This window comes from Mucilaginibacter arboris (genome assembly GCF_009754915.1).
Classification (GTDB): Bacteria; Bacteroidota; Bacteroidia; order Sphingobacteriales; family Sphingobacteriaceae; genus Mucilaginibacter_A; species Mucilaginibacter_A arboris.
In genome coordinates, this window is the sequence record NZ_WPIK01000013.1 from 57,672 (window position 1) to 115,342 (window position 57,671).

48 protein-coding genes and 1 tRNA gene (2 of these 49 cut by a window edge) are annotated in these 57,671 nt (G+C 38.8%); 11 read left to right on the forward strand and 38 right to left on the reverse strand.

Going from position 1 to position 57,671, the window contains the following annotated elements; genetic code table 11:
* The 7 genes from GO621_RS14370 to GO621_RS14400 all read right to left on the reverse strand — a co-directional run.
* Nucleotides 1-37 carry the start of an oligogalacturonate lyase family protein gene (locus GO621_RS14370; protein ID WP_157568245.1) on the reverse strand. 1,187 nt of this gene lie to the left of the window's left edge, so the window shows 37 of its 1,224 coding nt (coding positions 1-37); it begins with the start codon at nt 35-37; its stop codon lies beyond the left edge, outside the window.
* A 12-nt stretch (nt 38-49) separates the two neighbouring features.
* Nucleotides 50-847 (reverse strand): polysaccharide deacetylase family protein, encoded by a 798-nt coding sequence (locus tag GO621_RS14375; RefSeq protein ID WP_157568247.1) that lies wholly within the window; start codon nt 845-847, stop codon nt 50-52.
* Nucleotides 844-2,106, reverse strand: coding sequence for a glycoside hydrolase family 88/105 protein (locus tag GO621_RS14380; RefSeq protein WP_157568249.1), 1,263 nt, complete (start codon nt 2,104-2,106; stop codon nt 844-846). The genes GO621_RS14375 and GO621_RS14380 overlap by 4 nt, the downstream gene beginning before the upstream one ends.
* Before the next feature lie 18 nt (nt 2,107-2,124).
* A complete protein-coding gene (locus tag GO621_RS14385) occupies nt 2,125-3,453 on the reverse strand; it encodes a rhamnogalacturonan acetylesterase (RefSeq protein ID WP_157568251.1) in 1,329 nt (442 codons plus the stop codon).
* 310 nt (nt 3,454-3,763) lie between these two features.
* Nucleotides 3,764-4,651, reverse strand: a complete 888-nt coding sequence (locus tag GO621_RS14390; RefSeq protein WP_157568253.1) for a DMT family transporter — start codon at nt 4,649-4,651, stop codon at nt 3,764-3,766.
* Between the two features lie 94 nt (nt 4,652-4,745).
* Nucleotides 4,746-5,300 (reverse strand): hypothetical protein, encoded by a 555-nt coding sequence (locus GO621_RS14395; protein WP_157568255.1) that lies wholly within the window; start codon nt 5,298-5,300, stop codon nt 4,746-4,748.
* 42 nt (nt 5,301-5,342) lie between these two features.
* Nucleotides 5,343-5,798 (reverse strand): DUF1801 domain-containing protein, encoded by a 456-nt coding sequence (locus GO621_RS14400; protein WP_157568257.1) that lies wholly within the window; start codon nt 5,796-5,798, stop codon nt 5,343-5,345.
* A gap of 581 nt (nt 5,799-6,379) precedes the next feature.
* On the opposite strand from GO621_RS14400, the gene GO621_RS14405 reads away from it, so the two are divergent.
* Nucleotides 6,380-8,008, forward strand: a complete 1,629-nt coding sequence (locus GO621_RS14405) for an ABC-F family ATP-binding cassette domain-containing protein (RefSeq protein WP_157568259.1) — start codon at nt 6,380-6,382, stop codon at nt 8,006-8,008.
* Between the two features lie 75 nt (nt 8,009-8,083).
* On the opposite strand, the gene GO621_RS14410 is transcribed toward GO621_RS14405, so the two are convergent.
* From GO621_RS14410 to glmM, 3 genes are all read right to left on the reverse strand, one after another.
* Nucleotides 8,084-8,473, reverse strand: a complete 390-nt coding sequence (locus GO621_RS14410; protein WP_157568261.1) for a hypothetical protein — start codon at nt 8,471-8,473, stop codon at nt 8,084-8,086.
* 154 nt (nt 8,474-8,627) lie between these two features.
* Nucleotides 8,628-9,770 (reverse strand): cysteine desulfurase family protein, encoded by a 1,143-nt coding sequence (locus GO621_RS14415; protein ID WP_157568263.1) that lies wholly within the window; start codon nt 9,768-9,770, stop codon nt 8,628-8,630.
* A 50-nt stretch (nt 9,771-9,820) separates the two neighbouring features.
* The gene (gene glmM / locus GO621_RS14420) at nt 9,821-11,200 is read right to left on the reverse strand and encodes a phosphoglucosamine mutase (RefSeq protein WP_157568265.1); all 1,380 of its coding nucleotides are present in this window, start codon (nt 11,198-11,200) and stop codon (nt 9,821-9,823) included.
* Nucleotides 11,201-11,329: 129 nt separating this feature from the next.
* On the opposite strand from glmM, the gene GO621_RS14425 reads away from it, so the two are divergent.
* Together GO621_RS14425 and GO621_RS14430 are read left to right on the forward strand one after the other, a co-directional pair.
* Nucleotides 11,330-11,896, forward strand: a complete 567-nt coding sequence (locus tag GO621_RS14425) for a phosphatase PAP2 family protein (protein WP_157568267.1) — start codon at nt 11,330-11,332, stop codon at nt 11,894-11,896.
* Entirely contained in the window at nt 11,893-12,603 is a 711-nt protein-coding gene (locus GO621_RS14430) for a ZIP family metal transporter (RefSeq protein WP_157568268.1), read from the forward strand. Before GO621_RS14425 ends, GO621_RS14430 begins: the two co-directional genes overlap by 4 nt.
* 8 nt (nt 12,604-12,611) lie before the next feature.
* Here the strand turns inward: GO621_RS14430 and GO621_RS14435 are convergent, their stop codons facing one another.
* From GO621_RS14435 to nusB, 8 genes are all read right to left on the reverse strand, one after another.
* Nucleotides 12,612-13,061 carry a MarR family winged helix-turn-helix transcriptional regulator gene (locus GO621_RS14435; RefSeq protein ID WP_157568270.1) on the reverse strand — a complete coding sequence of 150 codons (450 nt, stop codon included), beginning with the start codon at nt 13,059-13,061 and terminating at the stop codon, nt 12,612-12,614.
* Between the two features lie 36 nt (nt 13,062-13,097).
* Entirely contained in the window at nt 13,098-13,253 is a 156-nt protein-coding gene (locus tag GO621_RS18905; protein ID WP_198170258.1) for a DUF5522 domain-containing protein, read from the reverse strand.
* Nucleotides 13,254-14,192, reverse strand: a complete 939-nt coding sequence (locus GO621_RS14440) for an MBL fold metallo-hydrolase (protein ID WP_198170259.1) — start codon at nt 14,190-14,192, stop codon at nt 13,254-13,256.
* A complete protein-coding gene (gene coaE, locus GO621_RS14445) occupies nt 14,171-14,788 on the reverse strand; it encodes a dephospho-CoA kinase (RefSeq protein ID WP_157568272.1) in 618 nt (205 codons plus the stop codon). Before coaE ends, GO621_RS14440 begins: the two co-directional genes overlap by 22 nt.
* Nucleotides 14,788-15,738: a CdaR family protein gene (locus GO621_RS14450; protein ID WP_157568274.1), complete on the reverse strand. Its 951-nt coding sequence runs from the start codon at nt 15,736-15,738 to the stop codon at nt 14,788-14,790. The genes coaE and GO621_RS14450 overlap by 1 nt, the downstream gene beginning before the upstream one ends.
* 70 nt (nt 15,739-15,808) lie before the next feature.
* Nucleotides 15,809-16,135, reverse strand: a complete 327-nt coding sequence (gene yajC, locus GO621_RS14455) for a preprotein translocase subunit YajC (protein WP_157568275.1) — start codon at nt 16,133-16,135, stop codon at nt 15,809-15,811.
* 26 nt (nt 16,136-16,161) lie between these two features.
* Complete coding sequence (locus tag GO621_RS14460) at nt 16,162-16,584, reverse strand: DUF1573 domain-containing protein (RefSeq protein ID WP_157568277.1); 423 nt, start codon at nt 16,582-16,584, stop codon at nt 16,162-16,164.
* A 6-nt stretch (nt 16,585-16,590) separates the two neighbouring features.
* Nucleotides 16,591-17,538, reverse strand: coding sequence for a transcription antitermination factor NusB (gene nusB / locus GO621_RS14465; RefSeq protein ID WP_157568279.1), 948 nt, complete (start codon nt 17,536-17,538; stop codon nt 16,591-16,593).
* Between the two features lie 279 nt (nt 17,539-17,817).
* On the opposite strand from nusB, the gene GO621_RS14470 reads away from it, so the two are divergent.
* Complete coding sequence (locus tag GO621_RS14470) at nt 17,818-19,608, forward strand: ABC transporter ATP-binding protein (RefSeq protein ID WP_157568281.1); 1,791 nt, start codon at nt 17,818-17,820, stop codon at nt 19,606-19,608.
* 123 nt (nt 19,609-19,731) lie between these two features.
* The gene (locus tag GO621_RS14475; RefSeq protein WP_157568283.1) at nt 19,732-20,058 is read left to right on the forward strand and encodes a DUF3276 family protein; all 327 of its coding nucleotides are present in this window, start codon (nt 19,732-19,734) and stop codon (nt 20,056-20,058) included.
* A 104-nt stretch (nt 20,059-20,162) separates the two neighbouring features.
* Here GO621_RS14475 and GO621_RS14480 read toward each other — a convergent pair whose 3' ends face one another.
* Both GO621_RS14480 and mgtE read right to left on the reverse strand, forming a co-directional pair.
* A complete protein-coding gene (locus tag GO621_RS14480) occupies nt 20,163-20,630 on the reverse strand; it encodes a DUF5362 family protein (RefSeq protein WP_157568285.1) in 468 nt (155 codons plus the stop codon).
* 51 nt (nt 20,631-20,681) lie between these two features.
* A complete protein-coding gene (gene mgtE / locus GO621_RS14485) occupies nt 20,682-22,052 on the reverse strand; it encodes a magnesium transporter (RefSeq protein ID WP_157568287.1) in 1,371 nt (456 codons plus the stop codon).
* Nucleotides 22,053-22,220: 168 nt separating this feature from the next.
* On the opposite strand from mgtE, the gene ychF reads away from it, so the two are divergent.
* Together ychF and GO621_RS14495 are read left to right on the forward strand one after the other, a co-directional pair.
* A complete protein-coding gene (gene ychF, locus GO621_RS14490) occupies nt 22,221-23,318 on the forward strand; it encodes a redox-regulated ATPase YchF (RefSeq protein ID WP_157568288.1) in 1,098 nt (365 codons plus the stop codon).
* A 67-nt stretch (nt 23,319-23,385) separates the two neighbouring features.
* Nucleotides 23,386-23,457, forward strand: a tRNA-Arg gene (locus tag GO621_RS14495).
* Between the two features lie 109 nt (nt 23,458-23,566).
* On the opposite strand, the gene GO621_RS14500 is transcribed toward GO621_RS14495, so the two are convergent.
* The 4 genes from GO621_RS14500 to GO621_RS14515 form a co-directional block, all read right to left on the reverse strand.
* The gene (locus GO621_RS14500; protein WP_157568290.1) at nt 23,567-23,758 is read right to left on the reverse strand and encodes a hypothetical protein; all 192 of its coding nucleotides are present in this window, start codon (nt 23,756-23,758) and stop codon (nt 23,567-23,569) included.
* A gap of 178 nt (nt 23,759-23,936) precedes the next feature.
* Nucleotides 23,937-25,100 carry a DNA polymerase IV gene (dinB, locus tag GO621_RS14505; RefSeq protein WP_157568292.1) on the reverse strand — a complete coding sequence of 388 codons (1,164 nt, stop codon included), beginning with the start codon at nt 25,098-25,100 and terminating at the stop codon, nt 23,937-23,939.
* 42 nt (nt 25,101-25,142) lie between these two features.
* Entirely contained in the window at nt 25,143-26,327 is a 1,185-nt protein-coding gene (locus GO621_RS14510) for an AGE family epimerase/isomerase (RefSeq protein ID WP_157568294.1), read from the reverse strand.
* Between the two features lie 7 nt (nt 26,328-26,334).
* Nucleotides 26,335-27,459 carry a glycoside hydrolase family 26 protein gene (locus GO621_RS14515; protein ID WP_157568295.1) on the reverse strand — a complete coding sequence of 375 codons (1,125 nt, stop codon included), beginning with the start codon at nt 27,457-27,459 and terminating at the stop codon, nt 26,335-26,337.
* Between the two features lie 226 nt (nt 27,460-27,685).
* On the opposite strand from GO621_RS14515, the gene GO621_RS14520 reads away from it, so the two are divergent.
* Nucleotides 27,686-28,561 carry an AraC family transcriptional regulator gene (locus GO621_RS14520; RefSeq protein WP_157568297.1) on the forward strand — a complete coding sequence of 292 codons (876 nt, stop codon included), beginning with the start codon at nt 27,686-27,688 and terminating at the stop codon, nt 28,559-28,561.
* A gap of 91 nt (nt 28,562-28,652) precedes the next feature.
* On the opposite strand, the gene GO621_RS14525 is transcribed toward GO621_RS14520, so the two are convergent.
* From GO621_RS14525 to GO621_RS14580, 12 genes are all read right to left on the reverse strand, one after another.
* A complete protein-coding gene (locus GO621_RS14525) occupies nt 28,653-29,834 on the reverse strand; it encodes a glycoside hydrolase family 130 protein (protein WP_157568299.1) in 1,182 nt (393 codons plus the stop codon).
* A gap of 26 nt (nt 29,835-29,860) precedes the next feature.
* Complete coding sequence (locus GO621_RS14530) at nt 29,861-31,717, reverse strand: sodium:solute symporter family protein (RefSeq protein WP_157568302.1); 1,857 nt, start codon at nt 31,715-31,717, stop codon at nt 29,861-29,863.
* Nucleotides 31,718-31,732: 15 nt separating this feature from the next.
* A complete protein-coding gene (locus tag GO621_RS14535; RefSeq protein ID WP_157568304.1) occupies nt 31,733-33,019 on the reverse strand; it encodes a glycoside hydrolase 5 family protein in 1,287 nt (428 codons plus the stop codon).
* A 159-nt stretch (nt 33,020-33,178) separates the two neighbouring features.
* Complete coding sequence (locus tag GO621_RS14540; protein ID WP_157568306.1) at nt 33,179-34,258, reverse strand: SGNH/GDSL hydrolase family protein; 1,080 nt, start codon at nt 34,256-34,258, stop codon at nt 33,179-33,181.
* A gap of 16 nt (nt 34,259-34,274) precedes the next feature.
* A complete protein-coding gene (locus tag GO621_RS14545; RefSeq protein ID WP_157568307.1) occupies nt 34,275-35,510 on the reverse strand; it encodes a glycoside hydrolase family 27 protein in 1,236 nt (411 codons plus the stop codon).
* 19 nt (nt 35,511-35,529) lie between these two features.
* On the reverse strand, nt 35,530-37,476 hold the full coding sequence (locus tag GO621_RS14550; protein WP_157568309.1) for a sialate O-acetylesterase: 1,947 nt from the start codon (nt 37,474-37,476) through the stop codon (nt 35,530-35,532).
* A gap of 92 nt (nt 37,477-37,568) precedes the next feature.
* Nucleotides 37,569-39,815, reverse strand: coding sequence for a glycoside hydrolase family 3 N-terminal domain-containing protein (locus tag GO621_RS14555; protein ID WP_157568311.1), 2,247 nt, complete (start codon nt 39,813-39,815; stop codon nt 37,569-37,571).
* Nucleotides 39,816-40,022: 207 nt separating this feature from the next.
* Nucleotides 40,023-41,291, reverse strand: a complete 1,269-nt coding sequence (locus GO621_RS14560) for a hypothetical protein (protein ID WP_157568312.1) — start codon at nt 41,289-41,291, stop codon at nt 40,023-40,025.
* A 17-nt stretch (nt 41,292-41,308) separates the two neighbouring features.
* Complete coding sequence (locus GO621_RS14565) at nt 41,309-42,949, reverse strand: RagB/SusD family nutrient uptake outer membrane protein (protein ID WP_157568314.1); 1,641 nt, start codon at nt 42,947-42,949, stop codon at nt 41,309-41,311.
* Nucleotides 42,950-42,968: 19 nt separating this feature from the next.
* Nucleotides 42,969-46,166, reverse strand: a complete 3,198-nt coding sequence (locus GO621_RS14570; RefSeq protein WP_157568315.1) for a SusC/RagA family TonB-linked outer membrane protein — start codon at nt 46,164-46,166, stop codon at nt 42,969-42,971.
* 310 nt (nt 46,167-46,476) lie between these two features.
* Nucleotides 46,477-47,454, reverse strand: coding sequence for a glycosyl hydrolase (locus GO621_RS14575; RefSeq protein WP_157568317.1), 978 nt, complete (start codon nt 47,452-47,454; stop codon nt 46,477-46,479).
* 24 nt (nt 47,455-47,478) lie between these two features.
* The gene (locus GO621_RS14580; RefSeq protein ID WP_157568319.1) at nt 47,479-48,519 is read right to left on the reverse strand and encodes a glycoside hydrolase family protein; all 1,041 of its coding nucleotides are present in this window, start codon (nt 48,517-48,519) and stop codon (nt 47,479-47,481) included.
* 253 nt (nt 48,520-48,772) lie between these two features.
* Here GO621_RS14580 and GO621_RS14585 point away from each other — a divergent pair, with 253 nt between their 5' ends.
* Together GO621_RS14585 and GO621_RS14590 are read left to right on the forward strand one after the other, a co-directional pair.
* Entirely contained in the window at nt 48,773-49,108 is a 336-nt protein-coding gene (locus GO621_RS14585; protein WP_157568320.1) for a cupin domain-containing protein, read from the forward strand.
* A gap of 222 nt (nt 49,109-49,330) precedes the next feature.
* A complete protein-coding gene (locus GO621_RS14590; protein ID WP_157568322.1) occupies nt 49,331-50,125 on the forward strand; it encodes an FkbM family methyltransferase in 795 nt (264 codons plus the stop codon).
* 73 nt (nt 50,126-50,198) lie between these two features.
* On the opposite strand, the gene GO621_RS14595 is transcribed toward GO621_RS14590, so the two are convergent.
* Together GO621_RS14595 and GO621_RS14600 are read right to left on the reverse strand one after the other, a co-directional pair.
* Nucleotides 50,199-52,391 (reverse strand): bifunctional alpha,alpha-trehalose-phosphate synthase (UDP-forming)/trehalose-phosphatase, encoded by a 2,193-nt coding sequence (locus GO621_RS14595; RefSeq protein ID WP_157568324.1) that lies wholly within the window; start codon nt 52,389-52,391, stop codon nt 50,199-50,201.
* Between the two features lie 271 nt (nt 52,392-52,662).
* Nucleotides 52,663-55,341, reverse strand: coding sequence for an MGH1-like glycoside hydrolase domain-containing protein (locus GO621_RS14600; RefSeq protein ID WP_157568326.1), 2,679 nt, complete (start codon nt 55,339-55,341; stop codon nt 52,663-52,665).
* Between the two features lie 298 nt (nt 55,342-55,639).
* On the opposite strand from GO621_RS14600, the gene glgX reads away from it, so the two are divergent.
* Nucleotides 55,640-57,671, forward strand: partial view of a glycogen debranching protein GlgX gene (gene glgX / locus GO621_RS14605; protein WP_232335665.1) — the 5' portion only. The gene runs 92 nt beyond the window's last position; 2,032 of the gene's 2,124 nt are visible here — the first part of the coding sequence; it begins with the start codon at nt 55,640-55,642; its stop codon lies off the right edge, out of view.

The window sequence follows — 57,671 nt, forward strand, 5'->3', positions numbered from 1 at the left end:
CCCACAATCCTAAAACAACAATTAGATTTCTTTTCATTTTATAATTGGTTTACTTATTCATTACACTTGCATAATCTGGCTGTATCTTTTCCGATGCTTCTTTTACATTGATAAAATTGGCAAGGTCACGCAACGCAAGTACTTTGTATTGATGATCTTGCAGATACTTTAAATATTCTTCAAATAACTCTGGCGGAGTTGTAACCCAGGGATGCGCATCATCCGGAACACCATGAATAGTTAGCACAACAATTTTTCCATCTTTGGCTTGTTGTAAAGCATCCATAATTTGTGCTTTGTTATTAGCATAAGTTGTATAACTTGGAATTAAATATGGATGGTCCTTTTCAGGATTATACGGTCTGTTCCCTCCTGCCCTCGCAAACAAATAATCTTTATCTTTTAAAATTGGAATGGCAGAAGCTGCAACATCATAACCCGGATAGGCAAAACTTACAAGAGGTTTGTTAATTTTGTATTGCTTAGATTTAGTTTCAATGTAAGTTAATTCATCCTCAAAATGTTGCGGATCCAATTTGTTAACATGCGTATGATGTTGGGTATGGTTTCCAATTTCAAATCCCATTTTATCCAACTTTGAAATTTGTTCCCAGCTCATGTATTTGATTTTATCAGCAAACGGAGGATCAGAAAATTCACAAACAAAAAAAGTTGCGCCAAACTTGTACTTTTTTAATAAGGGTGCAACAAAAGTGTAGTGACTTAGAACCGCATCGTCAAAAGTTAAAACAACCAACTTATCAGGGATTTTTTTGAGCAGGCTTTGTGCATGAGAAAAATGCATGCCAAAAAAAGCAATTATTAACAGCACCCAAATCTTTCTCATTCTGTACTATATTTATAATTGTATAAACCAGATTTTTCTAACTTTAGAATTTCTACACCTGCATCCAATAACGGCCCGGTCCCATGTTTTTCATTCAAGCCAACAGGGCGGTTATAATAATAAGTCAAATCATTTTGGATGGAAGTTCCAACGCAAATATCTTTTAACTGGCCTTTTTCGTTGATCTCTTTTTTCTTTAAACCTTCCCAGCCGCTAACAGCAATAGAAACATATCGCTTATCAATCCAACCTTTGTTAATTGCTTTTGCAATGCCATACACAAACATAGCCGTGCAGGAAGATTCGGGATAAGAATCATTTTTATCTAAAACCTGATACCACAAACCATCCGCATTCTGGTATTTGGCAATGCCTAAAATCTGTCTTTCTAATAATTCGATCAGCTTTTTTCTTTGAGGATGATTTTCTGGCAATGCATCTAAAAGCCTAACTTGTGCCAGCATTACCCAACCGTTACAACGCCCCCAATGCGCAACGCCATTTCGTTTTAAATCGCTAAAGTAAGCGTGCCAGTAAATTTCTTTTTCACTATCCCACAAATATTTATTAAAGTTGATTATCTGTTTTGCTGCGTCATCAAAATATTTTTGCGCTCCTGTTAATTTTGCAGTTTCCACTAAAAACGGAACGCTCATGTACAAATCATCCGCCCATAAAGTCATTTTATAAGGAAAAGCGCGAACAAAAGTTCCGTCCGTGAGCCTGCTGCGTTCTTCGGTTAAATGCTTTGCTGCTTTTAGCACATAATTTTCAAACTCTGGCTGCTTATCCAAAGCATAAACTTCTGCTACACTTGCGCCCATCGCACCAAAATCATCCAGTTCCTGCATAGTAAAAAACTCGCCGAACGGATAAGTATAATGCGGAACATCGTGCTTAAAACGCTGCTCGAAAGTTTTATAATTAGCAAAACCAAAAGCAACATGGTTAATGGCGTAATCGGTATATTTCTTCTCTTTTAAGTATTCCCCTAAATCAAGCATTGCCAAATTCAAAACACCGTTTGTATAATGCCAGCCTGCATATTTACTTGCATAATGCACTTTTACATTTTGCGGGATTTCTGCGGAAGTTTTATAAAGCGTTTTGTTATCTTCTGATTGAAAGCCAAGTATCGTTTCGCGGATGATCTGATCTGCAACTTTGCGTACCAATACTTCGTTTTCGCTTGCTTGCTGGGCAAAAAGCAATCCGGGTAAAAAACCAAACAGCAAAATGATTAATACTAATTTTTTCATGATAAAAGAAGCATCAAATTAATTGCCATCAGGTTTAACAACTGTACTTTTCGGGCTTTCCGGCCAATGAAAATTACTAACCGGATCAGGATGCGAAGGATCGAAACCTGGAACATCTACTAAGTATTTTGCAATTCCAAGTTTATCATCTTTTATGCCCTGAATAATACATTTTGCAATTTCATAAGCACCATAAGGATTGAAGTGCGTATTATCAGCCAGTGCAGTAGTTTGTCCGGGATAAGAATTTGCCGGATAGTGCACAAATGCTTTTTTGGTCCCTTCCTCTCCCATTGCATCCCACATTTTGGTGGTCATGGCATTCAAATCAATCAAAGCTACATTTTCCTGTTTGGCAACTTGTCGTGCAGCTTCCGGATAGTCGCCTAAAGAGTTTTCTATCTTTCCATCAGCACCAAAAGAGCGCCGGCTGGTAGAAGTTACAATTACCGGAATTCCGCCTTTTTTCTTTGCTTCTGATACAAAAAGCTTCAACCGTTCTGTATAAGATTTATACGCGCCATCATTCGGTCCTTTTTCTTTCTGATCGTTGTGGCCGAATTCGATAAACAGGTAATCTCCTGGCTTCATCACGCTTAACACTTTTTCCAATCGTTTTGAACCAAGAAAACTGCTTAACGCCAGGCCTGATTCTGCATGATTTGCAATGACAACTCCTGGTTTAAAAAATCGCGGGATCATTTGTCCCCACGAAGCCCAAGGCTCGTCATCCTGATTAACAACCGTAGAATTTCCTGCTAAAAAAATAGTTACCTGATCTGTAACAGGCGTAATTTCTATCGCGTCAACAGCGGGCTTTTCGTCAAACTCCAGCGTCAATTTATCATCCCAATCCAACTTGGTTAACTCGCGTGGCTTTAAACTTACCTGCTGGCCGTTATTTATTTTACGATCTTTAATGTTAACGATAAAAGTTTTGGTAACAAACTGACCAGGATTGGTGCGAACGTTTTCCAGCATTAAGCGCCGTGATTCTGCTTTAATTGTAGTGTTTGATGCTTCTTTTGCATCACCTAAAGTTACAGTTACTTTATAATTGCCTTCGGGAAGGCTGACCGAGAAGTAAAAAGGCTTGTTACTGGTTGCAAAATCGCCCTTTAACAGGTCTTTGCCGCCACGGCTGATGATTGTAGGTTTGGTATCAAAATCGAAACCATAGCCCTGTTGCGGCGAATAAATTGCATCGGCATTAACTTTGGTATAACCGGCAGCAGCCTGGCCAGAACCAAAATCGAACTTATAATTAACCTTTTTTTGGTTAGTGAATGCCGCAAGGTTTAAAGCCAGCAGCATAAAAAAAGCGTAATTAAAGTATTTTTTTCTCATGTTGATAAAGCAAGTCCAGTATAAGCTTTTAAAAACTGTAGCAAGTGATGATTGAATCTCAGCAAGAATTACTTATGATCAGTATCAGCAAACCAAGCAATAAAAAGCGAACCGGTTTATAAAGGTTAATTAGTGCAGGCAAATTAGAAAGTGCCGCAAGCAATGGCAACATGTACCGTCATGGTTTACCGGCTTATTGCACATATTTTAGGTTGATAAAAGAAGCATTGGCCATTTGGCACACCTTTGTTACAACCGGAACCTTTATTACAAAAGCAATTTTAAGGATTGAAGAAAAATTAAAATATAATTATTCTACTGTACTGATTGCTGCAACAACAGTTTTCTTTCTTCTGGAATATAATAATCCGCCAACTACCAACGCACTTCCGGCAATTCCATAAACCGTTATTTTCTCATGAATGACAATAACAGCCATTAAATAACCGAAAGCAGGTGTTAAAAAAAGCCACAAACCCGCTTTTACCGAATCTTTTTGTATCAAATTGAGCCACATTGCATAGGCTACAATTGAAACAGGAACAATCAGCCAGGTAATGCTAAGGAAAAAATGCCGGTCGGGAATAATAAAATTATTGGCGCCATTTAACAATACAATCGGAATAAAAAGCAAACCGCCAATAGTAATTTGCCAGGTATTTACTTCCATTTTTTTTAGGGTGAGGCCAGAATTAGCATAATAAATACTGCCTGCTGATAAAGCAGCAATACCGGCAATCAGTGCCAGCAAACCTTGCAAAGTAGCATGACTGTTATATAAATTTGGGACCGAAGCCAGCACTAAACCGGAAAGAGCAATAACAACTCCGGTTATTTCGGCTGATGTTAGTTTCCGTTTGTAAAATATCGCCGAAAAAAGAATTAACAGTAAAGGGTTTACGGCGGTTATCAAACTAATTAATCCGGCAGAAACATATTTTATGGCAATTAAATAACCCGACATATAAACGGTAACGTTTAAAACACCGAGAATAAATAGTTTTTTAAATTCTGCTTTTGAGGGAAAACTGCTGCTTTTGTTTTTTAGGATGTAAGTATAACTCAGCAAGAGCACACTTACGGTTAAAAAACGAATGAGCGTAAGCAAAAACAAATCGCATGAATGCAATGCAAATTTAGTTGCAACGGTGGCAGAAGCCCATAACAAGGCAAATAATAATCCTTCGGCAATGTCCATGCTTTAAATATTTGGCAGATTAATTTGCCGCAAAGATAAAATTTCGGAAAGCTTTTGTGCTTACCAATTTTTTGCCGGTAAAAGAAGCATGGCGTTATTGCACTAATTGCTTTAAAATCTTTTTTCCTTTGGATTGCAGGGCTGCGCTTCCATCTTTCATTAAAAATTCTACTTCTCGGATTAATTCGTCTGCAATCCAATCATATCGGTTTCTTAGATTAAAGAGCGTTTCGCAACAAAAAACTTTTACGGCTACGGCAACTTGCGGATCAATCAGCCAATCGAAACAAGTTTCAATTACAGGTTCCAGGTTAAAAGCCCCCATTTTTGTTTTGATTGCATCAATGGCTTTTGAAGAACTTAGGTACATCAGAATTTTAGCATAATGGCGCTGGCAGCTTGGATTAGAAACTTTCGGAAAGCAAAACAATATATCCTCTAAATCCTCTAAAACCGCAGCAGGATCGGTCAACAATAAATTTTCCAGGATCCAGGCCGCACGAAAAGCAATTTGCTTGTCTGCATCAAAAGTAAGTTCAATCAACTCTTTTATGCTGAAATCTTTTCTTTTAGCAATTGCAGTAAGTTTTAAAACTTTTGTTTTGGTTAAAGTTGCTGCAACCTGTTTTCGTAGAGTTTCAATTTGCATATAAATTACAAGTTGAAATGCTGTTTTTATCTCCTTAAAATCTTACTTGTTAAAAGTTGATTCTGCAATTTCAATCCAATTTTCAACAGTTATTTTTGAAGCCAGTTCGCCAAGAAGCGGAAACGGTATCTCCTTTATATTTTTAAACCGGATACAGCCTTTTCCCATATCCAATTTATTTTTGCTGTATTTTGGATATTCCTGCTTAAACCAGTCCAATAAATCCTTGTTGGCATAAATGCCCATGTGGTACATTGCAATAAAATTTTTCTGAGAGGCGATATTGATAAAAGGCAACGGCAGTTTGGGGTTGCAGCGGTAACCTTTTGGAAACAACGAATGCGGCACAACATAACCAATCATGCCGTAACTCATTTCCTCCGCAAATCCTTCTGGCAAATTTTCCAGGATAACTTTTCTTAGCACTGTGATAGCTGCGCGCCTGTCGTCTGGAAGTGTATCGATATATTCTTGTACCGAAGCCGCTTTTGATTGCATATTCCTTGTACTTTAAATCTTAACTGATTACAAGGTACAATTTATAAAAAATAAAATAACTAATACAAATTTGTTGAAATTGCCCTTTAATATTGAAGTGAAAAATTAACTGGTAAAAGAAGCGTTGTTAAAACTAACAAACGTTTACCATTCGTAATTATGAAATATTATAGAAGTTGTTCAATTTTTTTTTCTCGCTCCCTTTTTTTGAGGCCAATGCTTCTTTTATCGCCTAAAAATGTTGGCCGTCAGGTTTTGGTTTTTTGGGTAGATGCTTCTTTTATCAGCTAAAAATGTTAACCATTGCTTTTTTGATTGGTTTAATTACTAACTGACCTATAAGGTTTTCAAAACCTTATAGGTCAGTTAGTAATTGCATATTCCTTGAACTTTAAACCGTAACTGATAACCAGGTACAATTTATAAAAACCAAACAAATAACCGGTACAAATTTCGGCTTGAACTGCTATTTAATATTGAAGTAAAAAATTACCCGGTAAAAGAAGCATTGCCGTAAAAACCTTTAATTCCGTTTATTTTCCTGTTTATAAAAAGTATCTTTGCAGCAAAATTAGTGCAGCATGATTACAGTATCCAACCTGTCTTTACGTTATGGCAAACGTACCCTTTTTGAAGATGTTAACCTCAAATTTACTCAAGGCAATTGCTACGGTATTATCGGCGCAAATGGTGCAGGTAAATCTACTTTTTTAAAAATCCTTTCTAAAGAAATTGATCCAACCAGCGGTTCGGTTAGTTTTTCTCCTGGCGAGCGCATGGCTGTCCTCAAACAAAACCACTATGAGTTTGATGATTTTTCGGTGATAGAAACTGTGTTAATTGGACATCAGGAAATGTACAAGGTGATGAAGGAAAAGGATGCCATTTACTTAAAAGAAGATTTTACCGATAAAGACGGCGAACGCGCCGGCGAACTGGAAAATTTATTTGCAGAAATGGATGGCTGGAATGCAGAAAGCAACGCAGCAACTTTGTTAAGCAACCTGGGGATTAAAGAAGAACTGCACTATAAACAGTTGAAAGAACTGGACGGTAACCAGAAAGTACGCGTGTTATTGGCGCAGGCACTTTTTGGAAACCCTGATATTTTGTTGTTGGATGAGCCAACTAACGATTTGGATATTAACACCATAGCCTGGCTGGAAGATTTTTTAGCTACTTATGAAGCAATTGTTTTGGTTGTTTCGCACGACAGGCATTTTCTGGATACTGTTTGTACACACATTGTAGATATTGATTTTGCCAAGATGACGATTTACACGGGTAATTATTCTTTCTGGTACGAATCAAGCCAGCTTGCTTTGAAACAACGTTCTGATCAGAATAAAAAGACGGAAGACCGGGTAAAGGAATTGCAGGAATTTATCCGTCGTTTCAGCGCTAATGCTTCTAAATCTAAACAGGCAACCAGCCGTAAAAAAGCTTTGGATAAGATTAATTTGGATGAGATAAAACCTTCTAACCGAAAATATCCGGCTATTCTGTTTAATAATTTGGGCAGGGAAGCTGGCGATCAAATCCTGCAAATAGAAAACCTAAGCAAAACCCTGAACGGCGAAGTTTTATTTTCGGGCATTAACTTAATGGTAAACAAAGGTGATAAAATTGCTGTGTTATCGCAAAATAGCCTGGCTACTTCTGCTTTTTACGATATTTTATCCGGAAGAGACACTGATTTTACAGGCAGTTTTAAATGGGGCGTAACGATTAAAACTGCAGATATCCCGATTGATAATGCCGAGTATTTTAAAGGAAAAGATGAAAATCTGATCGACTGGCTGCGCGAATATTCTGAAGGTGAAAAAGATGATCAGTTTATCCGAGGATTTTTAGGACGGATGTTGTTTTCTGGAGAAGAAGTCCTGAAAAAAGCAACAGTACTTTCCGGAGGCGAAAAAATGCGTTGTATGTTTTCGCGCATGATGCTGCAACATGCAAATGTTTTACTGTTTGATGAGCCAACAAACCACCTGGATTTGGAATCTATTACAGCTTTAAACAACGGAATGAAAGATTTCAGAGGAACAATTTTGTTTACTTCAAGAGATCATGAATTAACACAAACGGTTGCCAGCCGGATTATTGAATTAACGCCAGGCGGCTTAATTGATAAATTAATGGGTTACGATGAATTTATTAACAGCGAGGCGGTTAAAAAGCAACAGGAGGAATTATATACTTTAGCTTAAGCTGCAAAAAATATTTACAATAAAAAAAGGGATGCTAAAAGAAGCATCCCTTTTTTTATTGCCGTAAGTTAAAACTTATAAATTATTTGGAGAACCAGGTTCATGATCAGTCATGCGACCCGTAGTTCGCCCTTGTGGGCGGTCTGCAAACGAAGATGGGTTATTTAAACCCGAAGTTGTACTTCCGGTATCATCATCTTCGTCCAGGTCATCATCGTCAGCTACATCATCATCTAATGTATCCAGGTCATCCGGGAACGCGTCATCATCGTCGTCATCGATCAAATCATCTTCATCCGGATCCGGAAGTGTTTGGTCCAGGTCATCGTCGTCGTCATCGTCTATAACAGCATTCCGTGGAGAAACATTAAAGATAGCATTCAAAGTTTGTTCGGCAAAGCTGTGGCCGTTAGTGCCTGAATAATCAACCTGATCATTTAAGCTGGTGGCATTCATAAGTGTCATAAGTTTGGTGTTTAGCGTATAGTTATTGTTATAATCTCACAAGCAATTAAAATATATCATTGTTTGCACAAATCTGATTTTTATAAAAATTGTACTTCTTGATCAAACATCCAATTTTTTGCCGGTAAAAACAGTATTCATATTAGGGCAAAAATTATGCCTGTACATTCAACAAACAAATTTCTTTTAATTTAGAAATGGTATAATCAATTTCCTCGCGCATATTGTATTTGGAAAAGGAAAAACGGATGGCAGGCCGTACAGAACTTGCACCAATACCGGTTAACACATGCGACCCAATATCCGTTCCGGAGCTGCATGCACTTCCGCCTGAAGCAGAAATTCCTGCAATGTCTAAGCTAAACAACAGCATTTCTGCCATTTCCATTTCCGGGAAAGAAACATTTAAAACGGTGTATAAACTTTTCTCCGGATCAGTTTCCCCATTAAACTGCACATCCGGAATGGCATCCAGCAATTGCTCCATCATGTAGTTTTTTAAACCCAGTATGTAGTTTTTATGCTCTTCCATTTCGTTATATGCCATTTGTAAAGCTTTAGCAAAACCAGCAATACCATAAACATTCTCTGTACCGCCGCGCATATTGCGTTCCTGGGAACCGCCATAAAGCAATGGTTTTATTTTGATGCGATGGTTTACATAAATAAACCCAACACCTTTTGGCCCGTGCAGTTTATGGGCAGCGCCAACCAGAAAATGTACTTTTAACTTACTTAAATCATGCGGGAAATGCCCCATTGTTTGTACCGTATCACAATGAAAAACAGCATTGTACCGCTCGCACAAAATCCCGATTTTTTCTATATCCGTTAAGGTTGCAATTTCGTTATTGGCATGCATTAATGATACAAAGCTACGCTCGTTTTCCAGCAGCAATTGCTCCAAATGTTCCATATTAACGTTTCCTTTTGCATCAACGTTTACAAAACTCAGCTTAATAGTTCCTGCATTTTCGAGCGCTTTTAACGTATGCAAAACAGCGTGATGTTCTATTTCGCTGGTAATAGCATGTTTAATCCCCAGATCGGTAATGGCACAACGGATAGCCATATTATCAGCTTCGGTCCCGCCGGAAGTAAAAAATATTTCTGACGGGGAAGCATGTAAAAGGCCGGCAATAGTTTTGCGTGCTTTTTCTATCACGGTCCTTGCTTCTCGGCCAAAAGCATGAATAGACGACGGATTGCCATAATAGCTTTCCATCACCTGGTATATTTCTTTTAATACTTCCTGGTCAATCGGGGTTGTGGCGGCATTATCCAAATAAACGCGCATGTTTCTATCTTATTAAGATTAATGTGATAAAAGAAGCATCAGCCCAAAAGTTATAATGCTTCTTTTATATCGGAAATTATTTTGTTTGCTAAACTGTTTGCCACCTGTTCGGAGTTTCCTTCAGAATAAATACGAATAATGGGTTCTGTATTTGATCTTCGCAGATGCACCCAATCGCTGCCAAATTCAATCTTTAAACCATCAATTACAGAATGCGGCTGTCGCTGGTATTTTTGCTTCACACTTTCCAGTAAAGCATCAATATCCATTTCCGGAGTAAGCGTAATTTTGTTTTTAGAGATATGATAACTTGGATAAGTGCTGCGCAATACAGAAACCGATTTACCAAATTTAGCCAGATGGGTTAAAAACAGTGCAATGCCAACCAACGCATCGCGCCCGTAATGCAGCTCAGGATAAATCACTCCACCGTTACCTTCGCCGCCAATAATTGCGTTAACTTCTTTCATGCGGTTAACTACATTTACCTCTCCTACTGCTGCTGCAAAATACTCGCCGTTTGCTTTTTCGGTAACATCGCGCAGGGCACGGGTTGATGAAAGATTGGAAACTGTATTACCGGTCTTATTCTTCAGCACATAATCTGCAACGGCAACCAGCGTATATTCCTCTCCAAACACATTACCGTCTTCGCATACAAAACACAAACGGTCCACATCTGGGTCAACGGCTATTCCCAGATCGGCATTTTTAGATAAAACTTCTTTTGATAATGCCAGCAGGTTTTCTGGCAATGGTTCCGGGTTATGCGGAAAATCACCATCAGGTTCACAAAATAATTCGTGAATTACCTCTACACCCAATGCCTGCAGCAAAGCGGGCACAAAAATCCCGCCGGTAGAATTTACAGCATCTACTACAATTTTAAAATTGGCATTTCGGATAGCTTCTACATCTACCAAAGGCAACGCCAGTATCAGATCGATATGTTTTTGCAGATAAGTAGCATCAGAACTTACTTTTCCTAAATGGTTTACTTCCGCAAAAACAACTTCTCCGCTTTCTGCTAATTCCAGCACTTCTGCGCCGTCTGCCTCGTTAATAAATTCTCCGTGGTTGTTCAGCAGTTTCAATGCGTTCCATTGTTTTGGGTTATGGCTTGCGGTGATGATGATCCCGCCCCCTGCATTTTCTGCCAGTACGGCAATTTCTACCGTTGGTGTGGTAGAAAGGCCGAGATCAATTACATCAATACCTAAACCTTGCAATGTTCCGGTAACCAGGTTTAAAACCATCTGACCGGAAATGCGGGCATCGCGGCCAACCACTACTTTTTTTATGTCTGTTTTTTTAACTACCCAACTACCAAAAGCGGCGGTAAATTTTACAATATCTGCCGGCGTAAGTGCATTTCCGGCTTTGCCGCCAATGGTGCCCCGAATGCCGGAAATTGATTTTATCAGTGTCAAGAATATCAGTTTTTAGACTGCAAAAATACGAATAAAATGGCTTAAGATTATACATAATTGTGCTTGTTTGCGGTGTTATTGGTTATCTTCGCAATTTCAGTCCAGATGCTACTACACGAACAAAACCCGATGCCTGAATTTTTCATGCAATTTGACCAGCATTGGTTCCATTTAATTAACCATGAATGGAGCAATCCTTTTTTGGATTGGCTGATGCCTGTTCTTCGCAATCCCAAAACCTGGGTCCCGCTTTACCTGTTTATTCTCTGTTTCAGCATTTACCGATATCGTAAAATTTCTATTTTAATTATTGCCTTGCTTTTGGCCAGCGTTGGCACCGCAGATTTTATTTGTGTGCGGGTGATAAAAGCTTATGTAAAAAGAGTACGCCCTTGTAACGATAAGCAGTTTGAACCAACTGTGGTTAGCCGCGTTCCTTGCGGTACTGGTTTAAGTTTTCCGTCTGCCCATGCCAGCGATCATTTTGCCATTGCCATTTTTACAGCTATGGCTTTTAAACGTAACTGGCGCCGGATTTGGTTTGCTGCCATTTTTTGGGCCGCCTTTATTTGTTACGCGCAGGTTTACGTTGGCGTACATTATCCAATTGATGTGCTTACGGGCGCAGCATTTGGTGCTTTGGTTGGATGGTTATTTGGCTTCGTTTATAACCGGCTTTACCTTAAATATTCATGAAATACTGGATTGTTTTTCCGCTTTTTCTGAGCACATTTCTGGGCGGAACAAGTGTTTTTCTGTTTAAAAAAGATATGGGCAAAAACCTCAAGCTCCTACTTTCTTTTAGCGGCGCTTATTTATTTGCCATTACGGCATTGCATCTTATCCCGGATGCTTACCAAAGCGGCGACCACTTCGTTGGCGTTTTTATTTTAGGCGGATTTTTATTTCAGATACTTTTAGAACAATTTTCTGAAGGGATTGAACATGGGCATGTTCATCGTCATGTTCAGGAACATGCTGCTTTTCCGTTTGGTATCATGGTTAGTTTGTGTTTACATGCTTTTCTGGAAGGTATGCCTTTAGCGCAAAGCCATCAGCAGGAACTTGTTTTTGGGATTGCTTTACATCATATTCCGGCTGCCTTTGCTTTAGGGAGCGTACTCCTTCAAAACCAGGTCCGTAAACCAAACGTGCTTCTTTTACTGTTGCTTTTTGCGTTGATGACACCCGGCGGCTATTTGCTAAGCAATGCTTTAAGCAATTTTATGGTGGGCAAAGAAGTTTATTTTGCCCGCATTATGGGAATTGTGATCGGGATATTCCTGCATATTTCTACCACTATTTTGTTTGAATCAAGTGCAGACCATCATTTTAACATGCGTAAAACCATTGCCGTATTAATTGGTTCGGGCATTGCACTGATCGCATTTTTTGCCGCATAAAAGAAGCATTAGCCCCGCAGCTTATCCAGCAAATTGCATAAAGTTAAAGCTTCGTCTTCGGTTAGGTTTTCGTTTAAAAAATCCTTCATTTTCACTTCTTTATCAAGCAGGGAGAGGATTTTTAAACCTTCCTCACTGATACGGATATCCACTGCGCGGCGGTCTTTAGAATTAGTACAACGTGTTACCAGTTCTTTTTGCACCAAACGATCTACAATGCGCGAAGCATCGCACATTTTGTCTATCATCCTTTCTTTCAATAAGTTTATAGTTGCCGGGTTTGGGTATTGCCCGCGTAAAATCCGCAGGATATTAAATTGCTGGTGGGTAATGGAATATTTTTCTAACCTGTCGCGCAATAAGTTACTTAACCAATTGTAGGTGTAAGAAATATTAACTACCGCTTTATGATAGTTATCTTCAAACTTGTTGCTTTGTATTTCCTTCTCCAGTTCCATAATTTAATACTACTAACGTTGTAAATTTAGAATAATTTATTGCTGTGTAATATTTTTTTGTTTTTCCCTGCCATAATTCCAGGGGCAATGGCGGCATTTGTTTTTGCAGCAGTAATTTCTTTTTAAATGAAATTTAGCGGTAAAAACAGTATTGCCGTTCTCGTCCAGGTAAAAATCTTCATTTTCTTTCATTTAGTTTAAAACTTTTACGCGAAGTTTTCCTGAAAAATATTGTTGAAGATGAGAGCCATTTCCATGCAAAGTCCAAACTTGTGATGGCTGGACTTTGCTAATCATTAACAATATATCTTCCCAATCTGCATGATCGGAAATATAAAGTGAATCTTGTGCATTGGTTTGCAGATTTTCCCAGCCTGAAGCAAAAATCCGCCTTAATCCTGTTGCACGGATATAACTATGGAAGGTAAATGGCGGAACCAGGTAAATAAAGTTGTTTTGTGTTTTGATGGATTTGCGGTCGTATAAACGATACTTTGCATTCAAATAACCAAACTTTTCGTAAATCCGGTTAATCGGTTCGATGTTTCTATGGACCAGAATTTGTTTCTGAGGACAAAACTGATTAATCAATTGGATCAAGTGCTGACTTTTACCCAAAGCATAAGCGCCAAGCAAAATATTGGATGGAATTTGATTTAGCTTTTCAATTTCCAAAATTTGATCTGGATGTTTTATTTTTGGATTGGCAAACGTTGTTTCTGTAATCAGTACATCGGCTGTTGCCCATTCCAGCATTTCGCAAGTTGCATCCGGTTGTAATTTAAAATCGCCTGTATATAAATATTTGATGCCTTCAAATTCCATTAAAACCTGGGCAGAACCTAAAATATGTCCGGCGGGAATTAAAGTGATTTGTACTTCTTTTATCGTAAACTTTTGATGATAAGCAATCGTGTTCTTAATTTTTCCGGCGTTTTTACCGTAACGAAGTTCCATAAAAGCAAGCGTGGCAGCAGTTGCAAAAACATGTTGATGGCCGCCAATTGCATGGTCGGCATGAGCGTGAGAAATTACAGCTGTTTGTACTGGTTTTATTGGATCGAGATAAAAATCGCCAACTTTGCAATACAAACCGTTACTGGTAAGTTCTAAAAAATATTCCCGGACCATGCTTTTTGAGCCAATGCCAGCAGTTTTTGATGGATTTCTAAAACCTGCGGAATAACCATCGTTTGCGGATTATTGAAAATGATAAAATTAGCTTTTGCTTCCTTCTCAGCTTGTGGCATTTGTTTTTTTTCTCTGCGGAGAACTTCTTCTTCCGTTAAATGATCGCGTTGCATTACACGTTTAACCCGAACATCAAGCGAAGCTGAAACAACAATAGTTTTGTCGCATTGCTGGTTTGATCCGCTTTCAAACAAAATCGCTGCTTCTTTTAGCACATAAAAATTGGCGTTGAATTGTTCGGCCCATTTATCAAAAGCCCTGAAAACCGCCGGATGGACCAAGGCATTCAGCTTATTTAATTCAGCATCGTTATTAAAAACAATGCTGGAAATATATTTTCTGTTGAGGCTGCCATCATCAAAATAAGCTTCTTCACCAAAAGTATTCTGGATGGCTTTTATCAAAACAACATCTTCCGTCATTACTTTTTTAGCATGATAATCAGCATAAAAAACAGGTACGCCAAGCAGTTCAAAAACTTTGGAAACCGTAGTTTTGCCGCTGCCAATATTGCCGGTGATACCGATTCTGAGCATTATTTGCGTACAATAAAATTAACGTTGTTGGGCTGAATGCTAACAATCTTACAATAATCGGGCTGTTGTTTAAGCTTTACCGGCAGGATGACCAAACCGTTTTTTTGCCAGTCGTCCAGATCTGCAACTGCTTCAAAAAAATCAGTATTTACTTCCGAATAATTATTGAGTGAAACAGTAAATGTAACTTTTACTTTTTTGGGGAACAGCGTTACCTTGCTATAACTTTTGTTATTAATGAGTTTGATGGGTATTTCGAGGGTTTTCTCTGTAAATTCATCAACCGGAATAGTTACAGCTATTGTTTTAGGGTAAATACTTACATTGTTCTCTTTTGGCAAAAACAGGTTTAGTTTAGCACTAATGTTTGCATTGGCCTTTTTAACAATTAAAGAATCTGTTTTCCAACTGCTAACAGAATCAACATAAGCTGCCGGGCCGCTAACGGTTACAAAATCAGGTTTCAGGGAAATATCATCTGAACGGGCGTACTGATTTTGATAACTAATCTGGTACTGCAGTTTTACAGGTACGCGCTTTACTTTCCGGGCAGTAAAATCAAAATAAACGGTATCCGGATTAAAGGAAATGATTTGCTTGGACCTATCAGATTTTTGATTAATAAACGGTAATTGATTGCTTAAAACAATAAAGTTCTGTGTTTCCAGCTTTTTCAAATCCACAGTAATCCTTCTGTTTTGGGTAGAAGTGATATTAGCAAACAACTTTTGCCAGCCTGTTCCGCTAACTAAAGCAGTAACGGTATCGGCCTGTAAAGCATAAAAAGCTTTACGCAACGGCTGATTTTTATAATTTAAAGCTACTTTAACCGGAAAAGTGTAATTGTTAGACATTGTTACGAATATCCAGGCAACAACAGCCAGAACTAAACAGGTAAAAAAAGCGGAAATCCGCCTGCGTTCTACTCTGCTTAATTTGATAATGGCCATGCTTCTTTTACCGGCAAAAAATTGGTAAAACAATCATCCGGATTTTTAAACCGGATGATTGCCGTATAATTTAAACTTTAGCAGCAGGCTGGTTTAACAAGCGCGAAGCTTCTAAAGAAACAGCGCTTTTATCAAACCTGATTTTAACGTTATTATCTACCTCAATTAAAATGGTAACATCGCCAACTTCCACAATTTTACCGTGGATGCCGGCGCTGGTAACTACTTTATCGCCTTTTTTCAGTTCATCAACGTATTTTTTCTGATCTTTTTGCTTTTTAACCTGCGGGCGGATCATGAAAAAATAAAATACAATAATAATAAGCACAAGCGGTAAAAATTGTCCGTATGCGCCTAAGCCGCCGCCTGATACTTGTAATAAAATGGTTGAGATCATCTTGAATTGCTGTTTTTAATACTAATTTATTTTTTTGTTTCTACTTCGCCAATTAAATGTACCAGCGTTTGTGCCGGAACAGTGTTAGCGGTAATGGTAATTTGTTTATCAATCAAACCGGATTTGCCTTCGCTGTTAAAAATAACTTTGATTGCTTCTTTTGCGCCCGGATTAATAGGTTTTTTTGGCCAGCTTGGTATCGTACAGCCACAACTGGCAACGGCATCAGTAATAATTAATGGCGATTTGCCTGCGTTTACAAAACTATAACTGTAACTCACTTTATCGCCGGCTTTAATTTTGCCAAAATCGTAAATTTCTTTATCAAACTTTAAAACCGCGCCATTACCGGTTGCAGCATTTGCTTCAGTTGTTTTGCCGGTATTATTTTGCTGGTTGCAGGCCATCAGCATGCTTACTGTTGCCAGCATCATCATGTATTTTTTCATACAGAATTAATCTATTAATCCGCGACCGGATTTTCTAATTTTATTATTGTTTTTAAGTTCTATTAAAACTTTATCTAAGATACCGTTTATAAACGAATTGCTTTTAGGCGTGCTAAACTCTTTCGAAATTTCAATGTATTCGTTAATGGTTACTTTTACTGGTACGGAAGGGAAACCCATAAATTCACAAATTGCCATTTTCATCAGCAAAGTGTCCATCATGGCAATACGTTCAGCTTCCCAATTTTGCGTTTTGTCGCCTATTAACTGCTGGTATTCTTTATCATAACGAATAGTTTGCTGGAAAAGCGTAACCAAAAACTCTCGGTCTTCAATCCAGTCTAAACTTAATTCGGCCAGTTTGTTTTTATTAAAATCCTCGTAAGCAAAGTTTTTAAACGTCTTGGCAATCATTGCCTGCAAAGTATCTTTATCTACCGGCCAGTTTAAAAAACGTTCTTCAAAAACTTGTTCTGCTGTTGCCGATTTCAGGATGATTTTTTTGAAGATGAATTTAATAATATCTTTATCGGCACGGATAGAACCGTCCGTATTTTCTAAATAAGCCTGATATTCCGGTGCTTCTTTTAAGGCATAAAAAAGTGAGCGCGCCATTTCCGGGTCAAAGCTCCAGTCAACTTTATACTTTTTTAAAGCAGCAATATATTCCGGGTTTTGTTGAAGGGAAACGATAAACTTGTTTTGCAGGATTCTTAAGTTTGGGTCGAGGTCTGCTTCAGTTGGCAAATGTTTGTTACCACGTTCTTCCGCATCAATTTCTGCATACTGAATGGTTTCATTAATTAAAGAAAGCATCCAGATATACATTTCGAAAACCTTATCTACACTTTGCAGCAGCAGTTTTTCGTGTGCATTTATTTCTTTGTTTTCAGATTGATTGTAAGCGTATAATCCCTGTAAAACCTTTACTCTGAGGTGCCTTCTGTTTAACATATTTAATAAGAACGATCCCGGGGAAATGATATTCCCGCAATAATAATTTGCATGACCTGCGCTTTTTAAATCAGTATAAATATTTTTTCTGATGAAAAACCGCATGCTGTTTCTGCCGCAAAAGTAGTTTTTTAAAGCACGCAAAGCAAATGTTTCCTTCTCTATTCTCTCTGCAAAAACAATTGGATGTTCTTTTTTACCTGGTAAAAACAGTATTCGAAGCACAGAGTTACAGAAGAAACAAATGTTACCACGCGTTTTTTTAACTTTGCTTACTGCATGAAACATCTCGCTTACCTCAATAAATATTTCTGGAAATACCGCTGGCGATTAATCCCCGGAATCCTGTTTGTTATTATTTCTAACATTTTTGGCGTGCTGCCTGCGCCTGTTATCCGGCTTTCTTTTGATCTGGTGACTGAAAATATTAGCATTTATCACTTGTACCATGGTTTTGAAAGGCAAAAAATTATATACAACTTATTGGGAGATAGTTTGCTTTTATTTGGTGCAATCGTTTTGTTAATGGCCGTTTTACGAGGATTGTTTCTGTTTTTTATGCGTCAAACCATTATCCTGATGTCCAGGCATATTGAATACGATTTAAAGAACGAAATTTACGCCCATTATCAGTTGTTGTCTCTTGCTTTTTACCGTAGAAACAATACCGGCGATTTAATGAACCGCGTAACCGAAGATGTAAGCCGCGTGCGGATGTATTTAGGCCCAAGCATAATGTACGCTATTAACACGGCAGTGCTATTTTTAATGGTAATTTATGCCATGCTGCTGGTAAATGTCCGGCTGGCCATATTTAGTTTATTGCCGCTGCCTGTCCTTGCTTTGGCTATTTATTTAGTAAATACGGAAATTAACCATCGCAGCGAACGCATACAGGAACGCCTTTCTGGTTTGTCCAGTTTTGTACAGGAAAGCTTTTCAGGCATCAGGGTGATCAAATCTTATGTGCGCGAAAATTTTATTACCGGCAGTTTTCGTACAGAAAGCGAGGCGTATAAAACCGATTCGCTTTCGCTGGTAAAAGTGCAGGCTTTATTTTACCCTGTAATGCTTTTGTTGGCCGGAATGAGCACGCTAATTACCGTTTATGTTGGCGGAATTGAAGTAATGAAAGGCAATATCACAGCCGGAAATATTGCCGAGTTTATTGTTTACGTAAACCTGCTCACTTTTCCGGTTTTATCGCTGGGCTGGGTTACTTCGCTTATTCAACGTGCAGCAGCATCACAAAAAAGGATTAATGAGTATTTGCAAACGGTATCAGAAATTGATCAGCCTAAAGCACCAGAAATAGATATTAAAGGAAATATTGAATTTAAAAACGTAAGCTTTACTTATCCGGATACCGGAATTACTGCCTTAAAAGAAGTATCGTTTTCTGTTGCACCGGGAGAATTGATTGCGATTATCGGACGGACAGGTTCCGGAAAATCAACCATAGCAAATTTATTAATGCGGATGTATGATTGTACTTCGGGCGAGATTTTGATTGATGGAAAACCAATCCAAACTTTAAACCTGGAAAATTACCGTGCGCAAACCGGTTTTGTTCCGCAGGAAGTTTTTCTTTTTTCGGATACGATTGCTAATAATATTGCTTTTAGTGTTGATAAAATGGATATGCCGCGTGTAGAACAAGCTGCCCGAAGTGCTGCCGTTTATGATAATATTGCTGCCTTTGATGAAGGTTTTTTAACGATGATCGGCGAGCGTGGCGTAACGCTTTCGGGCGGACAAAAACAGCGGGTTTCTATTGCGCGTGCTGTTTTTAAGCAACCAAAAATCCTGATTTTTGATGATTGCCTTTCGGCAGTAGATACCAAAACAGAAGAAGAAATTTTAAACAATTTAGGCGAAGTAATGCGTGGCAGGACCAGTTTATTAATTGCACACCGCATTTCTACCATTAAAAATGCCGATAAAATTATTGTTTTAGATAACGGGAAAATTGTGGAACAGGGAACGCATAATGAGCTTATCAACCTGAAAAAAGTTTATTTTGAATTGTACGAAAAGCAGTTGCTGGAAGAATCTGAAAGTGTAAATTAACGAACAGAAACTTTATTAAGTATCGCTACGTAAAAATAATTGTGCACATGCATTGCTTTTTTCTTTTATACTTTTAAAAAAGCATTATATTTATCGCAGTCAAATTAATGTAAACTAATGCAAATGGGAGATTTTGATAACAGAGACCGCGAAGAGGTCTATTCAAAAAAGGTAAGAGCAGGAAAAAGGACTTATTTTTTTGATGTAAAAGCAACACGTTCCAACGATTATTACATCACGGTAACAGAAAGCAAAAAACGCTTGGAAGATGGCGTTTTTGTAAAACACAAAATTTTTCTGTATAAAGAAGATTTTGAAAAATTTGCAGAAGGATTAAAAGAGACAACCGATTACATTAAAGCCCACCAGGAAGTAGCCGAAAAACGCTATGAATTTGCAGAAAGCAATGAAAGCAGCAAAATTGCTGATGATTTTTCTTTCGAAATATAAATTGCCTACTATCTAAACCTTATCAATAAAAAAAAATCCTGCTGATGAAGCAGGATTTTTTGCATTATTCGTTTCTTCGTTTTTTGTTTCAGCCTTTCCTCCTCTTACATCTTAACTGAACCGCCAAGTAATGCGGTGATCAAAACCATCAGGTAAAATACGATAAAGGAAATAATTAGTATTCCCCAAAACCGAAAATACGATTTTAATTTTTGAAAAGCAGTATTTAATCTTTCCTGATCGCCAAAAGTAAAGCCATTTTTTAAACTGGCAGCAAACTGAAACAGGTATAAAGAAGGCACAAAAATAAGGATGCCAAAAATAAAATACATAAAACTTAAGCCACTGCTTAATGCTTTTGCATCCAGGCCAGAGCCGTAAGTTTGCTGTAATTTGCCCACTATTGCACCAACCGAAAAAGCGCTGATGATGGTTAACACGCTAAACACAAAACCGGTAATGCTTAAAAAGTGTGCCCATTTGCCAGCTTCGCGCAGATAAGCTTCTGCTTCAAAAGTGATCAGCATTTCGTTTGCTTCGCCTGCTGCTTCTGTATTTTCTAATTCTTCCATTTTTTAATTTTTTCCGTTGATATAACAATTATTGCCGATACTGTTTTTATCCTATAAAAGTTTGCCTTGCATAATTAATACGGCTATCGAAAAATAAATAACCAAACCCGTTACATCTACCAGCGTTGCCACAAATGGTGCGGAAGATGTTGCCGGGTCTGCCCCTAATTTTTTAAGCAGCAAAGGAAGCATGGAACCGGCCAGCGATCCCCATAAAACAACACCAATGAGCGAAAAGCCAACTGTAAACGCAACCAAAAGCCAATGCGGACCATAAATATGGGTAAAAAAAGTCCAGGCATAAATCCTGAAAAAACCAAGAATACCCAGTGTTACGCCAAGTAACAGTCCCGATAAAATTTCGCGCCGCATTACTTTCCACCAGTTTGCCACCGTAACCTCTCCTAAAGCCATTGCCTGGATAATCAAGGTTGATGCCTGCGAACCGCTATTGCCTCCGCTCGAAATGATTAAAGGCACAAACAAAGCAAGCACAACGGCTTTGGCTATTTCATCTTCAAAAAAAGCCATTGCAGTTGCTGTTAACATTTCGCTTATAAATAAAATGACTAACCAACCTACCCGTTTTCTTACCAGCTTTAATAATGGCATATCCAGATAAGGTTCGTCTAAAGCTTCTGTACCACCTATTTTTTGTATATCTTCTGTATATTCTTCGTTTGCAATCCACAAAATATCATCTACTGTAACTATTCCCAGCAAAATGTTTTCCTGGTCTGTTACCGGTAAAGCTACACGGTTGTTCATCCGGAAAACATTGATAGCTTCTTCCTGCGGGTCGTGTACATGTAATGAGATCAGCCGGTCGTCCATTAATTCGCTGATGGGTGTTTCCGGGTCAACTAATAAAATATCCCGGATACGGATATCATCGAGCAAAATTCCATGATCGTCAATTACATAAATTACATCTATCGTTTCAGAGTTTTTACCATAACGCCTTATATGCGCCAATACCCTGTTTACATTCCAATGTGATTTTACAGCAATATAATCAGGCGTCATTAAACGTCCAATACTGTTCTCCTCGTAACCCAGCAATGCAAGTGCTTCTTTTCTTTCTGCTGGCGGCAGCAGGATAATTAGCTTTTTTACAGCATCGCCATGCAGTTCTTCAAATAATGCCGTTCGGTCATCCGGCGGCAATTCTGTAATTAACTCGGTAACTTTTGGCCCCGAAAGTTTTTTAATGATCCGTTCCTGCGTAGGAAAATCCAGGATACGGAAAACATTAACCGCACGGTTGATCGATAACGTTTCTATAAATGTGGCCGCATGTTCCGGTAATTCATCAATCCAATGCTCAACCTCCGAAATATTCAGGTTGTCCAAGTATTCTTTTAATTCTGCTTCTTTGCCGCTTTCCAGCAAGCTTTCAATTTCCGCTATGTTTTCCTCCATTTAACAATATTTTATTTTGATGCCCTTCGGAAACCGTGGCAAAAATCGTTTAAATTTTTGAATTAGAAAGGCTATTTACTTGCTATCTTTGCCGCAAATTTTACAACAGCATCGAACATAATAAAAACACAAGCTGATGCTGTTTTTACAAGATAAAAATTAACAAATATGGGATTACAATGCGGGATTGTAGGTTTGCCTAACGTAGGAAAATCGACCTTGTTTAACTGCTTATCCAATGCAAAAGCACAGGCAGCCAACTTTCCTTTTTGCACAATAGAGCCAAATGTAGGCGTAATTACTGTTCCGGACGAACGCCTGACTAAACTGGCTGAACTGGTAAATCCGCAACGTGTTGTACCTAATGTGATAGAAATTGTTGACATAGCAGGATTAGTAAAAGGCGCCAGCAAAGGCGAAGGTTTAGGCAACCAGTTTTTGGGAAACATACGGGCAACCAATGCCATCATCCATGTTTTAAGATGTTTTGATGATGATAACGTTATCCATGTGGATGGTTCTGTTGATCCGATTCGGGATAAAGAAATTATCGATACAGAATTGCAGTTGAAAGATTTAGATTCTATCGACAAAAAACTGCAAAAAGTAGAACGCGCAGCCAAAACCGGCGATAAAGAAGCTAAAAAAACGTTTGAAGTTTTAACTGCTTACAAACAGCATTTGCTTTCCGGAAAGTCTGCACGTACTGCTCCTGTTGCAATAGAAGACCAGGAATTTGTGGAAGATTTGTTTTTGCTTACGCTTAAACCAGTAATGTACGTTTGCAATGTTGATGAAGCTTCCGTAAATACCGGAAATGCTTATGTAGAAAAAGTAAAAGCTGCCGTTGCTGATGAAAATGCGCAAGTGTTAATTATTTCGGCACAAATAGAATCAGAAATTGCACAACTGGAAAGCTACGAAGAGCGACAGATGTTTCTGGAAGATTTGGGTTTAACCACTTCCGGCGTTAGTCAGCTAATTAAAGCAGCTTACAGTTTGTTAAACTTAGCTACTTATTTTACTGCGGGCATACAGGAAGTTAGGGCATGGACAATTACAAAAGGGTTTACCGCACCACAGGCAGCAGGCGTAATCCATACAGACTTCGAAAAAGGTTTTATCCGCGCCGAAGTTATTAAGTATGATGATTTTGTAAAATTAGGTTCGGAAGCAGCTTGTAAAGAAGCCGGAAAACTCAGCGTAGAAGGTAAAACTTATATTGTACAGGACGGCGATATTATGCACTTTCGTTTTAATGTTTAAGAACTTTGCCGCATCAGCAGGAACTTATATATTTGTGCCCCGATGCTTCTTTTAGCAGCATAAAATTGCACTCGTAGTTCAATGGATAGAATGTGAGATTCCGGTTCTCATGATATAGGTTCGATTCCTATCGAGTGCACATCTTCAAAAACCCTTATAATTAAATTTATAAGGGTTGGTTTTATAATCAAACTTGTAAAAAAAGCCTGGTAAAAGAAGCATAGAAATACTTCTGAAACCAAAAGTAATTACATGATAAACCTATAGCCTGTTTGCAGGTTTAAAGCTTCATCTTTGTTAATAAAATAAATGATGCCTGCAGTTTTACAATCATCCTTATTAATAAATTCGATTGAAGTACCCCAAAAAGTAAAACCAAGAATATTGGTGCTGATGACGTTAAAAACGTTTAAAACCGTGCAGTATTGATCTGGATTCATATTTTTTGGCTTAATATTTCAGATAATACTTCTTTGTACGGGCTTTTTTTCAACAGGTTAAAAATTTTTATCTTTTAAAGTTCGATTTGAGCTACAGCGATAAGATTAGTGATAGTTGAACAAATACTAAAAAAGAGGGCATAAAAGAAGCATCGAAATAATAGCTATTCTTTTTGAACTACAGCTTGTTCAGGCCGCTTGCGCGAAGTACAGATTTTTCCCCAAAACGATTACGGATCTTATCCATTGCTTCGTACAATTTCATATTTTCCGTTTTTTCGGAAAACAAATCCATCTGATATTCTCCCTGAAGCAGATGGCTTAATTTCACGCCGATTAAACGTACTTGCAAATTAGGGTTGTACGACTTACGGAAAAGTTCTTTTACGGTTGTTAAAATAACATGGTCGGCAGCGGTATAGCTGATAATAGTTTGTTTGGTTTCGGTAGAAAAATCAGCATAACGAATTTTTACCGTAACGCAACCACTTAATTTTTTTTGCTGCCGAAGTTGAAAGGCGATTTTCTCTGTCATCCGCACCAGTTCGCTTTGCAAAAATTCTACATTTAAAGTATCACTTTCAAAAGTATTTTCTGTACTGATGCTTTTACGTTCAGAATAAGGTACAACCGGCGAATCATCAATTCCGTTTGCCCGTCGGATTAAATCAAAACCACCTTTTCCAAACCTTAATTCCATTAAAGCCGGGTTTGCTTCGCTTAATTCTTTTAAAGTGAAAATACCCATTTTCCTGATTGAAACTGCTGTTTTTTCTCCAATTCCAGGCATTCGCTCAATTTTTAAAGGAGCCAGAAATTGCCTTTCTTCACCATGTTTTACTTCGATTTGTCCATCAGGTTTTACTTCGTTGGTTGCTATTTTGGAAATGAGTTTGTTGGATGCTAGCGCGTAAGAAATAGGCAAACCGGTTTCTTTTACCACGGTTTGCTTCAATTCTTTCGTAAACTGGCTGCAACCAAAAAAACGGTCCATACCAGTTAAATCCATATAAAATTCATCAATGCTGGCTTTTTCGAGAACAGGGACACGTTCCCGAATAATTGAAGTAACTAAGCGGGAATAATGGCTATAACTTTCAAAATCGCCACGAACACCAATTGCTTGCGGACAAAGTTTTCGGGCTTGTTTAATGGGCATAGCACTATGTACGCCAAAAACCCGGGTTTCGTAACTGCATGCAGCAACAACACCGCGATCTGTAGAGCCGCCAACAATAACCGGTTTACCAATTAGCGAACTATCCTTCAACCGTTCTACGCTAACGAAAAACGAATCCAGATCAAAGTGCGCAATAAATCGTGGGTTTGGTAGCTCAGCCATATCAGTTTAAGATACAGCTAAATTACTAAATCCTTTAGTGTATCAGGAAGCTTTTTTTAAGCGATGGATAACTTCTATCATCGAGCGCGAGTTATGGTAAGGGCATTTCCAAACACCCACTTTATCTTCTCCCGGCATCAATGTGTAATCATCTTTCAATCCCCAGACCCATTCTCCTTTTTGACTATCGATGATATGAAAATGAGTAAAGTTCCAAACCTTTTCAAACTGATCAAAAAACTGCTGTTCGCCGGTTAACTGCCAGGCATTTAAAAAGCCAACCATTGCTTCTGCCTGCACCCACCAGTGCCGGTCTTTAATTAAATGGTCATGCTCCGGCTCGTATTCATAATACATCGAACCATCCGGGTCTAAACCGCTTGCTGCTGCGCGCGCCATCGCTACAGATACTTCTTTTACCTGCATAATTATTGCTTCGTCTTCGAGCACTTCAGCAGCTTCCAACAACAACCAGGAACCTTCAATATCATGTCCGTAAGAAATAATCTCCGATTTTGGCTGCCAGTTTTCATCCAAAAATAAGATTAAACGATTGGCTTTTGGATCGATAATATGTTTCAGAAAATCATTGATTAAACCACAGATTTGCTTCTCCAGAAACTCATCTTTCCAAATACGGTACAAATTGGTATATGCTTCCAAAACATGCAAATGCGTGTTCATGGTTTTTTTCTCGTTGGCATCTTTCGCACTTAAACGCAAATCGGGCAATTCTTTCCAATCTTGCGCAAAAGCTTCCAGGTAACCGCCTTTCTCCTGGTCAAAGCTGTGCTTTTCTATATCAGCAAATAACTGTTTGGCTAATGCCAATGCACTTTCATCTTTACAGGCTTTGTAATATTCTGCCAAGCCATAAATGGTGAACGATAGCGCATAAATCTGCTTTTTAGTATCCAGCGGGTTTCCTTCAAAATCTACCGTCCAATAAACGCCTCCGTAATTCTTATCAACAAAGTAATTGCGGATATAATCATAACTTCTTTTGGCGAGGTTTAAATAAACCGGTTTTGAATTTTGATTATAAGCGGCCGAAAAACTCCATAAAATACGCGCATTTAACACCGAACCTTTTGGCGCTTCCGGCTCTACTTTGTTTTCGTGGTTTATTTTACCGTAAAAGCCGCCGTTCTGATCATCCGGTGTATAAGTAATCCAGTAATTTAAAATACTATCAAGTTCTCTTTGGAAAGCAGTAATATCGTACATCCGTTTATTACAAATTTTTGGTGTAGATGGAAGGCTTCAGTTTATTTTGAAAGATCATTTTCGGATCAGCATAAAACTTCTTAAAGTCGGCCTCACTTGTCTGGCCAGGATAAGGTGCAAAATAATGTTCTTCTTTCCAATTCCTCCAGGTAAGTACGTAAGATGTTTTAAATTGAGAGATAACTGGAAGTAATACATTTGTCCACCATTGCGGGTCAGGAATACTCTGATAGCCAGCTTCTGTTAATGCCGGAAGTTTATGATGTTCCTGTGCTACTTTTTCTAAAATTTGATAACGGTTGTCCAGGTCCTGTTTAAATTTCGCTGCATCTTTGGCCATGTAAGCATCAAAGCCAATAATATCAACATAACCGTCTCCGGGATAACGCTCCATATAATCATTTTCAGTTGCATAATCAGCAGCAGAATAAGCTATTATCAAATTATGCAAGCGTTTTGTTTCACGTAGGTAATTAATTGTAAAACGCCATAAAGCAATATATTCTTCAGGTGTACATTCTTTTTTTCCCCACCAAAACCAGCTGCCTGTATGTTCGTGCAGCGGACGGAATATTACCGGGATCATCTCCCCTTTCGGCCCTTTTAACTGATTTACAAAAACGGCAAACTTATCTAAGTATTTTACAAAAGCATCATGATGATCTCCGCCAGGAATAATTTGTTTAACAGTTGCAGTTGGCGTGCTCCAGGCAGTTGCGCCAGTAACCGGATCGTTAAAATGCCAGCTGAATTCATTGATCCCGCCGCGGCTATATACTTCTTTTACGTATGAAATTATGTTCTTAAAAGGCACGCCGTCCAGGTTTTTCGCACTGTCTAATTCCAGATGGCCTAATTCCCAGCCATATAACCCGGGATAAGAACCGGTAACACTTTTAATATCAGAGCGGCCTTTTTCGTAAGCCCAGCCTACACCGTAAGCCAAATCATCCTGATGGCCAAAAATTACATTTGTTTGCGCCAGCTTTTGCATGTTGCTGTACAAAATACGCGTTTCTTTGGTAGCATTTTTATCTGCTGGTAAAACATTCTGGGCAAATAGATTAACGGCAGTGCCTGTCATTCCTAAAAACAATAAGCCTGTGGCTATCACTTTCCATAATTTATTCATAAATTTTAATAAGCTGTATTTGTTGTAAAACCAGGTTTTTATATCCTTCAAAATTATTATTATACCGCTTTTTTTAATAATGCTTTTTTAACAATTTTTATGCGGATAAAGTATTTTTTTTACAACTTTATTAATAATATTTACGTTTATTACTTAATACTATTTTAACCTTTTTTTTAACCATTTTTATAGCAAATAAATTTATAAATCTTTTTAAAGATAATTTATGCATACAAATGTTATAAGGGAAATAACACCATTAACGCAAAGTGATTGCTTCACTTTATTTTCGAGGGTGAAGAAGAAGTTTGACTTCCCGCTTCATTATCACGAAGAGTATGAACTAAATTTAATATTGAACGCCAAAGGTGCAAAACGCATTGTTGGCGATCATATTGATCAGATTGATGACCTGGAACTGGTTTTTATCGGTCCAAACCAATATCATGCATGGTTTACACATCATTGCGAAAGTGAAGAAATTACAGAAGTAACTATCCAGTTTCACAAAGATCTATTTGACGATAAATTACTGAAAAAGAACCAGCTAAGCTTTATCCGTAATATGCTGGAACGTTCTCAGCGCGGCATTTCCTTTTCTAAAAGTACCATTCAACGCCTAAAGCCGCGTATATTGGGTTTGAGCCAGAAAAGTGGCTTTGATTCGGTATTAGAACTTTTATCAATTTTGCATGATCTCTCCATTTCAAGAAATATGCAAACTTTATCTGATGCTGCATTTAACAACGAACAATCGCACTATAACAGCCGCAGGATAGAAAAGGCGTTTGAATACATGAATGCAAATTTTAACCGGGAAATAAGTTTGGCTGAAGTTGCCAAAATTGCCAATATGCCCGAAGCTTCTTTTAGCAGGTTTATTAAAAAACGTACCGGTATTACTTTTATTGATAGTTTGAACGAGATCCGATTGGGGCACGCTTCGCGGATGTTGATCGACACGACACAAACCATTGCAGAAATTGCTTATAAATGCGGCTTTAATAACATCTCTCATTTTAACCGGATTTTTAAGAAGAAGAAAGTTTGCACACCAAAAGAATTCAGGGAAAATTATTCTGGCAGCCGGATTTTTGTTTGAGGTTTTTATGGCGATAAAAGAAGCATCCGCAATAAAAAATTAAAAGAGCTTCTTCCGAAAATTAATTTTTTAGAAGAAGCCCATGCTGTTTTTATCGTATAAATTTTTGGTTTTGCTGCACTTGTTTATAAATTGATTTTACAGTTGCAGCAGAGGTAAAGCCATCTTCCGGAGTGTTGATCACATAATCCACCAATTGGTCAATTGTGCTTGTTGCCACATGCATTCGCGTATCAGAAGAAGCGTAATAAATAAAGACTTTGCCATCTTCATCAGCAATCCAACCATTGCTGAAAACTACGTTTGATACATCTCCAATACGTTCCTCACCTTCAGGCGCTATAAAATAACCGTTTGGTTTGTGGGTAACTTTAGTCAGGTCTTGTAAATCCGTCATAAACATATACAAAACATAACGCAAGCCAGCAGCAGTATTACGCACACCGTGTGCTAAATGCAACCAGCCTTTTTCTGTTTTGATTGGTGCAGGGCCTAATCCGTTTTTAGCCTCGTAAACCGTGTGATACACTTTTTTATCAACCACAATTTCCTCAGCTACAATTGCCGGGTTCATGGAATCTGATATGCCGTAACCAATTCCGCCACCGCTTCCGGCTTCAATAAAACTATCTTGCGGACGAGTGTAAAAAGCGTATTTTCCATCCACAAATTCTGGGTGCAAAACCACGTTTCGCTGCTGAGGAGAAGGTGTTTTAAGATCCGGCAAACGTTCCCATGTTTTTAGATCATGTGTACGGGCAATACCGCATTGTGCAACAGCCGAAGATTGATCTCCAGGCTTAGCAGCAGGATCGCGGCGTTCGGTGCAAAATAAACCGTAAATCCAGCCGTCTTCATGCTGTACCAAACGCATATCATAAATATTGGTATCAATAGGGTTTGCCCCTTGCGGCATTTCTATCGGATAATCCCAGAAACGGAACTGATCAATGCCATTAGGGCTTTCTGCGATAGCAAAAAATGATTTACGGTCTGCACCTTCTACCCGAACTGCTAAAACATATTTACCTTCAAACTTAATGGCACCAGCGTTAAAAGCGGCATTAATACCAATTCTTTCCATCAGGAAAGGATTAGTCTCCGGATTCAGGTCGTACTTCCAGAAATACGGAACGTGCGCAGCGGTTAAAACAGGATATACATATCGACTGAAAATTCCATTTCCAACTTCGGCCTCTTTATTTTTTTGATCTATTAATTGCTCGTAATTGCTTTTAATGGCAGTTAATCTTGCATCAAAGTCTGTTGTCATTTAAATTGTATTATTATCTGTATTTTTTAATTCTCTAATTTATCCCACCAGGTTTTTTTCAGTATTAAAACGATGATACCAATCAGCACCACGGTTATGAGCAAAGGCAGTTTCATCCATAAAATCACATACATCGGAAGAATAGTAAAGCAAGCCTGAGCGATAATGCCTAAAACTACGTTGAACATATCCAGTTTAAAGCGTTTATTAGCTTGAAAGGAAGGATTATCAGCCACAACCAATTCATGGATTGGTTTCCAAAAACCCCAAGGCCTAACGGTACGATAAAATTTCTTTAATACTTCCGTATCCGTCGGAGGGGCAGAATACGTTCCGGCAATACAACCGATAATGGAAATTACGAAAAGCATTGGCCAGTTGTACAGATCCAGACTGAAGAATACGGAAGGAAACCAAACTTTTACGTAAGGCAACAGCAAGGCCGATGCAATACCTGCTGCCATTCCCCAAAAAAAGCCATTGGCATTAAAGCGCCACCAATACCATTTTAAAACATTGGCTGCGATATATCCGCCATATAATCCGCCTACAATCCATTGCAAAACGCTGTTTACATCTTTTGCAAAAAAGCCTAATACCACGCCTAATATCACCACCACAATTCCCACAATATAATTCATGGAGATAATGGTTTTAGTTGGCGCATTTGGGTTAATGTATTTTAAATAGATATCATTTACCACGTAAGCTTGTGCCGCATTCAGCGTACCGGAAAAAGTGCCCATAAAAGCACCAAGCAAACCGGTCAATACAATTCCAAGAATACCTACTGGTAAAAAGTTATTGATCGCTCCGGGTAATATTTTTTCAAAATCTGTCCCGCCCCCCGGTGCTGCCAAGTCTAACTGATTATAATATAACAAGGCTAAAACAGTTAAACCAATCACCATAGAATAGCGAATAGGCAACAACATGATCGATACAAAGCCAGTCATTTTAGAAGCATCTTTTGGCGATTGTGTGGAAAGCATTTTCTGCATGTCGTAATTTGGGGCCGGTCCAGCCCAGCTTGCAAAAACGCCTTTAAACAACATCATCATAAAGAAGATGCCGAACAAACCAAAACCGTCATCTGCGATTTTCTTATTGGCATCGGGTACAATATGTGACCAGTCTATATTTAAATGCCAGCCAAAGAACGGGTTGCTCCATCCTGCCGGAACATGAAGTGCTTGTCCGCCGCTTCCATGTAAATGAACCATTGCAATTACAGCAATAGCAATACAACCAACCGTCATGATAGCGTATTTAATTACATCTCCCAAAACAATACTGTGCATGCCGCCCAAAATGGAGTAAAACATGGCAAACAGCGTAAAGATGATGCCATAGAAATGCGCTACATATTCTGGTGCGACATGAAAAGGAACGTAAGCTTCGATCAAATTCCAGGGAACAAAAATCTCGATAAACTTTCCAAGTCCGATAAAACCGTAAGCCAGGAACCCCAGGCAACCGATCAAAGCAAAAGCTACCGTTACGTTGTGGGATGCCTTTACGTTTTTACCAACCGTACCAAAACGGGTTGCCAGCCATTCTGCACCAGTATCGGCATTGGAACGCCGGAGCCATTTCGCCAGGAACATCATATTAAAAACCTGGTTAAATACCGGCCATAACCACGGGATCCAGATACTTTTTAACCCATAAACGAAGCATAGCGCAACCATCCACATGGTTCCGCTAATGTCGAACATGTCCGATGCATCGCTCAAACCCAGCATGTACCAGGGCAGTTTTTTGCCGCCCATCAGGTAGCTTTCTTTATTCTCGCTGGCTTTTTTGCGCATATACCAGCCGATCATCAGCATGAGGACCAGATAGGCAATCAGGATGGATACATCCAATAATCTTAATTTCATTTATTTCTGATCGGCTTATTTTTGGTTAGTAAAATTTTGAATGATCTTCCAGGTAGCATTATCTGTGGTAAAAACAGCATTCAGGCCTTGTTCTTCCTGCGGAGGGTCTCCCATAAAATCATCTCCTTCTTTCCAGAAAATTTGCCCCGGAATTGGCCTTGCCGTTCCTCCAAATGCCCAGAAGTTACATCCGGCAATTGCACCTCCGTTTGCTGCGCTGCGCTTCCATTCGTTAAAAATAGCCTCGTAATATTTATCCCTGGAATTTGTAGTTGATTTTGGATCGAAAGATTGCGCATCTCTTGGTAAACCAAATTCTTCCAGCACTAAAGGTTTATTAATGGCTTTAGCAATTGCTTCATGTTGTTGGATATAAGCAACAGATTTGGATATGACCTGCGGCAAACTTGCAACAATGCTGCTGTCACGAAACCAGCCCCAGTTTTTTGGCCAGATGTGAATGGTTAGATAATCAATCGGTTTAAAAGCATGAATAGCCTGAAAAAGCTCCGCAGAACCTTCAGTTCCCTGTGTACCTTCTGTGCCAATGGTAATCAAATGATTTTTGTCCAATCCTTTGATAAAAGTTGCAGCGTTCAAAATCCATTGTTTGTAAGCAGCAACAGCATCCGAACGCATTGGCCGCGGTTCGTTGGCCAGTTCCCAAGCCATGATCGTCGGATCATTGGCGTATTTAATATTGTTGTATTTATTTATGTGCGAAACAATCAGTTTTACCTGTTTATTGTAATCCATCATGCAACTTTCGCAAGTATAAAATTTACTGGTTTCGTTACGTTGTTCGTCCCAGTTCAGCTTTTTCCGCATGGTCGTATCTGTCAATTTGCCGTTCCAGTTCAGGTATTGTAAAAAGCCGCCGCTCCACTCCCAGTTGTTACTTAAAAAAAGTACTGCGTACATGTTGCGCTTGTGCATTTCATTCAGCAAATAATCGAGGCTTTCTAATATTTCAGGTTTAAAAACACCTTGCTGCGGCTGTAAAGGAGGATTTACTCGCTGTACACCGTTTTCTTGTCCTAAACCTTCTGATCCGGCCAGAACACGCAGGTTAGTTACACCTTTTGCCTTTAAAAAATCAAGCTCTTGTTTTAACCTTGCCCTGCCCTGTTCACCTTTTACCGCCTGCAACAAACCACCATACCAATAATTGGTGCCGATGTAATAGTAAGGTTTGCCGGCAATAGTAAACTGACTTCCTTTAGTTTTTACAAAATTTTGCTGTGCAGAAACAGAAAATATCAGCATATTTAAGCAAAGAATAACAATACTGTTTTTAAGCATTCTTTTTGACGGATAAGGTTTATTTGAGGTGAGCAATATATTTTTCAAAGCTAAAGCAGGTTGCTTTAGGTATTTAATAGTGTTTTAACATTTTCTAAGTGAATTTTATGCTTTTGATACTTTTATGCCATAAAAACAGCATCGATACCGGTTGTACCTTCACCAGTTTTTTAACTTTTTAATATAGCTTGCTACTTCCATCGCCATTACCTGATGTTCTGCCATGTTAGGGTGATCGCCGCAGCCATGATTAAACCGCTTGGAAAAGAAATAACTGGAAACGTTTTTATCTCCGCCTTTATTAACGCTTTTTACAATTCCTGTCAGGTAATTTTTAAGCACTTTGGTTAAGGCAAAATCTGCCATCGGACTGGTTAAACAAACAATCGAAGCTTTAGGATAATGGCCGCGAATGGCTTTTATAAAACGGATGTAGTTATCAGCAAACTTCACAGAATCCTGCACGCCATCGTTCTGTCCTAAACAAATCGTTACCACGTCCGGCTGATATTTACTAAAGTTCCATTTAATTGAATCTTCCCTTAAATTAACCTTATCAAAAACCGGCGGCATCACAATTTTCATATCGCAGCAGCTATGCATCAATCCAATACCAGAAACTGCGGTTAAAGCCCATTGCGCATTTAACAACCTGGCCGAAGTTGGGCCATAACTCATGTAAGCATTATGCTGATCGTACCACTGGCCTTTACCGCAATCTACAACCGATAAATCGCTGCCGGTTCCGCAAGTAATCGAGTCTCCTATGTATTCTATTTTATGTTTTGGCTTTGCCGAAAGCGGTAACAGCTGATCACAAATAATTCCGGCAAATTGCAGGTAACCGATGCCGCTTTCTGTATCCTTACAAATGGTAATGATGTGTTCGCCGTTATCTAATCCTTTAAAAACATTTATGGTATCGGTTTTCCCTTTTGTTTGAATGCGATATGGTTTCTGGTTATCAACTGCAATTTCAATGTAGTTATGATTGTTGCCGTACAACACTTCATCATGCACAATAACTTTGCAATTGTTGCCTTTAAACTTTGCCTGAACATAAACGCCTGGCGACCAGAACTTAGGAAGTTTTGGATTAGAAAAATCTATCCGGCCGGTATATTGAATATTTGGATTATCTGCAGAAAATAGTTTACCGCTGCCTTTGCTTTTTGCCTCGGATTGCAGCATTAGCAATGGAAATACTAATGCTGCAAGATAAAACTTTGTTAATTTCATTATCAAAATTTGAATGTTAATTTTTATGGTGTAAACGAAGCATCAAAACATCATGTGCCGCTACTTCTCCTTTTAAGGGTGATTTTGTCGTTCCGGCATCTTTCATCGTCCACAAATTACGAAGCGTGTAAACTTGCTTTTGTGCATCTAATACAGCTTTTGAAAGTGTATCCGTAATCACTTCACTTTTCCAATCGAAATCAACTTTCTGTGCTTTCGTTCCACGATTTAAAAAACAGATTGCCCAGTCGCCGCCTTGCAATGGTTTCAGCCATGTTTCTACACTGTCTTTTACTGAATATTGGTAACCTTGTACGCCCATCGGATCCTGATCAACCGCAATTACTTCTTTATTTTTTAAGATTGCTGCTGTTTGTGCTGACATGTTCCGAATATCATTTCCGGCAATCAGCGGCGCCGCAATCATGCACCACATGGAAAAATGCGCGCGATCTTCATTAGTAGCCATTCCGTTTCCTACTTCCAGCATATCCGGATCGTTCCAATGTCCGGGACCGGCGTACTGGCGCAAACCTTTTTGCATGTCCAGAATTTTCATCACGCCGTTTGCGTGCCAGCTTCCATTGTCTTTAATGCAATCAAAACAGTTGTAAATGTCTCCGGTAGTTCGCCATAATTCACCAACTTTTGACCCCCAGGTCCAAGGTTTGTCTGTTCCCCATTCACAAATACTTAAAACCATTGGCCGGCCTGCTCTTTTTAAAGCTGCTGCTATCGTTTTGTATGCACCTTCTCCTCTTAAACCTTCCGTGTTGCACCAGTCGTATTTCAAATAATCAATTCCCCAGGAAGCGTAAGTTTGTGCGTCCTGAAACTCATAGCCACGGCTTCCCGGCCTACCGCCGCAGGTTTGCGAACCGGCATCAGAATAAATTCCCATTTTTAATCCTTTGGAATGAATATAATCTGCCAAAGCTTTCATCCCCGAAGGAAAACGTTTTGGATCAGGATGAATAAACCCTTGCTGATCTCGGTCGCCGTGCCAGCAATCATCAATATTGATGTAAGTATAACCGGCGTCCTTCATCCCTGAAGAAACCATCGCATCAGCAACCTGCTTAATCAGGTTTTCATCCACATTGCAGGCAAATTTATTCCAACTGTTCCAGCCCATCGGCGGCGTTAATGCCAGGCCCTGGTATTTGGTATAATCCTGCGTGTAATTATTTCCCTGACTATAGGCTGATGCAGCAAAACCTAATACAGCAAACAATAATTTAATTTTCTTCATGTTTAGATTGATATGAACCTTATTTCCATTGATCCGTACGGAATGGAAAAGCAGGTAAGTTTTCACTGTTTATTAAGTTAGCATCTCCGGGATTATCTTCCCAGGCATATCGTACCGCTTCCGGTTTAGATACTTCTTTTGCCGATACTTTTATCGTGTTTTTGTTAACGATTTCTGCCTTTGCCCAATGAAAAACATGATCAGCTCCGGCTATCTGAAATCCGGTTAAAGTAAAACGGTCTTTAATTTTTAGGCCTGTTCCAACTTCAGAAAAATGCACGATAAAAGAAGCATCCTGAATTTGCGCAGACTCAAAGCGCGGGCTAGTTCCAACAATTGGCAAACCATAAACTTTTTCTTCCGCAACTAAAGCCAAACGCCGTCCAACTTCCTGTTTATTTTTGGGATGGATATTTGCTGAGTCGCCCAGATCGATTGCGGTAACCATTGCTGTATTTTTTAGGCTTAAAGCCATATCCTGCGCTTCCCGCAATTCTGCCCACGAAGAGTGCAATTCCGGTTGTTTTAATTTCTTATTTAAACCTGCCAATTGCACATATAGAAATGGAAAATCTCCTTGTTTAAACTGCGTTCGCCAATCGGTAATTAAGCGTTTGAACAAATCTCGATATTGAAAACCTCTGCCTGTGTTAGATTCTCCCTGATACCAGATTACTCCTTTTATCGATAAATTTATGAGCGGGTTGATCATGGTATTGAATAAAACGGAAGGCGCAGTATTTGGCCCGAATTCTTTTTCCGGTCGGCCAGGACCAGTTAACTTATAACCGATTTTGTAAAGCCAGGTACCAACCAAAGAAACCTGGCGGGATGCAGTTTTTAGATAAAACTCGGAAGGTTTTGCACGAAAACCGGCATCGCCGCCATAATTGCTAATGCGAACAGTAATGCTGTTTTTACCAGCGTTAAATGCAGATGCCGGAATTTGATAAGCACGAAATTTCCAGATATCAGGTGTAAAACCTACTTCTGTTCCGTTTACAAAAACACGGTCGCTGTTTTGGATGATACCTAAACTTAACGTTAGGTTTCCGGCTAAATCCGCTGGTGATAATTCCACTTCTTTTTTAAACCAAACAACTCCGTTCAATTGCCAGAATTCATCAATTCCGGTAAATCCCCAGATTTTGGGCATTTCTACTGGTTTAAAATCTTTCGTATCTAAGTTATCTGCTGCCCATAAATACTTTCCATCTTTAGAACCTGCGTCAGAATTTTCAAATTTTTCCGTCCAGGCTTTAGCCAGCGGACGATGGGCTTGATTGAAAGAAGCTGTATCAAAAGTAGCAGTTTGCTTTGCTTTTTCGCCAAAAGTTGTTTCTCCGGACAATCCGTCCGGACTGATCCAAGTTTCGGCAACCGTTCCGCCCCAGCTTGCACTAATCAATCCAATTGGGACATTTATTTTTTGCTGAAGGTCTCTCCCAAAAAAGTAACCAACAGCACTAAAATAAGCAGCAGTTTGCGGTGTACAGGCAGACCAATTTCCATGCGTATCTTCCAACGGCTGCAAATGCACTTTTTTTTCTACCGAAAACAATCTGATTTTTGGATAGTCTGCGTTTTTAATTTCTGTTTCGGCGTTGATTACATCATTCAACCCAAACTCCATGTTAGATTGCCCCGAGCAAATCCATACATCACCAATCAGAATATCATCCAACGTAATGCTGTTTTTACCATGCAAAATCATTTGAAACGGCCCGCCGGCTTTCATTGCCGGTAATTCTGTTTGCCATTTTCCGTTTGCATCGGTTTGCGTTTTAACCGTTCTCTTATTAAAACTGATGGTTATATTTTCCGAAGGATCGGCATAACCCCAAATCCTGATGGGCTTTTCTCGCTGTAAAACCATATGGCTGTTAACCAAAGCAGGCAAACGAATGTCAGCACGTGTACTTAAAGCAAGAGCTATTAATAAGGAAAACAATAATCCTTTTTTCATGGTAAATTTTGTTTTTTAGCTTTTTTCAGAAGTGGTTTTGCTTATCAAAAAACACTGCTAAAAGAAGCATCCATCATCAGGTTTTATCCTGATTAATACTGAAAATTCGTACTTAAATCAGCAATTGCTAATTTGAATTCGCCTGGTTCGGTAACGCGTTTTAAATCGTAATTAATAAAAGACAGTTTTTCTTTGTTGATGGTAAACGTTACTGTTTTGGTTTGACCTGGTTGCAATTCGATCTTTTCAAACGCGCGCAAACGTTTAAATTCTGGTGTAATAGACGCAACCAGATCGCTTACATACATTAATACAGATTCTTTTCCGGCAACTTTACCTGTATTGGTTACATCTACCGTTACCATAATATTTCCTTTTTCAGGAAGCTTGTTGCTGCTCAATTTCAGGTTACTGTATTTGAAAGTAGTATAGCTTAAACCAAAGCCAAATTCCCATTGCGGATCATAACCTGCAACTTCGCTGGCTTCTTTGTTCTCTGTGTATTTGCGATAGTAGTTGATCAAACTATTGGTAGAACGCGGGTAAGTGTAAGGCAAACGACCGCTTGGGTTTATTTTTCCAATTAATGCATCAGCTACTACATTTCCGCCTTCGTTACCTAACAAATAGGTATGCAGCACGGCAGTTGTACCAGGTTCTATGGCAGAAATTATACGCGGCCGGCCTTCTGCCAATACCAAAACAATCGGTTTTCCGGTTTTAGCCAATGCAGTAGCTAAAGCAATTTGTGGTGCAGAAATAGTCAGGTCGCCAATATTTCCCGGTGTTTCGGTATAGCTATTTTCTCCTAAACATAAAACAATTACATCAGCACGGGTAGCTTTGTCAACTGTTTCATCAATGTTGATAGCTTTATCAAAAGTTACACCTTCGCTATAATCTACTTTGTCTTTTCCAAAAACATTTTGGATAGCTTCCAAGATTGTATTTTTATCTTTTTCGGTTTCATCGCTGTTATTGCCCTGCCAGTTTCGGCTCCAGCCACCATTTAATGAACGCATGGTATTTGCAGTTGGCCCGCTTACCAATAATTTTTTTCCTCTTGAAATAGGCAGAAAGTTATTTGTATTTTTAAGTAAAGTAATGCATTCGGCAGCAGCATCGTAATTTACTTTGTTATGTGCAGCGCTGTTTACATCAGGGTAATCATTGGCATTACCAATTGGATTGTTAAACAAATCAACTTCATATTTTACTTTTAAGATTCGGCTAACAGCATCGTTAATTCGTGCCATAGAAACCTTACCTTCTTTTACGTCCTGCAATAAATCTTCGGTAAAAGTATAATCAGTAGGAACCATGCTCATGTCAATACCGGCATTAATAGCGATAGCGATAGCATCTTTATCATCCTTAGCTACGTGATGGCGCAGATACAGGTATTGAATATCCTGCCAGTCGCTTACTGCAAAACCTTTAAAGCCCAGTTCACCTTTTAAAATATCTGTTAATATATGATGACTGGCGTGCACCGGAACACCATTAATTTCTGAACTGTTTACCATTACTGTTTTTGCACCTGCTTTTACAGCGGCAGCAAATTGCGGCAGGAAATACTCACGCATTTCCCGTTCCGGGATCCATGCCGGCGTACGGTCATGGCCGCTTAAAGGCATACTGTAGCCCATATAATGTTTTAAACAGGCGGCAACGTGGTATTTATCTTCTACCAATTCGTTTCCCTGGAAACCATTAATGGTGGCGAGGCCCATTTGCGTTCCGAGATATGGATCTTCGCCAAAAGTTTCCCAAATGCGAGGCCACATCGGCTGGCGGCCTAAATCTAACACCGGACTAAAAGTCCAGGGGATAAAAGAAGCACGTGTTTCATAAGCAGAAATTTGAGAAGCTTTACGGGAAACTTCCGGGTTAAAAGAAGCAGCCTGAGCAATTTCCTGTGGAAATAATACTGTTTCTAAAGTATAATTATTCCCTCGTATGGCATCGATACCATATAAAACAGGAATTTTCAGACGTTCCTGTAAAGCCATTTTTTGTACCGCTTCAATCAGTGCATGCCAGTTTTCCCGGGTTTGTGCATTTCCGCCTACGTTTAATAATGAACCTACTTTGTATTTTTTGATACAGGTAGCAAGTTTATCCATATCAATTTGGTGTGGTTCAACCACTCTTCCGTTCTCTGTTTTCAATAAAAACTCGATCGAAATCTGCGTCATTTGCCCAACTTTTTCTTCGAGCGTCATTTGCGAAACTAAGGCTTTTACTTTTTGGTCAATATCTGTTGAAGTAAGTTTTTTTTGAGCCTGTATTTTAGGTACAACAAGGGCAAGGATTGAGAAGAGAAGGATTTTTTTCATACAATGTTTTAGGTGATAAAAGAAGCATATAAAACCTGTTTCAAATTTTAAAACAACTTAGAAGCATCATTTTATTTTTATCATTAGTTGAATAAAAAGGAAAAAGCCATCGTTAACAGATAGCTTTTTCCTTTTTGATTTTATGATTAAAACTTAATTACTAATTGTAATCTCTGATTTATTTAAATAAATTTTGTTAAAATCCTGTTATTTAACAAACATCACTTCATCAAAATAAAGTGTTTCATTTACATCTCCGCTCATTCCTTGTAGGAAAAAACGCAGTGTAGTAGCAGTTTTTCCGGTTTCCCAGAAATTTAATGATGTTGTTGTTGAAACTGTTGCCGCATTTGTAAGCGGAATCTTATAATAAGTCCAAACATTTTTAGGAGCTTTAATTAGTTGAGCCGCATATGCATTGGCATTCTGAACTTGATTATCGCCACCTTTCATTTTATCACCCACGAGAACCAGCGTATGATCTGCTACTCCGCCTTTTACCCAGAACGTTAAATATTTATAAGATATATCATAGGTAAAGCTTGGATAGTAGTTAGCAAAGCCTTCAATTTGCCAACCACCAGCAGGATAAGTTGCCACAAAAGAGCCTAATCCAGATTTTGAAGGTGCATTTGCCGAAGGGCCAGAAGGGCTTGCCCATGAATTGGTAGTCCATGCATTTTGTAAAGCACCATTTGCAAATATCTGATAAGCTTTATCTATATTGATAAACTCAAGTGTAGAAGCCGTATGCAAAGAATTAGTACCAGAAGTATAAGTAAACGACAAAACTGCCCTTGAAACAGTACTGGAAGGCATTTTTACTATCATTGAAGTATCTGTTTTAGAAACTATTGTAACAGCATCAGTAGTATTTTGTAATTTGATAGCTGTTACAAAGCTCAAGCCAGTTCCTTTAAGGCTTATTTGTGTACCTGATGTGAAATTATAATCTGATGCTGACGTTACAGAAGGCGCCGGCGGCAGCGTAGTAAAACTATAAGTAACAGAACCGTACAGCGTAGTGATAACTAATGTATTAGATTGCGGCTGAACGTATGGTGTATTAGACGGAATACTAAATATAACCGAATTATCAGAAGCAAGTGCTCTGTTAAATATCACATTAATACCGTTAAGCGTAATCTTGGTTACGCTTCCTAAGTGAGTACCTATAGCAGCATAATAATTCCCTATTTTACCTGTAGTAGTAGTTGAATCAAACGCAGTAACTACCGGATTAAGATTTTGCTGAACAACAACAGAATCTGTACCATTACTTTTATAATAATGATAAGTTGAGGTTCTTGATGAATCAATTGTTGATTTACTGATTGTCCTCACACTGCTAATGGTCGGTGTTCCGTTGCTTCCAACCAATACACCATTCTTTGTATCCTTTTTACAAGAAGCGAATGCTAATATCAACGCACTGGCTAATATTAAATGATATTTTATTTTGCTAATCTTTTTCATATATCTATTAATATACTTTATTTAAATACATACGGAACTGGTGCCTTTACCAGATTTGGATCTGCTGTAACTTCGTTAATTGGTACAGGAAACCAGAAATAAGTAGGCGTAATCTTCACACTGTAAATAGTATAATCCCTGTAACCTGCAGCAGCGGTACCTCCGCTTGAATCTCCTCTTTCCTGGTTTTTAATAATATTAGTTGCAACAGGGTGGCTGGCAGGTTCCGGATGAGCCATGGCATTAAACCCATCTATACGCCCTAAATCAAACCAGTAATCCTGCTCCAAAGCAAACTCCAAACGGCGCTCTCTTAAAAGGTCTTTATAAGAAAAACTGGTTATTGTAAGCGCACCAGCCCGGTTTCTTACCATGTTAAGATATTTTAATGCAGTTGCATCCGTGCTTGTATAACCAGTATCAATACCTTTGCTTGGACCTACAGCAGCTTGTTGTCCCATAATAGCCTCTGCTTCAATCAATAATACATCAGCATAACGCATTATATAAGTATTGTTACCAGAAGCTTGTGCTGCACTTTTTCCGCCATTGTCTTGAGGCGATCCTACTACATACTTTTTACAAGCAGCGTGAGTACCTGCTTCGCTACCATTAAGTGGGAATATATAAGGACCGGCGCCACCTTGGTTTAGTTCAGTGTATTTGCTTCCAGGAAGCATGATGGTAGCATGACGGCGTGTCGTATCACCACCTTCTGCTTTAAATGCATTTTGCAGATCAAACGTTGGCCCCATTACACCGTATCCATCACCGGTTGTTGTGATTGTACTGCTATATGCCCAGGAAGCCTGGATTGAGTTACCAAAATCGTAACCACCATTAAAAATCCACTGCATCGCCAGGATAGATTCCTTGTTATTATTATTAGCCGTTAGGAACAGATCGCTAAAATTAGGCAACAGTGTAAATTCGCCGCTGGCAATTACCTTTTCAGCTTCTTTCCTAGCATTGGTATAGTCTTGCATATATAGATAAACTTTCGCAAGTAATGCTGATGCTGAGCCACTTGAGCCGTGGCCCGTAGTAGCTACATTAGTCGAACAATTGGTTTCTGCAAATTGTAAATCCCTGATTATAAATTTGTAAACATCACTTACCGGGTTACAAGGAACGGTACCGAAATCTCCTGTATGAACCAAAGGATTTTCGATGATAGGAACGTTTCCAAAGACCCGTACTAAATAAAAATAAGCGGCTGCGCGCATTAAATGTGCCTCGCCTAATGCATTATTTACCGTTGCAGTAGGCACAGAAGCAGGTACTGAAGTAGGTAAATTGTTCAATATACCGTTGCACTGTGCAACAACCGTAAAAGGAGAATCCCACGCAGCTAAAATTTCAGGATTAGTATTACCAACAGAGAAGTTAAAGAAGGCAACAACGTCTGAGGAGTAAGTACGCCCATTACCACTGGCCAGTTCCGTAATAGACCAACCTGCTTTATTGTTCCAACCAAACCAAGGAGAACCATATAAAGTATTAGTACTGGTTTGCACCTGTTGTGCTGTTTGATAATAACTGCCAACGGTAATTCCCGCATCAGGTGGACGATTAAAGAATTCTTTTTTGCAACTTGTAATAGTAGCTATTCCTATTACCGCTGCCATTCCTAATATATATTTAAAATACTGTTTCATTTTGAAATTTTGATTTTGATTAGAATGATGCATTAACACCAACGGTTATGATACGCGGGCTTGGATAACGGCCTGCATCAATATTTGTTAACGTAGGGTTTTGGTTTAACGAACCCACTTCCGGATCTAAGCCTTTATATGGTGTTATTACAAATATATTCTGACCGCTAACATATAATTTTAACCCTTTTAAATCTACAGCTTTAGCAAAACGGTTAGGCAGATTGTAACCTAAACGCACGTTTTGTAAACGCAGGAAAGATGCACTTTCCAGAAATCTATCAGACATTACCAAATTTGGATTATCTATACCGGCCCGTGGGCGGGGAATATTTGAATCTGAGTTGGTAGGTGTCCAATAATTAGCAGAAGATGCAAGCTGGTTTTGATACAAACTTGCTAAACCAGCGGTTTGATATTCTAATAAGTTCAAAATTTTGCCACCTTGCGAACCATAAATGAAAATTGATAAATCAAAATCTTTATAGGTGAAAGTATTGGTTACACCGTAAGTAAAATTTGGGTTAGGGCTACCAAGCATCGTTTGGTCATTAGCATCTACCTTGCCATCATGGTTAACATCCTGGTATTGCAAATCTCCCAGCCAGATAGAACCGGCAATAGCAGGGTCATTGGTAACTTGCTGCGCAGTACCATTTACGTTTTGTGGGTGCGAAGCCAAGTACTTTAACTGATCGGTCGTTTTTACAACGCCTTGTACTTTGTAGCCCACAAATTCACCTACCGGATATCCCACTATAGTTTTGGTTGGGCTAAAAGATATATAAGAACTATTGAATTGACCAACAATTGGTGGTGCACCGTTTAAGGATGTTACTTTATTATTGTAATGGCTAAAAGTTACGTTAGTACTCCATTTGAAGTTCTTGCCTTCAATGTTTCTGCTGGTAATGCCAATATCGAAACCATTATTAACAATTTGGCCTGCGTTAACATACGGAGGGTTAATACCTGCAGGATTATCACCGTATTCGTTAGGACCGCCTAAAAGGAAGTAAGGCAATGGTTGAAGAAACAAAAATTTACTTGATGTTTTTTGATAATAATCAAATGAACCATCAACACGGTTAAATAATGTAAAATCAAGACCTGCGTCCTTTTGTAACTGATGTTGCCAGGTAAGGTTAGGGTTAGATACGTTGTTGATTAAGAAACCTGTACCAAAAGCAGTTGCCGTTGACCTTAGGGATGCAAGATATGCACCTTGATTAACGTTTGAATTACCTACAGCACCATAACCTGCCCTAATTTTAATATTGTCAGCAACGCTTTTTATGCTAGCTAAAAAAGGTTCTTCAGACAAGCGCCAAGATATAGCCACACCTGGGAAATAACCAATTTGATGACCTTGTGCAAAGTTTGAACTTCTATCACTTCGGATATTTGCAGTAATACTGTATTTATTGTTAAAAGTATAAATTAAACGTGCCAGGTAGGACTCCATAGTGGTAGTACCTTTTTGCTCACCAATAGTTGCTCCAACAGTGTTAGCTACGTTAAGTGTTTGTACCGTATTACCCGCAGTAAAACCTGACCCTGAAAGAGGTAAGTTATCATAATTTGATTCCCAAACTTCGTGTCCTGCTAATAAATTTAAACTATGCTTTCCCCATATATGGTTATAATTTAAGGTTTCTTTCCAAGTCCAGTATGTAGTATTACTAACAAGCCTGTTTGCTGTAGCTAAAGTGTTTTTAATAGGGTTAATACTACCAGTCGCACCATATGAGTATGACGGAGAGAAAACATGAGCATCATTAAAGTTAAAATCACCACCTAATTCAGACCTTAACGTAAGATCTTTAAAAAATTTGGTTTCGCCATAAATATTACCATTAACATTATTTCTTACTGTATTATTTGTACCGTTTAAAGCTTGTTGTATTGGGTTTGTTCCACCTAAGCGGTTTCCGTTTATATCTTCCTGCGGACCTGCATATGAACCATCAGCATTATACACAGCTTGATCTGGAGCGGCTAATAAAGCATTATAAACAACACCTGTATTGTTGCTAATTACAGCATTCTGATCGCTCCGGCTTCCTTTCAGGCTTAACCCGATTTTTAACCAGCTTTTAGCCTGCGAATTAACATTAGCATTAAAACTGTAACGATTATAGTCGCTACCAATAATTGTACCTTTCTGATTAAAATATCCACCTGAAATATAATAATCAGTACCATTGTTAGCACCAGAAACAGCAATATTGTGACTTTGCTCTAACGCACTACGAAAAAGGGCTTTTTGCCAGTTTGTTCCAGGCCCTAAAGCACTCGGATCTGCAAATTCTGCACGTTGAGCATTCGGGTTATTTAAAGCTGCTGCAATACCGTTTTCTAATGCCGCATACTGCTGCAAGTTCATCATCTTTAAAAAATGCCCCTGTTGCTGCAAACCAACAAACCCATCATAAGTAACGGTTGGTGCGCCTGCTCTTCCATGTTTTGTAGTAATGATTACAACACCGTTTGCACCGCGGCTACCGTAAATAGAAGTAGCTGATGCATCTTTCAAAATATCAATCGATTCAATATCATCAGGGTTAAGTGTTGCAAGCGCACTTACACCTGTTTCATCCTGGCCACCACCCGGCCTGCCTAATTGCGCAGTTGGAGCACTTCCGCCCCTTTCTACACCATCAATTACATATAATGGTTCACTACTGCCAAAAGCTGTAATACCACGAATGTGAACAGATGCATTACTACCCGGAGCACCAGAGTTATTGGTAACGGTTACACCCGCAGCTTTACCTTGTAACATTTGATCAACACTTGGTTGCGGGATGTCAGCAATTTGAGCTGCAGTTACGGATGAAATTGCACCGTTAATATCCTGCCTGCGCTGCGTACCGTAACCGATACTTACTACATTTACCTCTTGTAATGAGGTGGCAGTTGTTTTTAAGGTAACATTAACGGTTGCCCTGGTGCCAATAACAATTTCCTGGGTTTGCATCCCAATAAAGGAGATTACCAGTGTAGTAGAACCAGCAGGTACAGAAATGGAGTATCTTCCGTTTACATCTGTACCGGTACTTGTTTTTGTGCCTTTTACAGTTACAGAAGCACCAGGAAGGCTTACTCCTTTGTCATCGTAAACAGTACCGGTTACTGTTCTGCTTTGAGCAAAAAGACTGGTGGTACTGTGCACCATAATTGCAAAAAGCATGACTGCTCGTAGAATTTTACGCATAATTAATTTGTTTGTTAATAAATAATTGGTTGGACTTACTGCTCAAAAATAGAATTATGTAAGAGAAGGGATATAATGTTATTTTAACATTTTACAGTATTAATTTATATTATCTTCATAATTTTCAGATAGTTATATTTTTAAATTTTATTCATTGATTTATAGTTTCTGATGTAATTATGTTAACAAATTGTACTTTTTATTAATGTAAATTCAAAAAATCAGGATTAGTATTTCATTAAAAAAACATTAATTCTTTAAGTGTTATTTTAACACGCAATCGATTGCCACGAAAAGAATATCTACTTAGTTAATGACTGATAGTTTGTGGCCTCAGATAAACTTCTTTTACCCTGTCTTTCGTATTATCTGTCCAGAGCCAGCTTGTCCAAACCATAAACCAGGCCCATTTGGGCTGTGCTTCCAGAATTTCTGGTTTTGGCAGTTCGCCTACTTCTGTTAGTGCCACAATTTTTCCTTTCGCCAGGGCAAGCAGTTCGTTATAATCTTTCTGTTCGTAATCAAAATGATAAATATCTGCCCCCAAGATGTCTACGTAATCTGCCCCCGGATAAAAATCCTTATAAGCATAAGCTTCATCTTTAGGAATATCGCGGGGACCATTGGCTCCCCAAACCCATAAAAGATTATTTAAATGATGATAGTTGGTGAACCTGTTATACATCATTTTCCAGAGTTTGGTTACACCATCATTGCCTGGCCTGTTTCCCCACCAAAACCAAACACCGTTCATTTCATGGTAGGGCCGCCATAAAACCGGCACATGTGCATCCTGCAATTGCTTTAAGTAAAAAGCTATTTTATCTACCTGAGCCAACCATCTTTTATTTAATTCTGTATTTGGTGTGGTTAGCTCTTTCCATTCAGCAACTGTTAGTTTTCCCTGAATACTTTCTTTCCAGCCGTAAGGAGGATTATCAGTTGGCCTGCCTTCGTGCCACATCAAGGTAATCAGGTAACCTTCTTTATTTTTACGAATGGCTTCATCTACAATAGCCTGCCCATTATCTTTTGTTCCGTTCCATATAAAATCTGTGCCCCATAGGGCCGGATATTTTCCGGTAATAGCTTTTACACTATCCGAAAAAACATTCATACTTTGGTTATAATTATGCTGGCCTGAAAGAATGCTTTTTCCATTGATATCATATAAATAACTTAACAGCTTTTTTGCCTCCGCGGATGCATTTCGATTTACAGGTTCAAAACGCTGTGCACTGGCCTTAAAAGCAATCAGCAATGCAATAACAAGAAGAAAATTTTTCATAAAAAAGGTAATGCTTCTTTTACCCTATAATTTATTGTAAACAGTAGAGAAATAAGAAGAAAGTGTGTAAGGATAATTAACACCAGCAGTATAAGCCTGAAAATTAGGCGAAATCATGTTCATGGCAGGATGAACACCGTCTCCGCCATCGCCAGCCCAGCTCCATCCCATTATTGTCCAGGATTTAGATTTTGCATAATCTACTAAGCCAGACCAGTCGGCTGTTCCGTTTGTTCCGTTTCCAAATTCACCTACAATGCAGGTCCTGCCGGAAGTTGCCATATAATCCAAATCCGCAGTAACCATATTACCACCGGAACCAATAGCAGTTCCGGAACTGTTTGTATGCTGGCCAACATAATTACCAGGATAAATATGGGTAGATAAAGCAATATTTGTATCGGTTATTTTAACGCCGCCTGTTCCTGTACCCAACACAGCGTTAGCAGCTACATAAGTTTCCTGGCCGTAACCCGGCGCATCAATAATAATTGTACCCGAATAAACCGTGCGGACAATAGTAATTGCCTGATTATAATAGCCGGCATAATTTGCAGCACTCAGGTTATGGCTTCCCCACTCGTTCATTAAATTAATGTAGAATTTTCCGGAAGCACTTAAAGCTGCATAATTAGTTTTCCACCAGTTGGCACCATCCAGTAAATCAGAAAGGTTATCAGAACCTAAAACAGCAGCTTTATGATACGTGCAGATAATGGTATAACCGTTATCTGATGCTTCTTTTATCCACCTAATTGCGTTGGTAACTTGTGTTGGTTCAATTTCTATCCGTACGGTTTTAATTTTGGTTTGCTGTTTCATCAGCGGAAAACCTAAATCAACATTACCATTACTGTAATAGGATGGCTGTAAATTAACACCATTACCGGCAAGGGTTACAACTGCCGGAGTAGTGGTTGTTGTTGTCGTGGTGGTGGTAGTGGTTGTTTGGGTAGAACCATCAACGGCTGCTTTTTTAGAACAGCAGATCAGCAAAAAAGAAAATGCAACAGACATAAAAGCTATAACTTTCTCTCGCGAAAGAAACTTTATTACAAATCTCATAAAAATTAGAGTTAGATAGGATTACACTGCAAACTTAACCAGCTTGATTTCTCCTCTGTAATACAATTATTTCAATTGATAACATTATACAGACAATAAATTTACCGGTAAAAGAAGCATCAGCATAAAAACCTGTTTGTGCCATGCTGTTTAATTTTCCTGGCTTTGTTGCGCCAAGGCCTTTTCATTCATTTAAATTTCATACTGTTTTTAAACCAACAAAACTGGATATTGGCTACTTAAAACCACAATTATGAATGAAGCTATTTTTCGTAGCTTTTCCGACATCGACCCAAAAGAAATTGCGCCGGGTTTTTTTTCTAAGTTTATCCACACCGAAAACAATACTTTAAATTTTATTGAAGTTAAAGCAGGCAACATTGTTCCGTTGCACCAGCACGTACACGAACAATTATCTTTTGTGCTGGAAGGAAAGTTTGAACTAACGGTAAATGGTGTTGCAAAAGTTTTAGGGCCGGATCTGTTTGCTGTTATTCCGCCCAATGTTGTTCATGGCGGAATTGCTGTTACAGATTGTAAACTGATCGATATTTTTAGTCCGGTTAGGGAAGATTATAAAAATTTGTAATGGTTTAAGTAGCACCCAAAAAAATTTACAGGCATAAAAGAAGCATTATAAGTTCCGCAGATATAAATTTAACAGTTCTAAGTTTCAAAATCGAATTGTACCACTTATATTTATCAATAATTTATTAGTTAAAATTATTGTTTAATACTATTGCTAATAAGCTTTTTGTAAACCTCTAACCTTTATGAATTCAAAAACGTTATAAAAGCAGTTGAAATTTGTATGATGAAAGATAAACTCAAAGAGATATTTATTGAAGACAAAGGCAATATTATCATTCAACGAACACCATTAGAACGTGTAAAAACGCTTATTGAAAAACTATTTCCGGTTAACACAGATAAAGAATTAATAAGAGTAGGGCCAAACCGCGACGGTGGGTATTTGGTACCTGATGATTTAAAAAACATAAAAGCTTGTTTTTCTCCGGGAGTGGATGTGATGAGCGAGTTTGAAAAAGCTTGTTTTGATTTGGGGATGGAGCTGTTTTTGGCAGATAAATCTGTAGAAAAACCAAACCTGGATTTAGACCCTTCCAGTTATCATTTTTTAAAAAAGTATATTGGCTGTACAGATAATGCTGATTTTATTACTTTAGATTCATGGGTGAACTCATACGATTTAGGGGAAAGTGATTTATTGTTGCAGATGGATATTGAAGGTGCAGAATATCCTTCAATCATTAACGCATCTCCGGCTTTAATAAATAGGTTTAGAATTATGATTTTCGAATTTCATAATTTACAGGATTTCTGGAACCCTTCTTTTTTTAATATGGCTGAGGTTGTATTTAATAAACTTCTCGAAACCCACACCTGTGTTCATATTCATCCAAACAATTGTTGCGGAAGTGAAACTAAATATGGCCTTGAAATACCAAGAATGGCAGAATTTACATTTTTAAGAAATGACAGGATAGATCATAAAGAATTTGCACATACTTTTCCGCATAAACTTGATTTTGACAATGAAAACAAGCCACACCTTGCGCTTCCTAAATGCTGGTACAAAAACTGATAATCATCCTCACCTAAAAAACATGGCTAAAAGAAGCATGATACTTTAACATGCTTCTTTTAGCAACCTTTATTTATTCTTCTACCGGAACGGGTTTTGTAATCCCTTTTAACAAGGCACGTACTTCTTTAAAATCATTAACAAAATATTTAGCTTCAGAGCTGTTGTTGCCTACTTTAATGGTGACAGAGTTTTCTGGCATTGCTTTAAAAGTATCTTCATCCGTATGGTCATCGCCGATAGCCATGGCAAAATCATAATGCTGGTCGTGCAATAAGCCCATAACTGTCTTCCCTTTGTTAATTTCTATGTTTTTAACTTCAATTACTTTGTTGCCAGGCAAAATTTGCAGGCCCTGATCGCTTGTAATATACCGAAGGTTGTTAATTAATTCCCCTGCCCTTAATTCGCCCAAACCAGCGCCTACATTACGGTAATGCCAGGCCAGCGAATACGTTTTTTCTTCGATAAAAGAACCAGGTGTACGGTCTGCAAAAGTTTCAAGTACCGGTTGGATTGTTTTTTTCCATTGATCATTTAGGGTAGGAAGGCTCTTCCATTCGCCATCCAGTTTTTGCCAGGCGCCATGTTCTGCAACAAGTGCAATGGGCAGATGGCCAAACCATTTATCCAGTGTATGGTAATCCCGGCCACTAATAATAACTATTTTATTTGCCGGATCTGAACTTAAATCCTGCAAAACCTGGTACAACTCCTTATCCGGAGAAGCTTTATTAATATCCGCATTAAAGCCAACTAAAGTTCCATCATAATCTAAAAAGAAAATACGCTGATGCGTTTTCGCATAGATTTTATAAATAGCTTTTTTAGTAACACTGCTTACATAACGCGTGTGCAGAGATTGCTGCTGCTCTTTTACTTCACTTAAACGGTCCATAAAAATTTTGACCCAGTGTTTTACGTTAAACTTAGAAACGTTTTTCCGAAGTTTAACCATCCGGCTTTCCTGTTCTTCGGCTGGCATTTCCAGCGCTTGTTTAATGGCTGCTGCCATCATGCCCATATCATTTGGGTTGACGATAATGGCATCAATCAATTCCCGTGACGAACCTGCCATTTCACTTAAAATTAAAACACCATCATTATTGATGCGGCTGGCAACGTATTCTTTACTCACTAAGTTCATTCCATCGCGCATAGGTGTAACCAAGGCAACATCAGCAGTAGCATATAAAGCCGAGAGGGTTTCGATAGGAAAAGAGCGGTAAAAATACTGCACCGGACTCCAGTTTAAAGTCCGGAAAAGGGAATTGATATTGCCTACACGCTTATCAATTTCATCTCGAAGATGTTTATATTGAGGAACTGTATCGCGCGAAGGAACAACGATCATGTATAAAACTACTTTTTCCAGGTACTCCGGATTGTTTTTCAACAGTTCTTCAAAAGCCTGCAAGCGTTGCAAAATGCCTTTACTATAATCTAAACGGTCAACAGACAAAATAGCACGAACACCGTTTAAAGTTGCATTCAAGTTTTCAATTTCCTGCTTTACAGTTTCACTTTTAGCAAGCGAGGCATATTTCTGCTCATCAATTCCCATCGGGAAAGCTTCTGCCACAATTAAACGGTCTGGCAGCGAAATTACGTTAGAAGATAAATTGACATGCAGCAAACGCGCACAAGCATGTGTAAAATGCTGCACATCATCAAACGTATGAAAACCGATCAAATCCGCGCCCAGCAAACCTTCCAAAAGTTCGTTGCGCCACGGGATCAGGTGAAAAAGCTCGAAAGAAGGAAACGGTATGTGCAGAAAAAAACCGATCGAAACATCCGGAAGCTGCTTACGGATTAATGCAGGCACCAGCAGCAACTGGTAATCATGTACCCAAATGGTATCGCCTGGCTTTGCTACGTTCAAAACAGCATCTGCAAATTTTTGATTTACCTGCTGATAAAACTGCCAGTTAGACTGGCGGTAAGTGCTGTAGGTGGAGGCATAATAATGAAATATTGGCCAAAGTACTTCATTAGAAAAGCCTTCGTAATATTCGCTGATCTCCTCCTGGCTTAAAAAAACCGGCAGTAAACTTAAACTTGCCAATTGTGCTGTAATTTCTTCTTCTTTATCCGGCGCTATTTCTGTTCCCGGCCATCCGATCCATACATTTTCGCCTTCCTGATAAATAGAACCCAGTCCGGTTGCCAGCCCTCCTTCGCTCGGTGATGAATTATACCCGCCATCTTTTTCCTGTATTTTTACCGGCAGCCTGTTAGAAACAATTATCGTTTTACCCGTCATATCCTCTGTTTTATTCCTTTAGGTAAAGTATTTTAAAAAGTAATAAGTTTTTAAAATGATGATTTTTGTGCGATAAAAGAAGCATTAGGGCTAAATACTTCTTTTATCGCATAAATTTTGATGACATGATTTTAAACTGAAATCAGGAATACTGTTTTTACCGGCAAAAAATTGGTATATCCTTCGGTTCAAATATTTACTTTGAAAATACTTCATGTACACTTTGCCAGTTGCGGCAACAGCGCAATAACTTTACAACAGCCAATAAATTTTACTTCATTTCTTCCGAAAATTTATTTTCGGAAACATAAGTGGCAGTGCTTTTTCCTAAATCTGTAATTAAATTAGCAACCAGTGAACTCCAGCCGGTTTGATGGCTTGCCCCTACGCCCCTGCTGTTATCGCCATGAAAATACTCATAAAACAACACCAAATCGGCATTTTCGGGCTTTTGGTAAAACTTGTCTTCTGCACCGTTTACAGACCGTTTTCCGGTTTCGTCTTTTGTAAAAATACTGATCAGCCTTTGCGAAAGTTCATCTGCTGCTTCTTTTAAATTGATATAGTTACCAGAACCTTTTGGAAACTCCAGTTTAAAATCATCACCATAAAACTCATGGTATTTTCGTAAAGCACGGATCAACATATAATTGATAGGCATCCAGATCGGGCCGCGCCAGTTAGAGTTACCACCAAACATATCAGAAGTAGATTCTGCCGGATCGTATTGGATAGTGTAAGTACTTCCTTCAATATCTACCGAATACGGATTGTCTTTATAAGCTTTGGATAAGGCACGTACACCTCCTTCGGCCAAAAACTCATCTTCATCAAATACGCGGTTTAATAAATTAGTGAGTTTTTCCTGATCGACAATTGAAAGCAAAACTTTACCGGTTTTATTATTATCAATAATAGGTAAAAACTGCCTGTTTTTTTCGCGCGACTGGTTTAACCAGGTAGCACGTTTCCGAAAATCGCGCAATTTTTCAAGGTTGTGATAACTGAAAATAGAAACTGCAAAAATGGAAGTTAAACCCACAATAGAACGTACTTTAAGATGATAGGCATGGTTTTTTTGCAAACGGATCGTATCATAAAAAAACTTGTCCTCATCGCTCCATAAACCCATGCCATTCAAAGCATCGGCAATCAGCACAAAATGTTCGTAAAATTTAACGGCAGAATCTTCAAAGGCATCATCGTGCATGGCAATTTCCAATGCCATATCCATCATGTTCAATGCGTACATGCCCATCCAACTGGTGCCATCTACCTGCTCCAGTGCCAAAGTGCCGTTCAGTTTACTGTTCCGGTCAAAAACACCAATATTGTCCAGGCCGAGGAAACCGCCTGCAAAAATATTTTTTCCTTCCACATCGACCCGGTTGGTCCACCAGGTAAAATTAATGATCAGTTTTTGGAAAATCCTTTTTAAAAACCGGAGGTCGCCTTCGCCTTTTTTCTCCTTTTCTATCCGGTAAACTTCCAGTGCAGCCCAGGCTTGTACCGGCGGGTTAACATCGCTAAAATTCCATTCATAAGCCGGAATTTGCCCTTCCGGGTTCATGTACCATTCCCGCATAATCAGGATCAGTTGGTTTTTGGCGAAGGTTGGGTCGATCATTGCCATCGGCACACAATGGAAAGCCAAGTCCCAGGCGGCATACCAGGGATATTCCCATTTATCGGGCATAGAAATTATATCCTGGTTTTTCAGGTATTTCCAGGTACTGTTACGGCCGTGCAAGCGGTTTTCTACTACGGGCGAAATCCCATCACTGGTGGTTAGCCATCGCTGTGTATCATAATGGTAATACTGTTTGCTCCACAACAAACCTGCAAATGCCTGGCGCTGTATATTACGCAAATCAGGGTTTAAGGTATCGGGAAATCTTTTATTGTAGAAATTGTCGGCCTCGGTTTTTCGGGTGGTAAAAAGAGTATTGAAGCGGTCGTCAAGCGGATTTTTTACACGTCCTTTTGATAAGCGCAACTTGATGGTTTTTGAAGATTTAGCCTTAATCAAAAACTTATAAACAGGTGAAAACTTAGTACCGGAATTTAGCGCCTGCAGTTCTTCTAAATCTTTACCATTAATCACAGCTTCATGAAAAGCATCTTTTACATACGGAACATCGTTTGGTGTACCAAATAATCGTTCTTTATTGGTTTCGTTCTCGGCAAATAAAGTATAATCGGGCTTATCATAATATAAATGGTAAGTTCCTAAAGGTACATGCGTTGCCCTTACAGATCCGTCTTCTGCATGTTCAATAACCGGTTTTGGTTTAGATGGTTCGTATTGCCAGCGGTTGTAAAACCACAAGGTTGGCAACACTGTTATCGGCGCATCCTCATCTCCCCGGTTTATTATTTCAATACGGATATGAATATCTTCCGAGTTCTTTTTAGCGTATTCTACTACTACATCAAAGTATTTATCCTCATCAAAAATACCCGTATCCAGCAGTTCATACTCTTGTTCTTCTTTAGAGCGCTCGCCGTTTTTACGGTTTATTTCGTAATACGGAAAAGCCTGCTGCGGATACTTGTACAAGTATTTCATGTAATAATGTGTTGGCACATTATCTAAGTAGTAATACAATTCTTTTACATCCTCGCCGTGGTTGCCCTGGTAATTGGTTAAACCATACAAGCGTTCTTTCAGAATTTTGTCTTTACCATTCCATAAGGCCACTGCAAAGCACAGTTGCTGGTAATAATCAGAAATACCGGCAAGGCCGTCTTCTCCCCATCGGTAAACACGGCTGCGGGCATGGTCATGCGGAAAATAGTTCCAGGCATCACCATTTTGGCTGTAATCCTCCCTAACTGTTCCCCATTGCCGTTCACTTAAATAAGGGCCCCATTTTTCTAAAGGGACTTCTTTGGCTTCGTTTTCAAGTATGCGCAGGTTTTCTGCATTAGTAGTATTATCATCAAACATAATGGAGTTTAATTCTGGGCTGATTCTCGTTATTGTAAAGCAGCTATTTGTATTGGTAGATTAATTCAATTTTTTCAGCATATACCAGGCTCTGAATAATTTGTACCAGGGAGGGCAAAGTTAAAAAACTAATCTCATGCAACTTCATAAATAGTGCCAGAAATAACCTTTAATCGCAATACTGTTTTTAACGATATAAAATTGGTATGGGTTTCAGTTACATTTAGCTTGCTGCAAGTTCTGTGATAAGCAGTTTTTTTATCCTTTAAAAAACATTATAAATGCTGTTTGTCTTTGTATGGATATGAATCTAACTAAATTTCCCGGCAATCCATACCCATTAGGGGCAACCTGGGATGGAAAAGGGGTGAACTTTGCCCTGTTTGCAAATAATGCTACAAGTGTTGAATTGTGTTTGTTTGACGATGATAATCAGGAAACTAAAATACAATTAAAAGAATGTACACACCATATCTGGCACGTTTATCTTCCGGGTATTACCCATGGCCAGTTTTACGGTTACCGGGTAGATGGGCCATTTGACCCGGCAAACGGTTTTCGGTATAACCCAAACAAAGTTTTAATAGACCCTTATGCCAAATCTATTGCAGGGCCTGTAAAATGGCATGATTCGCTTTTTGGTTATGACCTTAACGATCCGGATAAAGATTTAAGCTTTAACAATTTGGATAGTGCCCCTTATATTCCAAAAAGTGTTGTTATTGACCCAAATTTTGATTGGGAAGACGATAAGCCGCTTGATATTCCTTATCATAAAAGTATTATTTACGAAACACATGTAAAAGGGTTTACGATACTTCAACCTGATATCCCGGAAGAAATAAGAGGTACTTATGCAGCCATGGCGCACCCGGTTACCATTCAATATTTAAAAGATCTGGGCATTACTGCGGTAGAATTAATGCCAGTCCATCATTTTATTATAGATGCGCATTTAATTGAAAAAGGCTTATCCAACTATTGGGGCTATAATACCATTGGTTTTTTTGCCCCTGATGTACGTTATTCAAGCAGCGGCGTCCATGGACAGCAGGTAATCGAGTTTAAAAACATGGTCAAAGAGCTGCATAAGGCGGGGCTTGAAGTAATTATAGATGTAGTTTATAACCATACAGCAGAAGGAAATGAATTAGGGCCAACACTTTCTTTTAAAGGTATTGATAATTGCGCTTATTATCGTTTAGTAGAAGATAACAAACGGTATTACAACGATTATACCGGAACAGGAAACACTTTAAATGCCAATTTGCCAAACGTGCTAAGGTTAATAATGGACAGTTTACGATACTGGATCCTGGATATGCACGTAGATGGCTTTAGGTTTGACCTTGCTTCTACCCTTGCCCGTGAACTGCATGATGTTGATAAATTAAGCTCCTTTTTTGATATTATTTACCAGGACCCTGTTATTTCGCAAGTTAAGCTGATTGCTGAACCCTGGGATATTGGGGAAGGTGGTTACCAGGTAGGTAATTTCCCTTCTGAATGGGCGGAATGGAACGGTAAATACCGCGATTGTATGCGCGATTACTGGCGCGGTGCTGATAGTATGCTTGGCGAGTTTGCAGAACGTTTAAGCGGCAGCCCGGATTTATATCAAAATGATGGCAGAAAACCTACAGCAAGCATCAATTTTATTACTGCACATGATGGTTTTACTTTACATGATTTAGTAGCTTATGATGAAAAACATAACGAAGCCAATGGAGAGAACAATAATGACGGAGAAAGCCATAACCGTTCCTGGAACTGTGGTGTAGAAGGGCCAACAGATGACCCTGAAATTATTAATTTAAGGAATCAGCAAAAACGCAATTTTCTTGCTACTATGTTTTTATCTCAAGGTGTACCGATGCTGGTAGCCGGTGATGAATTTGGCCGTACGCAAGGTGGAAACAACAATGCTTATTGTCAGGATAACGAAATTTCCTGGTTAAACTGGGAAAATGCTGATAAGAGTTTGCAGGAATTTACGCAGAAACTAATCTCTCTGAGAAAAAATCATCCTATTTTCTGTCGCCGTGGATGGTTCCAGGGGCGTGCCATTAGATCTAAAGTAACTGATATTGCTTGGTTTCTACCGGAAGGCATGGAATTATCTGAAGAAAACTGGTCACATGATTTTGCCAAATCGCTCGGTGTTTACCTCAACGGTAGTGAAATCCACTCTGTGGATACTGAAGGAAAAAAAATTGTGGATGATAGTTTTTATATCATTTTCAATGCTTACCACGGCCCATTAGATTACATCCTCCCGCCTGTAAAATTTGGTAAAACCTGGAACAAAGTATTAGATACCAGTGAAGTTT

Excerpts from the sequence above, each read along its gene's own strand:
- GO621_RS14500 (WP_157568290.1), bottom strand. The coding sequence starts at position 23,758 with ATGAATCCAGATCAATACTGCACGGTTTTAAACGTTTTTAACGTCATC.
- GO621_RS14380 (WP_157568249.1), bottom strand. The coding sequence starts at position 2,106 with ATGAAAAAATTAGTATTAATCATTTTGCTGTTTGGTTTTTTACCCGGA.
- GO621_RS14580 (WP_157568319.1), bottom strand. The coding sequence starts at position 48,519 with ATGAGATTTGTAATAAAGTTTCTTTCGCGAGAGAAAGTTATAGCTTTT.
- GO621_RS14520 (WP_157568297.1), top strand. The coding sequence starts at position 27,686 with ATGCATACAAATGTTATAAGGGAAATAACACCATTAACGCAAAGTGAT.
- GO621_RS14430 (WP_157568268.1), top strand. The coding sequence starts at position 11,893 with ATGAAATACTGGATTGTTTTTCCGCTTTTTCTGAGCACATTTCTGGGC.
- GO621_RS14375 (WP_157568247.1), bottom strand. The coding sequence starts at position 847 with ATGAGAAAGATTTGGGTGCTGTTAATAATTGCTTTTTTTGGCATGCAT.
- GO621_RS14405 (WP_157568259.1), top strand. The coding sequence starts at position 6,380 with ATGATTACAGTATCCAACCTGTCTTTACGTTATGGCAAACGTACCCTT.
- coaE (WP_157568272.1), bottom strand. The coding sequence starts at position 14,788 with ATGCTCAGAATCGGTATCACCGGCAATATTGGCAGCGGCAAAACTACG.
- mgtE (WP_157568287.1), bottom strand. The coding sequence starts at position 22,052 with ATGGAGGAAAACATAGCGGAAATTGAAAGCTTGCTGGAAAGCGGCAAA.
- GO621_RS14570 (WP_157568315.1), bottom strand. The coding sequence starts at position 46,166 with ATGCGTAAAATTCTACGAGCAGTCATGCTTTTTGCAATTATGGTGCAC.
- GO621_RS14400 (WP_157568257.1), bottom strand. The coding sequence starts at position 5,798 with ATGCAATCAAAAGCGGCTTCGGTACAAGAATATATCGATACACTTCCA.
- GO621_RS14475 (WP_157568283.1), top strand. The coding sequence starts at position 19,732 with ATGGGAGATTTTGATAACAGAGACCGCGAAGAGGTCTATTCAAAAAAG.
- GO621_RS14470 (WP_157568281.1), top strand. The coding sequence starts at position 17,818 with ATGAAACATCTCGCTTACCTCAATAAATATTTCTGGAAATACCGCTGG.
- GO621_RS14440 (WP_198170259.1), bottom strand. The coding sequence starts at position 14,192 with ATGGTCCGGGAATATTTTTTAGAACTTACCAGTAACGGTTTGTATTGC.
- GO621_RS14525 (WP_157568299.1), bottom strand. The coding sequence starts at position 29,834 with ATGACAACAGACTTTGATGCAAGATTAACTGCCATTAAAAGCAATTAC.
- GO621_RS14415 (WP_157568263.1), bottom strand. The coding sequence starts at position 9,770 with ATGCGCGTTTATTTGGATAATGCCGCCACAACCCCGATTGACCAGGAA.
- GO621_RS14550 (WP_157568309.1), bottom strand. The coding sequence starts at position 37,476 with ATGAAAAAAGGATTATTGTTTTCCTTATTAATAGCTCTTGCTTTAAGT.
- GO621_RS14395 (WP_157568255.1), bottom strand. The coding sequence starts at position 5,300 with ATGCAAATTGAAACTCTACGAAAACAGGTTGCAGCAACTTTAACCAAA.
- GO621_RS14515 (WP_157568295.1), bottom strand. The coding sequence starts at position 27,459 with ATGAATAAATTATGGAAAGTGATAGCCACAGGCTTATTGTTTTTAGGA.
- GO621_RS14535 (WP_157568304.1), bottom strand. The coding sequence starts at position 33,019 with ATGCTTAAAAACAGTATTGTTATTCTTTGCTTAAATATGCTGATATTT.
- GO621_RS14540 (WP_157568306.1), bottom strand. The coding sequence starts at position 34,258 with ATGAAATTAACAAAGTTTTATCTTGCAGCATTAGTATTTCCATTGCTA.
- GO621_RS14410 (WP_157568261.1), bottom strand. The coding sequence starts at position 8,473 with ATGACACTTATGAATGCCACCAGCTTAAATGATCAGGTTGATTATTCA.
- GO621_RS14545 (WP_157568307.1), bottom strand. The coding sequence starts at position 35,510 with ATGAAGAAAATTAAATTATTGTTTGCTGTATTAGGTTTTGCTGCATCA.
- GO621_RS18905 (WP_198170258.1), bottom strand. The coding sequence starts at position 13,253 with ATGAAAGAAAATGAAGATTTTTACCTGGACGAGAACGGCAATACTGTT.
- yajC (WP_157568275.1), bottom strand. The coding sequence starts at position 16,135 with ATGATCTCAACCATTTTATTACAAGTATCAGGCGGCGGCTTAGGCGCA.
- GO621_RS14390 (WP_157568253.1), bottom strand. The coding sequence starts at position 4,651 with ATGGACATTGCCGAAGGATTATTATTTGCCTTGTTATGGGCTTCTGCC.
- GO621_RS14585 (WP_157568320.1), top strand. The coding sequence starts at position 48,773 with ATGAATGAAGCTATTTTTCGTAGCTTTTCCGACATCGACCCAAAAGAA.
- GO621_RS14450 (WP_157568274.1), bottom strand. The coding sequence starts at position 15,738 with ATGGCCATTATCAAATTAAGCAGAGTAGAACGCAGGCGGATTTCCGCT.
- GO621_RS14590 (WP_157568322.1), top strand. The coding sequence starts at position 49,331 with ATGATGAAAGATAAACTCAAAGAGATATTTATTGAAGACAAAGGCAAT.
- GO621_RS14460 (WP_157568277.1), bottom strand. The coding sequence starts at position 16,584 with ATGAAAAAATACATGATGATGCTGGCAACAGTAAGCATGCTGATGGCC.
- ychF (WP_157568288.1), top strand. The coding sequence starts at position 22,221 with ATGGGATTACAATGCGGGATTGTAGGTTTGCCTAACGTAGGAAAATCG.
- nusB (WP_157568279.1), bottom strand. The coding sequence starts at position 17,538 with ATGTTAAACAGAAGGCACCTCAGAGTAAAGGTTTTACAGGGATTATAC.
- GO621_RS14385 (WP_157568251.1), bottom strand. The coding sequence starts at position 3,453 with ATGAGAAAAAAATACTTTAATTACGCTTTTTTTATGCTGCTGGCTTTA.
- GO621_RS14530 (WP_157568302.1), bottom strand. The coding sequence starts at position 31,717 with ATGAAATTAAGATTATTGGATGTATCCATCCTGATTGCCTATCTGGTC.
- dinB (WP_157568292.1), bottom strand. The coding sequence starts at position 25,100 with ATGGCTGAGCTACCAAACCCACGATTTATTGCGCACTTTGATCTGGAT.
- GO621_RS14575 (WP_157568317.1), bottom strand. The coding sequence starts at position 47,454 with ATGAAAAATTTTCTTCTTGTTATTGCATTGCTGATTGCTTTTAAGGCC.
- GO621_RS14565 (WP_157568314.1), bottom strand. The coding sequence starts at position 42,949 with ATGAAACAGTATTTTAAATATATATTAGGAATGGCAGCGGTAATAGGA.
- GO621_RS14560 (WP_157568312.1), bottom strand. The coding sequence starts at position 41,291 with ATGAAAAAGATTAGCAAAATAAAATATCATTTAATATTAGCCAGTGCG.
- GO621_RS14425 (WP_157568267.1), top strand. The coding sequence starts at position 11,330 with ATGCCTGAATTTTTCATGCAATTTGACCAGCATTGGTTCCATTTAATT.
- GO621_RS14435 (WP_157568270.1), bottom strand. The coding sequence starts at position 13,061 with ATGGAACTGGAGAAGGAAATACAAAGCAACAAGTTTGAAGATAACTAT.
- GO621_RS14480 (WP_157568285.1), bottom strand. The coding sequence starts at position 20,630 with ATGGAAGAATTAGAAAATACAGAAGCAGCAGGCGAAGCAAACGAAATG.
- GO621_RS14555 (WP_157568311.1), bottom strand. The coding sequence starts at position 39,815 with ATGAAAAAAATCCTTCTCTTCTCAATCCTTGCCCTTGTTGTACCTAAA.
- GO621_RS14595 (WP_157568324.1), bottom strand. The coding sequence starts at position 52,391 with ATGACGGGTAAAACGATAATTGTTTCTAACAGGCTGCCGGTAAAAATA.
- GO621_RS14510 (WP_157568294.1), bottom strand. The coding sequence starts at position 26,327 with ATGTACGATATTACTGCTTTCCAAAGAGAACTTGATAGTATTTTAAAT.
- GO621_RS14600 (WP_157568326.1), bottom strand. The coding sequence starts at position 55,341 with ATGTTTGATGATAATACTACTAATGCAGAAAACCTGCGCATACTTGAA.